Source organism: Cohnella nanjingensis (genome assembly GCF_014212125.1).
In the GTDB taxonomy this organism is placed as follows: domain Bacteria; phylum Bacillota; class Bacilli; order Paenibacillales; family Paenibacillaceae; genus Cohnella; species Cohnella nanjingensis.
On the sequence record NZ_JACJVP010000047.1, the window covers coordinates 114339 to 161869 of the forward strand.

A 47531-nucleotide genomic window follows, 5' to 3' on the forward strand; every position below is an offset into this window, starting at 1 on the left:
GGTAGTTCTTGTGAATAAATGCCAACGATTCCGCTACAATCGCATTGCTTTCCGATGCGTTCCTGAAGCGGGAGGAATTCTTCACGTCTTCCATCAGCGCTTGCGCCACATCCGCAATCGTATCGCACGACATGAACCGTTCATGAATGCCGCTGGCCGATTCGTGTGACCGCTTCCATAACAGCAGACACAATTGGATCGCCGCCAGCTTGTACTTTTCCACAGCGTGCTGAAATATTTTTTTGACTTCAAAGCCGACGCGGATCTCTTCAAGAGCGCTATCCAAGCGGTTGTCCTGCACGAGTCCGAAGATTCTCTCGCAAAACGCATCTGCCAATTGCCGGTAGGATTCCGCCCGCGCGCGCATGTCGCTTCTGAAAAATACGACGTCATTCTCCGCTTCGAAACCAAGCGAGATTGCCGTTAAAGCTTCTTGGTAAGCCGCATGGATTTCGGTTATGCCCTGATGGTTGCCGCTGATTCCCGCCGAGATCCGGAGGCCGAACAGCGTGTCGGCGGATTGGATCAAATCTTGGCAGACAAAAGCGATTCGCAGTTGATCGGCTTGAATCAGAACGCCGATTTTATCGCTGCCGAGCGCAAACGAATAGGAGTAGAACGATTGAAAGGCGGTGTAAATCAAATTCCCGACGGATTTCAGTTGCGCTTGGTCCGATTGGCTTCGAAGGGAATGGATGTCGAACAAGCCCAGCGAGAACGATTGAACGTCGATACCGTACTCGACGCTTTTATCGAGAATCGTCGTCGGATCCGACAAAATGCCATAAACCGTGTCCTGAAAAAACTTTTCCTGAACGAGCGCAAACTGGCTTCTCGTTCTGTTTTCTTTGTCCAGCATGCCTATGGCCTTATGGATAGCTTGAATGATCTGCTCGTTCGTCGTCGGTTTTAGGAGAAAGTCGACGACGCCGAAACGAATCGCTTTCTGCGCGTATTCGAAATCGGCATACCCCGTCAACATGATGATTTTCATATGCGGATAACGTTCGTAAAGGAATTTTGAAAGCTCCAATCCGTCCATGCCCGACATTTTGATATCCGTGATCACGATGTCCGGCAGAAGGACATCGATCTGATCTTTGGCCGCCAAGCCGTCACCCGCTTGCCCCGCAATCTCGCAACCGCATTGCTTCCAGTCGATGAAATGGGTCAGACCCGAACGAATGATCGGCTCGTCATCCACGATGAACACCCGGAACATAGGTACGCCCCTCCCCTGTTATTGGCCCGGTCCCGTTCTCCGGAACAATTCCCGTGTCCTCGGGAATTCGAACCGTTACTTTCGTGCCTTCTCCGATCCTGCTGTCAATGCTTATCCCATAAGGGTTTCCGTATAAAATTTGAATTCTGCGGTTCACGTTCTCCAGGGCGATATGGTTGTGCGCCCCGCCGCGTCCAGTTGGAACGGAATCGAAGCCGACGCCGTTATCTTCGATCAAGAATAGGATATCTCCTCCCTCGCGGCGAATTTCCACGAGCAATTGCCAATCGCCTACCTTCCGCTCTAAGCCGTGTACGATCGCGTTCTCGACGATGGGCTGGATGCTTAATTTGGGCAGCAGCAGATCACGGATCGAATCGTCCCCGATCTTGATGTCAACTTGCAGCCGTTCTCCGAAGCGCTTTCTTTGCAGGAGAATATAAAACTCGATATATTTCAATTCCTCGCTGATCGCCGTTTTCTGGTGGCCGTTCCCGGCCAAACCGGATCTCAGCATGTAACCGAGCGAGGTGACCATCTCATGGATTTCGACCTGGCTGCTCATTCTCGCATACCAACTGATCGTTTCCAACACATTAAACAAAAAATGCGGGTTGATTTGCGCGTACAGGGATTTCAGTTCCGACTCCCGGAGCAGCAGCTTTTTCTCGTAAACGTCCGTAATCAAATATTCCATTTCCTCCGACATCTTATTAAACACCATGGCGAGTTTATTCAATTCCATCTCTGTATAAGCGGGCATCCTCGTCGAATAATCTCCTCTCCGGATCAGCTCGATGCGCTTTAACAAGTCGATGATCGGCCGGGTTACTTTGGAGGAAATAAAGTATCCGACAAGCAGGAAGAAGAACAAGATGCCGAGAGCGATCGGAATAAACCGGCCGAACGATTCGGATAAATGGGATAACGCCTGGTTTTGCGGGATGAGTATGAGCGACGTCCAATTGTATCGCTTGATCTCCTTGGCGGCGACGAAATAGGAAACATCGTTTAGTCTCACTGAACTGAATAGGGAGGTGTGAAGAAACCGGATCAAACCGGGATCCGTCGTGTGCCCCAGCAGACGCGTATTCCCACTGGACAGAATCGAGCCGTCCCCGTCGATCAGAAAAACCTGCGAATTGTCATAATGAACGATGCTATCGTAGAGAGCATTCATTTTGGTTTCGTTGATGCCGAAAATGATTTTCCCCTTATAGCTGTAGTCCAGAAAGCTTCGGATATTTTTTACGAAATACAGGATCGGGTCATTAGGTGTCGGGTTTACGATTTGCGTTTGCTCCGGCTCGTTGTCAATCGACTTATACACCGCAATGTTCCGGCGAATCTGCATATCCATATTTCCGTATTTACGCAGAACCGAGTAGTCGTTACCGTAATCGTCGATGATGAACACCGAATCGAGGATGTTCTTCTCCCACAAGTAATGGTTGGACAACAAGTAAATCATTTGCCGCTCGATTTCCGTCTTCCTGCCCCATTTCTCGTAGGGACTGGTCGGCGGCTGGTCTTCAAGGTTGGTGTTGATCACCGGATTGGATATAAAGGAAATCATGGCGGAGTCGATCATCTCGAGCTGCGCCTCCAAGTTATCGTTCGTTTGCTCCAGCATACGGGTGAGATTGTCGTTCGCATTGTTCCTCAATATCGTATGGATCGACTGGTAAAAATAAATTCCGATGATGGATAAGGAAAAAAATACGAGAAGCAGCGTCATGGAAATGACTTTAAAACGAATGCTCTTGACGGAACCGAAGGTGAAAAGCCGCGCCACATTTAACACATCCATATCATATGATGTAATACATAATTACATATATGTTCCGCATATGCATAGGGCTGAAGTAAAAATATTGATCGAACGTAAAAATTCTCATAGAAATACGCGAAAGAAACGTAAGCCAACCACAAAAATATGGAGATTCTCCGCCACTGAGGTCAAATTTTTGATTGGTATATGTAGAAATATTGCATTAACAACCTCTGCACGCTTCATTATACTGATTAAGCGATACAAATCAAAGGAGGAATGGATGCTTTGAATAAAATTTCAAAGTGCGTCATTATTTCTGTCATCTGCGCTTTGCTAATCGCCGGCTGTTCAAGCAAAAGCAACATCCAGACAAGCTCCGGCAACGCCGGGGGCGGCAAACAAGTTACTTTGAACGTGCTGAACTATCATGTCGGCGAAGATTACGCCGCACCCTTCTTCAAAAAACTGTTCGATGAATTCCCAAACTCCGATTTGGGCAAAGGTGTCAAATTCAATTTGCAGGAAATTCCGACAACGGATGCCTATGCGCAAAAAGTCAAAGTTCTGTTCGCCACGGGCGATCTTCCCGACATCGTTCTGACCACCGGAAACTACATCCTTGATTTGGCCGTTAAATCGGGCAAAATCGCGGATCTTACGCCCTACTTCGATGCCGATCCGGCATGGAAATCTTCGTTCGATCCCGATGCGCTGGAACGAAACAGCATCAACGGCAAAATCTATGCCGTGCCTAACCAGAAGGAAATCGCCATGATCTTCTTCAACAAAGCTCTGTTCAAAAAAGCGGGCATCGAGCCGCCGGAAACCTCCTTCGCGTCCTGGGACGAATTTTTCGCCGCATGCGATAAGCTCAAGGCGGCCGGCATTACGCCGATATCGCTGGACACGAATGACTTCGCTTGGCTGTCCTCGATGTTTCTCGGTGCCATGGTCGGCACCGCGAACGAAGCGGGCAATCAATTTATGAACACGATGAAGCCTACGAACTTCAACACCCCCGAAGTTGTAGACGCTTTAAAAAACTTGAAAACGATGCTTGCCCGGTATACGACGAAAGACGCCGTCGGCGGCAAATACGATCCGATGGCCGCCCACTTCTTGATGGGCGAAGTTGCCATGATCGCCAACGGTCCGTGGATGGTGCCGGATTTCAGCAACAAGGAGAAGGCCACCCCGGATCTGCCGGAACAGATCGGCGTTATGCTCTTCCCGAAAGACGGGATGGTCAGCGTGCCGGGAACCGGCGACATGGTTGCCGCCGGCGACAAAAACAAAATAGACGCCGCCGTCAATTTCTTGAAATACGAGACTACACTCGACAACCAGATTACGTCTTTGAAGATGACCGGGATCATCCCCGTCTCTCCCCAAGCGGTCGTCCCGGACGACTTCAACAAGGAGAACCCCATCGTCGGCCGAATGCTGGAATTGTCGACCAAAGCCAAGTATCTATTTGGAGAAAACCAAGCCAACTGGTATCAGAATACGCTGGATACCTTGAGCCGACAGTTGCCGGAATTGGCCTTCGACAAAATTACGCCGGAGGAGCTCGCCAAGCAACTCGAAGAAGTCGCGCAAAAAAATAAGTGATCCAGACAAGCAAGAGCGTATCGGGCTATCGCTCCATGCGCTCTTCTTCCGAATGGAGGTATCGATTGTGGCGAAGAGGTTATGGGTCCTGTTGTTCGTCACCCCCTGTTTACTTATGTTCATCGTCTTCATCGGCATTCCGCTCGTCAACGTAACCTGGACTTCTTTCGCCGATTACACGACATTCTCTCCGCCGATACTGTCCGGTTTGGGGAACTACAGAGAGCTGCTTCATGACCGCAGCTTTTGGCAGGCCTTTCAAAATACATTGTTATGGGTGCTCATGCAATGCACCGTCGGGGTATCCGTCGGTTGCATCGTGGCTCTGCTGCTCTTCCGCAAACCGTTCGGCTGGAAATTTTTCCGGGCCGTCTATATGATTCCCAGCATCATTCCGACCGTCGCGACGGGCATCATGTTCTATTTGCTGCTTAATCCGGAGCTAGGCATCATTAAGCCGCTGCAGTATCTTGCGGGCCCCCATAGTCCTGCAATCAACCCGTTCGGCAACAGCTCCTATGCTTTTTGGGCATTGACGCTGACCTGGTTGTTCTACTCCGCTGTCAGCACGATCATTATCATGGCCGAACTTGGAACCATTTCCGATGCTTTGCTCGAAGCCGCGAAAATCGACGGAGCCACCCGATTTCAGATCGATCTGCACATTCTGCTCCCTCTGCTGCGCAACATTTTAGGCACCTGCGTCATTCTGGCGGCCGTCGGCATGATCACCCAGTTTGACACGATCTACGTCACGACCAGAGGCGGTCCCGGATCGTCGACGCTAAATCTTTCTGTGTTTTTGTATAATACCGCGACGCTCGACAACAACTACGGACTCGCTAACGCGATCAGCGTTGTCCAAATTCTCGTAGGTCTGATATTGGTTTTATTGATCGGGAGGGCGTTCAAGTTGGGTGATTCCCATGGGTAACAGCAATACAGTGAACCGAAGCCCGGCTCCGGCATTCCATTATGCAGTGCTGATCGTCATTGCATTCATTTCGTTGGGACCTATTTTATGGGTGCTGGTCGGCTCTTTCAAGACGCGCAGCGAAATTTACTCGTCGGCTTTCTCGCTCCCGCGCAGCTTCGGGTTCGCCAATTACACGGAAGCTTTCCGGCTGGTCCCGATCGGAAAGTACTTTATGAACAGTCTCATCGTATGTACGGCGAACACCTTGCTGAACATTCTGGTTGTGGCCGCTTTCTCCTACATTTTGGCGCGGTTCGATTTTCGGATGAAGAATCTGCTCGTGGCCGCGATCGCCTCGGTCATGCTGCTACCTTCCCAATCTTTGGCCGTTCCGATCTTTACGCTGCTTAGATCATTCCATCTTCTCGATACAAAAACCGGCTTAATTTTGATTTACGCGGCATTCGGCATTCCCGTTTCTTTCTTCATTCTGCGAAGCTACTATTTGAGCATTCCCAGGTCACTGGAAGAAGCGGCAAGTATAGATGGCGCCGGTTTCCTGACTACGTTTCTTAAAATTATCGTTCCTCTGTCTTTGCCGGGATTGGTTACGGCGGCCATTCTGCAGTTTCTCAGCACGTGGAACGAGTTTTTCTTCGCGCTCGTTCTGACGAGCGGCGACCAGGCGAGAACGGTTCCGATTGCCCTCAGCTACTATTTAGGCACGTTTTCGAACAATTACCCGGCTTTGTTCGCGGCGGTTGTACTGACGATCTTGCCTCCTATCGCCATCTTCGTCTTCTCGCAGGAAAAAGTCGTGGAAAGTCTGACCGCCGGTGCAGTCAAAGGATGACCCATCCCTATAAGAAATCGGAGTGAGCCCCATGAATCCAGTGAAAATTGCGCTGATCGGCGCCGGCCAGAGAGGCCATGTCTACACCAAGTACGCGTTGACCCATCCTCAGGAAGCGAAAGTCGTGGCGGTGGCCGAAGCCGACCCGGCCCGCAGGCGGGAATTTCGCGATTTGCACGGTATCGAAGACGGCAATACGTTCGCAGACTGGCGCGATATGTTGGCTGCGCCGAAGACAGCGGACGCCATCCTGATCTGTCTGCAGGACAGGATGCACTATGAGCCGACCATCCAAGCGCTGGAAGCCGGATATCACGTCCTGCTGGAAAAGCCGATGTCGACCGATCCGCTGGAATGCTTGCTGATGGGAGCGAAAGCGGCAGAAATCGGCACACATTTCGATATTTGCCACGTGCTCCGGTACTCTCCTTTTTTCGCGACATTGAAAAAACTGCTGGCAAAAGGAACAATCGGCCGACTTATGAGCATCCAGCATAACGAAAATGTCGCATATTGGCACCAAGCGCACAGCTATGTCCGCGGCAATTGGCGCCGAAGCGACGAGTCCAGCCCGATGATTCTGGCCAAGTCCTGCCACGACATGGACATTTTGCTGTGGCTTGCCGGAGCGGACTGCGTCCGGGTGTCTTCCTTCGGTTCGCTTTCCCATTTTCGTTCCGACAACGCGCCGGAAGGCGCGCCGCTTCGCTGCCTGGACGGCTGTCCGGCGCAGAACGCATGTCTGTATTATGCGCCGAACACTTATTTGACGGACAACACCGATTGGCCGACCTCCGTTATCTCCAACGACATGAGCTACAAAGCGAGAGCCGCAGCCCTGATGACCGGGCCGTACGGACGCTGCGTCTACCATTGCGACAATGACGTAGTGGACCATCAAGTGGTCAATCTCGAGTTCGCCAACGAAGTGACGGCTGCGTTCACCATGAGCGCTTTTACGAACGAGAACCACCGCACGATCAAATTGATGGGGACGCGGGGCGAAATTCGCGGAGCGATGGATAAGAACGAGATTGAAATCATCCGCTTCGGAAGAAGCGAGAATGAACTCATCACGCTAGAAGGAATTGACGGGCATATCGGCCATGGCGGCGGAGATTCGCTTATGATCGCGAATTTCATCAGCTCGATAAGCGACGGCAGCGGCGAAAGAAGAACATCCGCCCAGGCTTCCGTCCAAAGTCACCTCATGGCCTTCGCGGCAGAGCAGTCTCGGCTTACGCACCAAGTCATCGACATGAACCGGTATACCAACGAATTGACGCTGTTAGGGAGGGATTCGCGATGACCGCCGAAATTCGACTCGTCCGGCAAGAAGAGATGAAATCCGCAATCGATGCGGCCGATGCCATTTTTCGCGCTCCGGGGATGTCCTCGATGGGAACGGCGTTTCCGTTTATTTTCTCGGAAGCCGTTTCGCATTCGCATGGCTTGTTTGAGAACTCCAAGCTCCTCGCGTTCATGGGCCTTGTCCCTGCAACTGTACGTATAGGGAGCGCCGGCTTAACCGTCTTCTCCCTCGGATCGGTATATTGCATGGAGGAGGCCCGCAATCGCGGCTACTCGAGCCGGGTGCTGAACGAAATCCAGGCATACGGACGTACAGCCGGCGCCTCCCTGCTGCTCGTCTCGGGTGACGGCCCGCTGTACGCCCGGTCCGGATGTTTGAAATTCGGGGAAGTTTACCGTTTCGCGCTCGATCGCGCTTTTGCCGAATCATGGAAGAATCGTCTCTCGGATATTCAAGTAACCGAAGCGCTTCACCGGGATACGCCGCTTCTCCATCGTCTGGCTTCCGCACGCCGGTTCGCTTACGAAATGAGCCTATGGGATTTCTCTGCGCTGATCCGTACGGAAGCGAATATCAGCAGCCGGAAAATGACCCAGCGCGTCTATGTCGCCAACAGAAACGGCAATCCCGCCGCTTTCGCCGTCGTGGCGTTGCCCGGACCCTCGTCGCAAGGAGCGGCTCCCGTCATCGTAGAATGGGCCGGCGAGATCGGGGCGTTTCTTCAAATCGCGTCCAACGTCATGCTTGGCGCCGGTCTGGAACAGCTGACGCTTACGGCGGAAGGGTACGAGAAGGAATTGCTCCAAGCCTTGCGCGATGCTCCCATGGAAAAAAGACGGAATCAAGGTACGGTATATGTGTTCGATGCGGAAACTTTATTTGTGCAGTTAAAGCCCTACTTCGAGGAAATCGATCCGATCGCCGGCCGGCATTTGAGCGTGAAGAACGGCGAAAACGGGAGAGCGATCCTATCGCTACCCGCTCTTCACGACGTCGAACTCAGCCGCGAGGCATTCGTGTCGCTTCTATTCGACCCCCAACCTGATCTGCCGCTGTCCGCGGAATGGAGCCAAGCTGCGGCCAAATGGTTCCCGCTCCCGTTCCCCTATACGGACAGTTTGAACTTCGTATAATCAGGGCGCTCGGACAAACGTCCGAGGGAATTTTCTCCGGATCATGCCTCTCCCCTAACTTCGGATAAATGATAGAGCACTGCTACGGTGCTCTATTTTGTTGCAATGATTCTGACCAACTTCGTCGGCAGCTCGTTTAAATCGGTAATGTCCAGGAACTTGTCGTCTTGACGGTTCATTGTTGCCTTCCTGAACTTAAGAAATAGCTCTTGCCGGCTTCCGTAGCAAAAGAAAGGATATCTCCGGACAACTGCCTATCGATAACCCGATGCGTATCTCCGCATTTTTCCATAACCACAACTTCTTCCTTCGGCCAGGGGTTGACGATTTTACAGGTTCTGCCTTTCTCGCTTATGATGTCTACGTAGGTCACGTTTTCATCTGCTAGTTCGCTAGAAACTATAAATGCTCCGACTGCTCTTAAATTTGTAAAGCTGGCGTTTCTTTCACGGGGCCAGGCGGGAAATAACTTCATTACATGCTCATGGCTTTGAATGAGCATCTCGTTGATCGCCGAAGGTACGCCGCTGCAGCACTCAATGCCGCCACCGCCGAAGAAAATAAACAGGTTCGGATAGCTATGCTCAAGACACTGACGGCGCAGCTCGCGCAAGATGGCCTCCGGATCGTATCCGACCCTGGCCGCAGCTGTAAATATCGTTGGAAAACCATTATAATCCGTCCAACGGTTCAGAACGGTAATCGTATCTTTGGCTATTTCAAGCAGCTTCGGATCCGAGTCAAGTCCGATCGCTCCTGCAGGCCATACATGCTGAATGGCCAGCGTATTATCATTCCACCAATCTCGTCCTTCTTCCGTTAAGCGAAATATCGTTTTTCCGTCGCGCTCGAACGTTGGAAAATCGCTGATATGCGCCAAGATATGCGACCATTTCTCCCGCCGGTCGGCATCGAGGTCCAATTCACGGGACATTTCCAGCAGCCCTTTGAATACGGCCCGGATTAGCGCTAACGAGAGGATCGGATTTTTGTCCTCGAACTCCCGCAGCCATTCCTCGTCGGAATGCGAATCCGTAAACGTAGGGACTTCGTGAATCCCATCACGATAGATGACATAACGGTTTCCTTCGAACTTCAGATAGTCCTCCCAGAAATCGGCGACTTCAAGCAGGAACGGATACGCCTTCTGACTCGCGTATTGCAAATCATATGTATAGTAATAACGCATCAGCATATTGATTGCGCAATACGCCGCATTGCTTTTTTGCCCTAAAAATAAATGGCCGTGCTCATATTTTTTGCTTGTCTCTGTAGTGGACAAGGCAGTCGGTAATCCTTTGGGTCCTATACCGACATCGTAATAGATTCCTTTACAGCCTAAATATTGTTCGGCATACTTGCGTCCGTTCGGCATATATTCCAACAACGGCGTATCGTAGGGTTCGCTCAATTCGACATGGTTCGAGGAATACACGCCCCACCAAGGGGCTTGGTAATTGTAGTTCAAATGAAAATCCCCCGCCCAGGCAGAGTCGTCCGTCGTAATCCAGTTGCCGAACAAGCCAGGCGGAAATGCCTTGTTGCGACTGCAGCAAGCCATGATGTAGTGAGAGCCGTACCAAAACTTCTCCAGCACATCGTCGCCGATTTCAATCCCGGATTTTGCCCAAAACCGGCTCCACCACTGTTTGTGATCCGAACGAAGCCTCTCGATTCGGCTTTCGTCCAGAAGTCCGGCTCTTCTAACCGACTCAAGCAGATAATCTTCTTCATTATGATTGGTCAATACGTATGCAACGATAGCTGCTTTTACTCCCGGCTGTAACAGGAACGAACTGCGTCCGCCACCCAAACAGTGCATGACGATTGCGCCTTCTGTCGTCCAATCGAGGTCGGCGCCGTTAAACTTTCGAGACGCCCACGCCACATCATCCTGATATCCTTCCTCGGTCACGGATTCATTCCCTTGCTGTACCCACAAGTCAACCTCGACCGGTACGGCTTCACCTTCACAAGAAAGCTCGATGATTACCGCATTCTCGCCAGTCGAAACCCAGTAGCTTAGGGCGACCGATGTCCCGTCATTACGGAATACCGATGCAACCTCCGCTTCAAGCAACCGCTGTTCGCTGTAATACGCAGCGTTTGCCAATGCGGGTATTCGAATATCGATTCCTCCGAGCAAGCATGGACTGCCGTTCGGATACAGCCGCTTCGCTTTCCAGAAGTCGGTTTTCGATATCCATAGACGCTGCCGTTCCGGCGGTCCGCTAAGGACTACGCCGACATCGCCGTTTCCGATTATAGGGCCGTCTACCACTTTGTCCGTAGGTATGTTTTGGGGCGGCTCCGTGAAGATTCCGTTATACTTGGCCATTCGCTCTTTCCATTCGCTTTTCAACCGTCTTCACTCCAGTACCACTATTTATTTAATCTGTCTTGATATCTCTTTTGTGCATCGGCGTAAATCTGAAGGACTTTATCGATGTCGCCCGTTTTTTTCATTTTATCTTGGAACGCTGACCAGTTGTCGAAGCTCTCTTTGCCGTTAATAAATTTGTTTTGCATTTCAGCTACGAAAGTGTTGATCGGAGACATAACCGAAGTCATTTGTTCCCGTTCGTCATCGGTAAACTCAAGGAAAGGCTCGTTCACCATGGGAGGCGTATACGCATTCGGAAAAGGCATATCCGCGAAAGCCGTTTCCCACGGCTTTTCAATGACATTGCCATTGACGTAACCAAGGTCGTTCGGGGCAAAATCGACGAAAGCCATCGTATCGATCGCCATTTGCAAGCCCGGGCGGTACGAGCTGCTTGCTCTCATCCCGTATTTGTCTCCTTCTTCCCAAGCATTGTCGGCCTTTTTAATGGAATCGACAAACGTAGGCTTGCCATCGGCGCCTCTTGTAAATGTCGTCCCTTCAATCCCCCATGTTACCAGTTCGATGATATCCGGTTTATATTGCAGATCCATCAACTGAACTAACTCCTTCGCATTCTTTGCTTTGGCATTTACGACCATCACCGCACCTTGATCCACGCCTACCGTGCTGAAGTCGTTAATGCTCTGCCAAGCTTTCCCGTACTTCGGGTTGTCCGGGAACAGGGAGATCACGAATTTTTCTCCTCCCGTTGCCGAACGGTTCCAGTCTGCGGCGAAGTTAAACCAGCTTTGCAGCAAAATGGAATTCGTTCCGTTCATGATCTTCTTCTTGATTGCATCGTCTTTATCCGAGAACACTTCCGGATCCAGCAATTTCTCGGCGTATAGTTTGTTCGCAAATTGCAGAGCTTCCTTATACGATTCTTCCGTCGGCCCAAATACATACTTCTCGCCGTTCCAGTACACTTTAGCTCCGCCGTTATGGTTAGCGAAGAAGAGAGAATCAAACGAATTCCATAGGGTGTTGACCGGGAACGACTTCGGATACAGCTCCTTCAGCTTTTTGGCAGCTTCGTACAGTTCGTCTATCGTATTTGGAAGCTTCATGTTATTTTTCTCAAAAATATCGTAGCGGTAAGTTGCCGGCGTGTATACGCCCATTCCTTTGTCTTTGGCCTGTCTTGGCAAATTGATGTTCCATAATCCATAAAATTTACCGTCGGACCGGATGGCTTTGATCTCGCCGCTTGTCGCCTGATCAACCAAATTCATGTAGTTAGGCAGCTCATCTTTATAGGGGCTAAGATCTTTAAACATGCCTTCTTCTTCGTACTGATTAAACAAGCCTTTGTCCATGATCAATACCAAATCCGTCAGATTTCCGCTGGCGAGCAGAAGCTTCGACTTATCGCTATATTCGCTTATAGGTATGTAGTTGAATTTAATGTCAAGCTTTTTGCCTAACAGGGACTCCATCTTGGCTACCCATTCTTTTTGCACCATGGCATCTTCGATTTTCTTGCCGAAAGAAGGCAAAGTAACGGAAAAGCTTAGGGTGTCGCCCGATGGTGCCGCATCATTTGTACTTTTTTCTGTTTCTTCGTTTTTTGCCCCGTCTTTTGATTGTTTATCGGAGCTGCAACCCGCCAATATGGTTCCCGCGACGAATAAGAACGCGAGAATCAGTGAAAAGAGCCGATGACGTTGCTTCATATGAACCCCTCCAACTTTTTCTTGACTACCCTTTGCGCGCTACTGTTCCTTTAATGGCTTGCTATGCCTATGTTGCAGGAAATCCCCTCCCTTCCGTCACCGACGATATGGCGATGGCTAACCTTTAACAGCCCCGATCATGACGCCTTTTACAAAATACTTTTGGAGAAACGGGTAGATTAACATGATTGGAAACATCGCAATGACCACAATCGCCATTTGAATGTTTCTCGGATCCATTTTCAATTGCGCCAGCATCGCTTGCATCGCTTGCGTCCCGGCACCGTTTCCGAAGGACACCGTAAATAAATACTTTCTGAGAATTAATTGCAGCGGATATTTGTTCTCGTCATTCAGATAGATCAGCGCCTCAAACCATCCGTTCCAGCTCCCCACAATTCCGAACAATGCAAACGTAGCCAATAACGGTTTTGAAAGCGGCAAATAGATCCTGGACAAAATTTGAATGTCATTGGCGCCGTCAATGACAGCGGATTCACGCAAATCTGCCGGAATGGATTGATAAAACGACCTGAACAACAATACATTAAAGGCCGATATACAACCCGGAATAATCATGACCCAATAGGTATCAAGCAGGTGGAGGCTGCGAATAAGCAAATACGTGGGGATCATGCCGCCGCTAAAGAACATCGTAATGACCAGAAAAATCGCAAAGAACTTTTTCGCAACAAAATCGGCAATGGTAAGCGGATACGCCATGAGCGAAGTAAAGGTCAACATAAACAATGTAGATCCTGCCGCATAGATGATCGAATGCACGTATCCCGAATATAGAAACGGGTCTTTAAATATGTAGCTGTATCCGCCTATATTAAATCCTCTTGGAAAAATCGTAACGTCGCCCCGGAGGATATGTTCGGAATTGCTTAAGGATACCGCGATTACGTTTAAGAACGGATAGAGCATAACCACGCAGAGAAGCAGCATGATACCTATATTTAGTAGGTCGAACATTCTTGATCCGATGCCCTCTTTGCCAACCATCTCCAACCCCCCCCTACCAAAGACTTGTTTCCGAAACTTTTCGGCTGATCAGATTCGCTCCGACAAGCAGGATAAAAGCAACTACCGATTGGAAAAGTCCAATTGCCGTCGTATACTCGAACCTTGCTCCTATGATGCCTTCCCGGTAAAGAAACGTACCGAGTACGTCGGCGACTTCGTATGTATCCGGACTGTACAACAACAGCACCTTTTGAAAATCCGTGCCCAATATGCCGCTTACCGAAAAGATTAGTAAAATAATCGTCGTCGATTTAATATGGGGCCAGTTGATATTCAGCACTTTTCTCCAACGGCTGGCGCCATCGATATTGGCGACATCGTATAAGGTAGGATCAACACCGCTTAATGCAGCCAAGTATAGGATGGTGCCGAATCCGATGCCCTGCCATATATTCGTGCTAATAAAGAGGGTCCTGAACCAGCTTGGCTCCGAAAGAAACACGATCGGATCGGCGCCAAATAGCGAGACGATTTTGTTAAATAACCCTTCTCTTTCCGTAAAAGTCCGAACAATCCCGATGATGATCACCGTCGAAATAAAGTGAGGCAAATAGGAAATCGTTTGAACCACTTTTTTGAAGACGGAGTTTTTGATTTCGTTAAATAGCAATGCCAGTATGATGGGGGCCGGAAACCCCCATAGCAAGGAATAGATCCCCAGGAGCAGCGTGTTCTTCAGAACCCTCAACGCAGTCGGGTCCTTATAAAACATAATGAAGTATTTAAGGCCAACCCATTCGCTGCCCCATATCCCTCGCACCGCACTGTATTTTTTGAATGCAATCTGTATGCCGTACATCGGAAAATAGCTGAACACCAACACAATGAGAAAGCCGGGTAATACCATTAAAAATAAATATCGCTGATTCCATGATTTACCGAAAAAAGTACGAAGACCTGCCAACCCGCTCCACTTCCTTTCCAGAACATGAGCTTCAACTTATTCACCAAAGAAAGCGCTTATCATTCGCTTCGGCAAGTCAGATGTTATTATAGTTATACACCTGTGTCAATAATAAGTTTACAATGTATCATTTTTTCTTAATTTTTTGATACATCCGTTAACACATAAAAAGACGACCTTTTATCCAGCTATCCGGATAAGGTCGTCTTCTGTTTTGGCTTATGGTCAACTAAATAGACTTAACGGACTCTCCAATGTCGATATTGGATTGGCAAACTTGTCCGATATTATATGGATCTCCTTTTCCGTCAATCAAATTGAGCAACAGTTTGGCGGCACACTGTCCCATTTCATAAAAAGGTTGCGAAATTCCCGTTACATGGATATTCATTTTACGGGATAAATTATCAGCATCGTAGGTAACAAGCGATACATCCTCAGGTATGCTATATTTTAATTTTTTTAAAGAATGAATGGCCGCTTCCCCAATTTGATCATTCGCCGTAAATACAGCCGTAAAACGCAATTGTTTCATTTTCTGCTCAATCACTTCACAATACCAATCAAATTCGTCGGAGAAATCCTCCATTTTGGTGGGTATGATCACATCAAATTCCTCGGAATATTCGAAATCGGAATCGAGAATCGCCTGTTTAAATCCCAACAGCCGCTCATTCATTGTACTGATGTTCGAATTTCGAATAAATAAGATACGACGATGGCCATGATTGATTAGCAACTTTGTTAAATGATAAGCCCCGGTAATATTATCGCTTGTTACATAGGGAATATTGCTGTTATATACGGTTCGATCCAGGCATACGACTTTAACGCCATGATCTTGAAGGAGAGAGAAGATTCGATTGTTAATGTCTTCATGCCCGTGACTCATAATGGGACATAATATAACCCCTTCGACTTTTCTTGCCACTGCTCCTCTTACAAGGACCTCCAGCTTCTCCAAGTTTCGATCATTGCTTGAACTTATCAGATGGTATCCCTGTAAATATAGTACATCTTCTATTCCCCTCAATGCAGCCGACCACAGCGGATTTTCAATGCCAAAAACGAAAGCAGCCACCAGATTCGTGCTGCTCTGAACATGAAGCTTCCTTTTATCCATGAATGTTCCTCTTCGGCTATCCCGGATGAGCCAACCTTCATGGACTAATTCTTTAATGGCTTTCTCCACCGTATTCACACTGGAGTCGTAATATTCTGCAAATTCTCTGCTGGATGGCAGTCTATAACCTTCTGTCCATTCCCCATTCATTAGTCTTCTATGTATATCTTGTTTAAGATTCATGTACTTAGTCACAAAATGAAATCTCCCTGTTTTTATTACCACATTAACTTTTTGCTATAACTGAGTCAAGTTTTTTGATACAGAATGAGGTCCACGACTTTTTTTCAACCGGCAAATTGGAAAATCATCCGTCCCCATCTCCACCGCCACGCAAAAAAGGGACCGAGTCCCCGGCGCCCTAGCCATCGCTAGTTTTCCCGCCTAAGCTTCGGTCCCTTCTCTCGCCGGCTGCGGCGCTCAATACGCGGATACGCCCAGCTTGTCGATCGTCTCGCGGATAAACGCCGGCTCGTCCTGTGGTCCGCGCGACGTGATCAGGTTGCCGTCCACGACGACCTCCCGGTCGACGAATGTGCCGCCCGCCGCCTCGACCTCGTCCCGGATGCCGGGGTAGCTCGTCAGCGTTTTGCCTTGGAGCAGCCCCGCCTTCGCGAGCACCTGCGGCCCGTGGCAAATCGCCGAGATGGGAATGCCCGCCCGACTCGCCTTGGTGACGAAGTCGATTACGGCCGGATCCTCCCGCAGCGCTTCCGGCGACTTGCCGCCGGGAATGACGACCGCTTCATAGTCGTCCGGGTTCGCCTCGGAGGCCGCGAGGTGCGAGGTATAAGTAATCGTGCCTTTCTTGCCCTTCAGCTCCGCGCCTTTGCGGGTGCTGATAATGTCGACGTCGTTGCCGTTCTCGATCAGCGCGTCGTATGGATTTTTCATCTCCGAATCCTCGTATCCGTCCGCCAGCAGGAACGCTACTTTCTTGACGCTTTGCTTCATGGCCATCGTCTCCTTCCTTCATTCTTCACGAGAAAAGCAGGCCGCACCGGTATCGATCTGCGGCCTGCTCTCCCTTAGTATTCCCTGCTATCGGGCCCGATAGGCGAGCTTCGTCGCCTCGTTATCCCTTCCGTCTATTATGGAAACGCGGATGCCATGTTGCCCGGTTAACGGTTGCCCGTGAAGCGGTCCGATTCGTGAAGCCTAGCGGACCTTGGCTGTGGTGCAATCGTCATTCAAGCCCTGTGGCCGTGATTTTGGCGATGCCCGTATAGGCTTCGCCATTCCGCGCTTCGCTCTTATTCTGCTGCAACGGAATCACTTCCTATTCCACTCCGGGTTATATTAGCATGCGCGCCAGTTCGCGAGTTGATCGCTCCCCGGGTCATGCCCAGCTCTATTTTCCGCTCGCGAACCTGCCGTTATCGTCCCTGTGCATGTTGCCGCGCCCTTGATTATGGTTGGAATTTTCCCTAGCGTCCCTTGATTCTCCGCCTTGGCGTCCGATGTGTTCGTAGTGATCCCTATCATGGGTCCTTGCCGTCGCTTCGCCACCCCTTCGTCCAGCCTCTTGCCTAGACATGGTGTCTTGCTCTGTTCGTGCCATTGTGAATCACTCCTTCAAGGGTGTAATGATGTTGCACTCTCTACTTACCCATCCAGGGCGGATCGAACCGGATCTTGGCAAACTCGTATATTAGAGTTTTCTAAGGCGGGGGAACCCGGTCGAAGTCCTGCATGCGCGAATAAAACAAAAAAACGCCGCTCCCCAATGAGAGTGACGCCTTACACGAGCGAGTGAAAAGGAGTTCGATTCGGATGGGTTTATGGATGCCCATGCCAATTCGTTGCAAAAGTACATCTAATTCTCCCGCAAACGCAGCATTTGAGACAATTAGATGCAATCGTACATCTAATTTCATCAAAACAGCACGTTTTCCCACGAAAAGCCTGATTTAGTTGTACCTTTGCAACTAAATGGGCTGAAACCCCCTGTTACCCTTAATTTAGTTGTACAAATGCATCTAATCGCGACGCGGCGGCCGTGTGGAGGGGATAAAGATCGCTGCTCTATCAGAACGGTAGCACCTGAGCGCCCCGCCAACCTTCCGCATGCCGCTGCGCCTACCACCGCCTCACAGCCCACAGCTGCGCCTATCGCGCCTACCGCTGCACCTACCACCGCCTCACAGCCCACAGCTGCGCCTATCGCGCCTACCGCTGCACCTACCACCGCCCCACAGCGCACATCTGCGCCTATCGCGCCCCGCCGCTGCGCTTAACGCCTACCGCTGCACCTATCGCGCGGCCCTACCGCCCCGCCCCGAACGCCCCCAGCGTCCCCTCGCCCAGCTCGCCGAGCCGCCAGAGCGCGATGTTGCCGCGCCCGGCGCTCTTGGCCGCCTTGATCCACCGGGACAGCGTCTCGCCGTCCGCATACCAGACCGTGTGCTTCGCGCCGCCTTCATCCCGATAGTCGAAGTGCAGGCTCCCACTCGACGCGTCCCGCACCGGCGTGCCGACGCTCAGCTTGGTCAGCTCCTCCGCCTGCTTCTCCGTGATCCCCTTCGCTTCGCCCGACGCGCTCCAGTCGAATCCGCCCGCCGCCAACGCGACATAGGGGTCTCCCGGCAGCTGAGCCAGCCGCTTGGCCGTCTTCTTGATGTACGCCTCGTCCGCCTTCGGACCCGGACCGCTGTGGCCGCCGTAGAGGTTGTAAGCCATCATGACGTAGATTGGGCCTGGAGGCAGCTTGACCTTCTCGATCGGCGCCCGCGTCTCGAGCACGACCCGCAGCGTCTTGCCCTTCGCCTGAAGCTGCCGGTGCAAGTCCGCGATGAAGCGGCTCGCCTTGGCCCAATCGCCGTCCTTGATCTTCTCGTAATCGAGCTCCACGCCATCGAATCCGTAGATCTCGACCGCGGCCAGAATATCCTTCAGATGCCGAGCCCGGCTCTGCTCGTTCGCCATCAGCCGGCCGACCAGCGCCGAATCCTTCTGGCGCTCCGTCCCGTCGTCATAGAGGATATCGTTGACCAGCGTCAAGTCGAGATGCCGGGTACCGTTCTCCGCGGCCGCCTCGCGAATCGAATCGTAGCCTTCGCGGAATTCCTGCGTGAAGACCAGCCGGTCCGACTCGTCAAAGTATGCGGCGAATACCTGCAAGCTGGTCAGCTCTCCTGACGCGGCCTTCAGATCCGTCACGCCGGCTTCCCAATGCCAATCGGCCAGCCAAGCGGAGCGCGCCGGCGGCGGAGTCTTCTTCGGATCGGCCGCGCCGAAGGCGCCCGGCTTCACGGAGACGAAGAGCGCGGCGGCCGCGACCGCCACGCCCAAGATCGAGGTCGCAATTATCATTCGCCGCCTTGGCAGCTTGCGCTCGGATGTCATCCTTCTGCCTCCCTTCCCTTTACCGCCGTATCCCGAAGCCGCTCTGCCCTCCCTCGATCAGAAGGTCTCGATCATCCAGTCCACGACGTCGTTGAACGTCCGTTTGGCCCCGCCGATCACCTTCTGTACGCCGGCGTAGCCGGTGTAGTACAGCACCTGGCCCGCTTCCGCATCCGGATCCAACGCCGTCACCTTCACGTCGTCGAACACGGCGTCGTAGATGTCGTCCTGCTTGTTCTGCGCGTCGTGCGCGGACCCGAGCGCCACCTCGCCCGCGCCGATCGCGCCGTCGATGGCCTGACCGTCAAGCAAGAGGGTCTTGTCCGCCTTGACGCTCAGCCGATCCCCCTGAATCGAGATGCGGAGCTTTCTCGTATCCTTAATATTAATCGGATATTGCCGCTCTTCCGTCAAGTCCCGCGTCAACGTCTGATCTCTGGCATACACAGTCGCTTTGTTCAACGCGAGATCGGTCTCCTTCCAATGGACGGGATCCAGCTCGCGGGACAGCAGCGTCTCGGCGGCCTGACCTGGCTTTTTCTGCTCGATCGTCACGATGTTGTTGTCCATGGTCACCCGCACGTAGCTATCCTGCCGGCGGTCGTACCGCACATACAGCGATTGCTTGCCGACGACATTCCCGGCCAGCGTCGCGGACAGCTCCACATCCCGGTCTTGGGCGCTGTCCTTGAGCACCATTAATCCGGCATCCGACGGCTCCGAGGTGAGCGCGATGCGATTGCCGATGAATTGCGCGGCGCCGCGGACGACCGTCCAGTCTTCGGCGCGTCCCGCGTCGCCGACGACGAACTTCATCTCCCGCCCGGTGTCCTTCTGGATCTTCATCAACAGATGATTCGTGTACCAGTACGCTTGGGGCTGAACCCGCGTCAGGTCGAAAAGCTCGCCGGACCGCGCATTGAGGGCGTTCCCCTCCCGGTTGAAGTGCATCTGGAAGATCTGCCGGATATTCGCGTCGTTCGCGTTCGAGACGAGCCGGTTCATGCCTTGGCCCATCGCGTTGGCGTGCATGATCATGTAGACGCCCGGGACGTACCCCAGCTTGTCGGTATAGATCATCTTCATCTTGGCGTAATCGGCGCCGATCCGCGCTTCCATCTGCTGCCGGTCCTCCACGGGGATCATATCGCCGTCGCGGATGAAGTCCATCAGATAATGGTTATAGTAGTCGATATTCATCTTGTTCCGCAGATCCTTCTCGTCCTTCGCGCCCAAGAAGTTCCCTTCGCTGTCAAAGACGTTGATGTACGAGAGCCGGTATCCGTTGCTTCCCAGCTCCCAGTAGCCGGTCTTCTTCATCTTCTTCATGCCGCCGGGCTGGACGAACTTGCGCTGTCCGTCCCCCATCTTGTCGGCGTACGAGAGGAAGGTCGCCTTGAAGTTGTACTTCTCCAAGAGCGGCTGCGCGAACAGGCTCGAGTCGTTGCGGCCGTCTTCGAAGGCCAGGAACAGCGCCTTGTCGGGCAGCTTTTTGCCGTCGCGGTAGTAATCCAGCACGTCCTGCTGCGAGATCGTGACGTAGCCCTGATCCTTCAAAGTCCGGAGCTGCTCGTCGAGCTGCCGCTTCGACATCAGCTTCGGGGTGCCCGAGCGGCTCACGCCGAAGTAGGACAGCGCGATGAAGCCGTTGTCGCTCTTCCACTGCGAGCGGTCCGGCTCGGCGTACTGTTTCACGTCAACCAGCGTGTGGAACAGCAAGTAGCCCACCGCGAACAAGAACGCCAGCTGCAGCACCGTTTTGACCAATTTGCGGCGGTTTTTCTTGCGATAATCCAGGGCAGCGCTTCGTTTTCCCATTCCCATGTCTGCCTCTCCTCACCCCATGTATCGGGCGGGGTCCTAGAGAGGAAGTCCCGCCTTTCTTTCTCTGTTTTTCCGCTTCCGCGCGGCTTTCTTGTTCTTCGCCTCGATATCCTGCGGCGTCTCCCGCGTCCCCCAGGTCGACTTCCAGAAGGTGACCCAGGCGACGGGCATCTGCCAGAGCAGCACGAATTCGTAGAAGAGACAGAAGACGAACCCGAACACCCACAGCCGGCTCTTGCGGAACAACAGATGCGCCAGGCTCATCAGCAGCGCCATCATCAAGAGTCCCATCAGGAACGTGCCCGGGAACACCCGGTGAACGAGGGGCACATAGCCCAGGTTGTACAGGACGATTACGGGAGCGGCGATGGGCACGATTAAGCCGATGTAGAAGAACAGCGCCATGAAAGGCTCCTTGCGCCAGATGAACGTGCCTGCCCGCAGCGACTCCCGCAGCCAGGAACGCTTCCAACGCATCTGCTGCTTCAGGAACACGTTCGTCTTCGACGGCACGATCGTCGAGCAGATCGCCGAGTCCTGGTAGGCCGTGCGATGCGTCTTCAGGATGAAGTTCGTCATGCTCCGGTCGTCGCCGAACGTGGCGGGCTGTCCGAGGAACTTCTGCGTCAGCCAGGCGTCGGCATGCTTCAGGATCAGGTCCTTCCGATAGCAGGACAACGGCCCGGACAGACAGGTGACGCTGTCGAACCACGATTCGGCGGCCTTCATAATCCGGAAGGCGATGTAATACCGCACGGTCTGAAGCTTGGTGACCGCATTCGTGAATTTGTTCTCGACATCCGTGCGCCCGGCGACGCCGCCCATGCGCGGGTCCTGGAACGGCTGAACCAAGTGGCGGATCGCCGTCGGCTCGAGGAAGCTGTCGGAGTCGACGAACACGACCAGGTCGTGCTTCGCCATCTCCACCCCTTTGACGAGCGCCACGCGCTTGCCGCCGTTCCGTTCGAGCACGTGCATCTTCAGCCGGTCCCGCGTGGCGAACCGCTCCGCTTCCTGATGGACCATCTCGATGACCCGGCGGATCCGCGCCTCCGAATCGTCCGTCGAGCGGTCGTCGACGACGATCACTTCCAGCTTGTCGATCGGATAATCCTGATTCACGCAGCTGAGGATCGTGCGGTGAATCCACTCCTCCTCGTTGAAGCAGGGAATGATGATGGAGACGCCCGGGGTATATTCGGGATTGATCGGCACGTCCCGGTAGAAGGCGCCGAACAGATAACGCGACAGCAGGAAAGCGGCCGCTATCAGGCTGTATAGATAGAGCAGGCTGTTGTACTTAAAATAAATCACGCTCTCCGCGCGCATCAGCATGACGAAGGCCGCCGCGACGAACAGCATGCCGCTGGCCATGTAGACCGAATATCCCCAGCGCTTGCGCTGGAAGTACTCCGTCAGCGGCCGCTCGAACTCGAAGGCGAGCATCGCCTTCTCCCGTCCGTCGTCCTCGCGGGCGAACGTCCGGACGGCGGTCGCGTACGTGTTCACCGACGATTCGAAGCCCTCCGGCATCGTGCCGGGGGGAATGCGGAATCGGATGTTCACCCGGTCCCCGACCCGAATGCGGTCCGTCCGCTCCCCCAGCGAGACGAGCAGTCCCGTCGAGGAGATATCGGAAGAGCGGCCTTTGATGCCGCCGCGTCTCTTGGTTCCCGCCGGGACGATGAGGACGTCAAAGTCCGCTACATAGCGAAGGCTTAGCATTCGGATGCGGTTCAAGTAATCGGCATCCCGCTCTTCGCCGCTCCCGGCGTCGCTCTTCGCCCCCCGCCGATCGACCGTCGTGCGGATCTTCTCGGGATCCGGCACGTTGCTCAGCGTTCGCCGATCCTCTCTCGGTACGGTCAGCACCTCGACGATCGGCTTGTCCTTCTTTCTCTTCCACACGGTGAAGTCTCCAATCCGCCAAGCTAAGATCATTACAGGCTCCAATAGTGATAGCCGCCGCGCGCAAAATCCGTTCTCTCGTAGACGCCCTTAATGTCGAGCAGCGTCTTGGGCGCGTCGGCCGCATACAGCTTGTCGAAATCCCGGACGTCCATATCGGCGAACACCCGGTGCGGGACCGCCACGACGACGACGTGGAGATCCCGCATCTCCGATAGAGCAGTGAGCGAGATGCCGTATTCTTCCTCGGCCGCGATCGGATCGACCAACGGGTCGGCTACGAGCGGGACGATGCCGTACTCCCCCAGCTCCTGGACGATATCGACGACCTTCGTATTGCGGATATCCGCGCACTCTTCCTTATAAGACAAGCCGAGGATGCCGATTCGGGCGCCGTTCATATCCTGCTTCAGCTTCACCAGCATCTTGATCAGATGCTGGGCGACATAGCGGCCCATCCCGTCGTTGATATGGCGGCCGGCGAGGATGATCTTCGACCGGTAGCCGGTATCCTCCGCCTTGTAGGTCAGATAATACGGATCGATGCCGATGCAGTGTCCGCCGACGAGCCCCGGCGTGAACTTCAGGAAGTTCCACTTCGTGCCGGCCGCCTCCAGCACCGCCTTGGTCTCGATGCCCATATGGTTGAACAGCATCGACAGCTCGTTCATGAAGGCGATGTTGATGTCCCGCTGGGCGTTCTCGATGACCTTCGCCGCCTCGGCGACCCTGATGCTGTCCGCGCGGTAGACGCCCGCTTCGATGATCAGCTCGTATACCCGCGCGACCGTATCGAGCGTCTCCGCGTCCATGCCCGAGACGATCTTCACGATGTTCTCCAAGCGGTGGACCCGATCTCCCGGATTAATCCGTTCGGGCGAGTAGCCGACCTTGAAGTCCACGCCGCAGCGCAATCCCGACTCCGCCTCGAGGATCGGGACGCAGATCTCCTCCGTCACGCCCGGGTAGACGGTCGATTCGAACACGACGATCGCGCCCTGCCGCAGCTTGCGGCCGACGAGACGGCTCGCGCTCTCTACGTACTGCAGATCCGGCACGTTGCCGCTCTGGATCGGCGTAGGGACCGCGACGACGAAGAAGCGGGCGCGCGACAGCGCGGCCTCGTCCGATGTGAACGTCGCCGTACAGTCGCGGACGGCGGCGTCGCCGAGGTCTCCCGTCGCGTCGATGCCGCGCTTGTAGCCCTCAACCTTCAGGGCGCTGACGTCGAACCCGATCACGTCCGCCCGCGTGGCGAACGCCACGGCGAGTGGCAGTCCGACGTAGCCCAACCCCACCACCGCGATCGGCTCCAGCCGATCCGAGATTCGCTCGTAGAGCCCCATTTCCAATGCTTCCGTTACTCCCATGACAAACGCTCCCATTCCCCCGCTATTGGTTCAACCCGATCAGATCCGCCATTTTGACCAACGCGTAGCCTTTCTTTTTTAGACGTTCTATGACGATCGGCAGCGCTTCGATCGTATGAATATCGTCGAGCATGTGCAGGAGGATGACACTCCCGTTCTGCGTCTGATTGATGACGTTGTTCTCGATGTCTTTGGCGCTATTGTGATCGTCCCAGTCGAAGGTCGTCACGTCGTAGAGCGCGATATTCGGGAATCCGATCGCAGAGATGATCTTAGCCGTTTTGTCGTCGATCTCACCTGTCGGAGGCCTGAAAAGCATCGTAGGCTGCTGCTGAATTGCTTCGGTGATGACTTGGTGCGCCTTCAAGATGTCGTTCTGCAGTTGTTCCGGCGTTAGCGTGGTCACGACCGGGTGCGAGTAGGAATGGTTGGCCACGTCATGGCCCGCTTCGAGGATGGCTCTTGCTAAATTGGGATTCGCTTCGACTCCATTTGCGCGAAGAAAGAACGTTGCCTTGACGTCGTACTTTTCCAGAATATCCAGAATCTTCGTTACGGTATAATCGGTGCCCCAATCATCGAATGTCAGTGCAACCTCTTTGTTACGCGTAGCCCGGTTACTAGAGATGAGGTTGTACTTCGCGTTACCGTAGTTCGGGTTCAGCTTAATCGCATCGTAGCCCTTAATTTCTTCCAGCGGTTTACGAATGCCGCCATGAGCAATCAGCTTGCTTACCGGAATGAAGGAATAGCCGACGTCTTCGGCCGCGCGGGCCAGCATCGGAACAGCCTCCAGCAGTGCTTTGTCTTCTTCCGTATCGATGTTGATGATGCCACCGCGGGTGATATGCTTACGAACATACAGATACTTCTCCTGTTCGGATTCGCTTTGCCAATTGTGCAAGAACAAACTATACCCGACGACGCCCTTCAACCCGTTATGCGCCGCGGCCAAGCGGACGTCATCGTTGTAGTCGCCAGACCGTGTTCGGACGTACTGAGGCGTCATGCCCGTCTCGCGCCGGATGATCTCGTTACTCAGTTGAATTTCCTTGTAGATCTTCTCGTAGCCGAGTTTAGTGAGATCAAGGCGATTCAGCGTATTGTTCTCGATCTCGTGCCCCCGCGCCACGATCTCTTTGGCGACGTCCGGCTCTTCCGCGACCCGCATGCCGGGGAGGAAGAAGGTCGCCTTGATGCCGTACCGGTCCAGCTCGTCGAGCAATCGCTTCATCGTCTTGTCGTCGCCCATGCCGTTGAAAGTCAGCGACAGCTCCCGCTTGGCCGTGTAGACGTAGGGGATCACTTTGCTCTTTTCCCCGGTGTATCTGACGATCTCCGGCTCCGCCTTCGATGCGCCCGGGACCGGATCGCCCGCATTTCCGCTGCCGCCGAACAGTCCGCAGCCCGACATCCAGACGATCCCCACGACCGCCAGCAGCAGCCGTGAACCCGATCGCCGAAGCCGATTTCCCGTTGAGGGATATGTATTCATGCGCTTTCTCACTCCTGCTCCGCCGTCTTGTCCCATCCATCGATCTCTACCAATGTAACGGGAAGAGGAGGAATATTCTTGTGGTAAATTGTTGCAACGGCCTCCCTTGAATGCAATGCCACTCATTGTAACATCGAGGACTGAACAATTTCTTAACGTCCTTCTCCCCTGCGGGCATAAAAAGAAATAAAGTCCTCCACAATAAGGAAATCACCCTAACGTTTGGAGGACTTGCGATGTTGGACAATTTGGAGAGCAATTACGACTGCGCCCGCGCGGGAGAGGACCTTCCTCAGCTCAATCAGGAGCTTGCGGAACTTCGCGGACGAGGAACGGAAACGCAGGAGGATCAAGAGCGGATCAACCGCCTCGAGAATCAGATCTCGTTCATCTTGAACAAGTGCGATATCCCTCCCTCTTGAACCTGCCTGCATGATGCGATTCGCTTCAGCCCCTTCCATCCAGCTGGGCCGAAGGGGCTCTTGGCGTTCCCCCGACAAACGAACAAAAACGCGGCCTCCCGTTACCGGGCGAGCCGCGTTCCATAGCAACCATTCCGTACCGTTATTTAAACGCCGAATAAGGAATCACGAATTCTGGCATCCCATCCGCAAATGCCGTGTATTCATATTGCGTGAAGTAAATAACGACCCCATTCCGGTTGAGGAAATAATCGCGATCCGCCTCTATCGTCTTAAAAGGCGTATGCAATAATAATTTTCGGTTTTTAATTTGCTCCTTAATCTGATTGTTAATGATGGATACATAATCGGCATTCCCTTCCGTTACATCCTTCAACGTGAGCAGATCGCCCGTGGCCAGATCAAACGTATAAGGAACGCGAGCCGTAACCCCATGCGCTCCCCCCAAATCGATATAATAATCCACGTAAAGGCTCAGCTTCCCGTTCTCGTTATTCGTTACGGTATATCGTCCGTCGAAGCTGGGCTGCCGGATCACGGCCTTAGGGTTCTTGGCTAAGATTTTATTGTTTTCTTTTACGACCGGGTCCATCTCTTTTGCCCCAGCCGCAATATGCTTGTCGGCCTCCTGCTTCAAATAGGCGTTAATCTTCTGTTGCGCCTCCGTATTGGCATATCCCGAGATCACGGGGTAGTAGACCAATAAGGACTTGCCATCTCCGTTCGCGCCGATCGCTTTGGATTGAATCTGCAAATCATTCTCCGGTACTTTGCGAATTCCAATCGACTTCGTACTGTTCTCGTAGGCAATATCGTAGCCCATGCGCTCTAACAAGAAGCGAAGCGGGAGGTACGTCGTATTATCTTGAACGATCGCTTGAGGTCCGGTCATCCGTTGACCGTTCAAGGTGATGGCATTGTTAGCGAGGTTAATCTTCAACAATCGGCCCTTTCCAGAAATTCGAACAACCTGGGTAGCCTTATCGAAGTCGGTGCCTAGACCCAAGGCCGTATTCAGGTTCCGCAGCGCAATGTAGGTCGAACTATCGTTATTGATCGTACCGATGCTCTTTTTGGTTCCTTCGATGCTGAACGACTGTGCTGCAATCTTATATTTTGATTTGGAAGCCGCGGCGGCCGCATGATCCGGCAATGTCAGCATAGGAGACGACAGAAACGCTGCTGCAAGCGTAAGCGCAAGGAGCTTTCTTTTCTTATGATTTCTTTTCATTTGTCAACAATCCCTTCTTGTGCAGGGCAATCGCCCGTCTGTTCGATGGTCTATAAAAAACGATTTTCATCCAAGAAAGGTTCATCATTTGCAGTTCAGGCACAACTCACTTCGTTTACCTGTTACGAATTGGACCATCATCTGACTCTCGTCATCCCGATCGAATGACGTTTGTCACTACTCATAACAGGTCTCGGCTATTAAGATAAGAGTATCCAATAGATAGGGTGGGCTGAACGAATGAACGGAAACAATTTCTATGTGATGATTGCTGCTATAGCGGCTTTGGTATTATGGAGAAGAACCAGAAGCATGTACCGTCCAATACGAGGCAGCGGAATCCGAATGTTGATTCCTCTCCTATTTATCCTTCCTGGAGTGACGTTTCTGCTTAACCCAACCGCGAACGAACCGGCATGGGCTTTTGCGGCAGCCTTTGGACTTGGCATCGTGTTCTCAATCCCCTTAATTTGGACGACCAATTACGAGGTGAGAGAAGACAAGCTGATTTATGCGGAGAAAAACTGGGGGTTTATCGTTGCTTTCTTAGGCATTTTGATTATTCGGTTTGCTCTTCGTCAGGAGCTTTCCGATATAGATCCCCAAGGCAAAATGGCACTTTTTATGATGGTCGCTTTTGGCTATCTCATTCCATGGAGGGTCGTTTCGTTTATCAAATTTCGACGCGTGGTCAACCAGTCGAATCCTGTCCGGAGTAACTAAAAAGCGGTTGCCTAGGCAACCGCTTTTCATCATGACTGGATGAATCTGCTTCCTTCGTTCTCGGATTACTGTTTAACCAACGGGACATACTTTTTATGGCAGCTATGGGCTGCGAAGGTTTGGAATAACAATCACGATTCTGCAGTCCCGGGTTCGACCAACAAAAAATAAGTTAGGGAATTTCCAAAAATGTTAACGGAGGTAATAACAATGTCTACAAGCCGGAATCATCAAGGGGCGCATGGGATAGGACAAGTTGAAGAGCAATTGAAGCAGCAGGCAAATGCAACGGATACCATCCAAGGTGGAAGCGAAACGGATCGTGAAATTGCTAAAGCGGCAAACCGTGATGCGCATACCTCGTTAGACAAGATCATCGATAGTAAAGAACGAGGGGTTTAGTGAAATGCAGGCTGCAGATCTGTCGTAGGAGGTGAACGATTAACATGAGCAAAAAATCCGATAAAAACAATCCAAAGCATACCACATCACGATCTAACGACCCGAACGATCAAGGAAGAACTGGCGTACAAAAAAAATCGAAGTAAAGACGTACCCAGTTAAATATGATGAAAACATCAAAATATACGTGACTGGGTTCTTTTATACATCGTTTAGAGCTCGTCTAGCCCCGGCTAGGCGTGCTTTTTTGCTCCAATCGTGACTGACGAAGCAGAGCTGGCATCAAGGCATTCGCCTTCATGCCGCAAAGCTGAGGTGAATTCGAAGAGGGAAGGGCAATGGCGCCGGTGGCTGCGGGATGCTGCGCTGTCGGCGTGGAATGCTCAGCCTAAAGAGGAACGGATGAGACGCGTGGGAAGCGTAATGAGGCTGCAGTCGTTTACAGCAGCCTCATCCTGATGTTTATTGAGCTATAGTACCCGTTAGTTTAGTAAATAATATCGTGTTGTTCCCCTTCTTTTGGGTCGTTTATCACAATCCACTGTTCCTCAATTACCTTGAGTTCCTGATTGCAATAAGCCATAGCATCATCAAGTGTTTCAAACCAAAAGTCCGCGATTCCACTCTTATTCTCTTGTGTATCATACAAAAAAGCATAAACGCCATTCTCTGAGTCGTAAATCATTACCTTCCTAATGTTATCAACTGGCTCTCTAAGAAGGGCGTACATTCGCATTTCAATACCCCCAAAAGTTTCTTTTACCAACATTTTACCATTAAACTAATCTGCCCGTTAGCGCAATGACTGCTGCCCCGCGGCAGCCGTTTTGATATTGAACTATCGTCATGCGTTAGAAAGCTCACTTAATAATGTATGGATACCACATACGCAGCAACAGCAGCAGCCGGTTGATCCCGTCAAAGACCGATGGGCGGATTTGTTGTCTCTCATAAACGGGCTGCCTTCTGGAAACGTTATACAGTAAGCCCGGGGCAATTGCGCGAACCCCGGAAACCTCGAGATGGAGACGATGTGCGATGGTGAAGGAAGATGCGATTTGGGCAGCTTTGGAAGAGGTTGACGATCCTGAGGTCGGGGCGAATATCGTCGATCTGGGGCTGGTCTATCACGTATCGGTCAGCGAGGACGGAACGGCGGAAATCGAAATGACGCTGACGATTCCCGAATGCCCGCTGGCCGACGAAATCGTCGGCCAGGTGAAGGAAGCTGTGGCAAGCGTCCCCGGCGTCCACGAAGCGAAGGTCGAGCTCGTATGGGAACCGAGATGGACGCCCGCTAATATGAACGATCAGGCCAGGGAGGAAATCAAGGCGCATCGCGCGTCGATGCAGCAGTAGCCGGGAGGCGGTTATTTTTGCCCACATCCCGACATCAACCTGCCCGTTACTTCAGTAAAGGCCGCCGTGTTGAGCCGCGGTGGCCTATTCATTGTTTAATTCAGCTATCGTTCCCAGTTAGCGTAGCAATTTTTGTTCGTTGAAAGGAGTCAAGTCAACAATACATTTAGTCAAGTGTGGATTAAATACTCATTGTTGCCGTTAATTTCTACTCAAAACTATTCGTCTGTATCTCGTCTCAATATTCGCAAACTGTAATCACGTCCAAATTTTGGGGAGAGTATGCTCCAAAGTGTACCCATGGCTGTTTCAATCTTCTCCATGTTTGCTGAACCACCAACGTCCACTGGATCAAGGCCGATATCTTGAGATAACTGGATGACAACTCCCTTGGCCTCGGAATCATCGCCGCTCAGAAACGCGGTTGCGTTAATTGGACCATATTGAGGATTCGCCAGTACTTCCCATGGAAGTGTGTTAAAAGTTCTAACAACTCGGGCATTTTTTGCTTGTCGAAGCACTTCCATATCTGCGGATTTTCCATCTAAGCGATTTGTGCAATTGATAAGGATCTTATTGTTAAGATCCCCCGCTTCTCCCAGGACCCGTTCAACTTCGGTAGGTAGAACCGCCAGAAGGATAACCTCACCAAAAGCAATTGCTTCCTGCACCGTTCCTGCTTGAGCGTTCATCCCAGCTGTTTGGAGCAAAGTTCGTATTTTATCGCTTTGCGGGTCGCGTGAGCCGAACATCACTTGATGTCCGTGTGCGGCCCACAGTCTCCCTAATGTTCCACCCATATTTCCTGAACCAATAGAAGCAATTTTCATTTTGAAATCTCCTTTGCTTCTTCTAATTTTATAGTTCCATTCAAAATGTCATTGTAATAATCTAACTTCACTTTTGTTTGTTTAATAATGTTGTCCAGTTCTCGACGTTGTTTTTCCAAGCTGTTCAAATGCTCTGAAAGAATCTTGCTTCGACCCGATAACGTTTCAATGTCGTTAAGATCCCAGATTGATGAATGATTCTCAAAACATTGTCCTTCCTGAATAAACTCCTTAATATCTTCTAACGATAATCCGGTTTTCTTTAGACAATTTAAAGATGTCACTAGATGAACATCGTCGTCGCTATACGTACGTACCCCGCCTGAGCTTCTCTGGGGCGACTTTAATAAACCGATCTTTTCGTAATATCTCAGGGTATCGGGACTAAATCCTGTAAGCTCGGCAACTTGCCGGATCGTATACATTTTTCATTACCACCTTTCTTTCCATATTCTAACCGCTGGAGTCGACTCCAAGTCAACACCTATAATCATTGCATTAATCTGCCCATTAGTTCAGCAAGAAAAAGCAGTTCGCCGATAAAAAAGAAGCCTCAGATACTTCTAGAGGCTTCTTGGCTTATATTTGCGCAATTGTCCATGTCATCAAGAATCATAACCATGATTTACTCTCATAATATCCATGAACGGTACCTTGGTCACTTCCCCGAAGCTTTGAACGTGGACGAGTCTCGTTCGAGCATCCATTTTCACGATCGTTCCCCTGACTGCCTCTTCTACACCCCATACGGTCAAAGCAACTTCGGATTTTTCCTGCTGCGCTTCAACGAGCCTTTCACCCAATTCCTCCAGCTCGAATTCATCGCGTGTCGGGCGCTTGATTTTGTTTTTCTTCCCCGGTTTTGATACGGGCGGCATGACGCTCGCTCCTTTCTCGGCTGCTTGAGACACCTGCTGGTTATACGGGCCAATTCGATCCAGAACGCAAAAAGCGCGGTTCCCGGAACCCCGAGAAACCGCGCTACGCTTGAACAGTTAAGTGGTGCTGATGAAGGGATTCGAACCCCCGACCTACGCATTACGAATGCGTTGCTCTACCAGCTGAGCTACATCAGCGAGCACTTGTATAGAATACTGATTTTCGAGCGAATAGTCAAGCTTTTTTCCGCTGGTTTTTTTTGGTTTTTTTGCACGTGCGCGATGCCATACACTGGCAGGGGACGCCGGCTTTACATGCGGCGCTCCCTTTGTTATGATCGGAAATGGAACGTATGTTCTCATTTTGACGATAGGGAGCTGCAAACGATGAACCCGACTCAGTACGAACCGATGGCCGCCAAGACGATGCTGAACGCCGTGAACGCGCCTTCGATGCCGTTCGACTGGTCGCTCAACCCTTATCGCGGCTGCCAGCATGGCTGCAGCTTCTGCTATGCCCGCAGCACGCACGCCTTCCTGGGCGAAGCGGCCGACGATACGTTTCAGCGCCGCATCTTCTGGAAGGAAGACGCGCCCGCCATTCTCCGCGAACAGCTCCGCCGCATGCAAGCCCGGCGCAAGCTGCCCGGGCACGTCGCCATCGGAACGGCGACGGATCCGTACCAGCAGCTCGAAGGCAAGACGCGGCTGACGCGCGGCTGTCTGGAGGTGCTCGCCGACTTCGGGGTCGGCGCGAGCATCACCACCCGCTCTCCGCTCGTGCTGCGGGATCTGGATCTGCTGCGGCGGATGCCCGGCGCATCCGTCAATATGAGCATACACACGCTGGACACGGGGATCTGGCGCACGTTCGAGCCCGCTACGCCTTCCCCGGCGCGCAGGCTCGACTGCATGAGCAAGCTACGCGAGGCCGGCATTCGCGTGCACGCCTTCGTTGCGCCGGTCCTTCCCTATCTGACCGATGGCGAGCAAGAGACCGACGCGTTGATCGCCGCGTTGCGCGAAGCGGGCGTCCGCGAGATGATGGCTTCCTTCCTCCGGCTGTCGACGCCGGAGGTCAAGTCCTGGTTTTTCGCCACGCTGCGGGCCTCCCATCCCGAGCTCGTCGCAGCGTACGGGAGACTGTACTGGCATTCGGCGCGATTGCCCGATGCCGTGCGCCGTCCCGTCTACGCCCGGATCGACGAGCAGATGAAGCGCCACGGTCTTCGCCACATCGGCAAGTCCGATGTCCCGAAGGGCGACAGCGCCCGCACGATGCAGCCGGGCGGCACGTCCGGCGCGCCGGAGACGGCTTCCTGCCACCCTGTTCAGCTCACGCTCTTCTAACCAGCCGCTACGACGATGGTTCGGATCGCGCTAACTAGTCCCCGTGCAGACGATTCTACGCCGATTCGCCCTCAGCGAACGCCCGCCTTCCCCTTTGCATAAGCTGTGGTGGTAAACGCCTACCGCAAAGGGGAATGACGATGAACGGCCAGACCTTAATGCTCCCTATCGATATCGCAACCACGAATAAACCGCCGTTGAAGCAGAACGCGCCGGTCGTAACCGGAGGAACGAGCGAGGATGCGCGGAAAAAGATGAACGAAACGATCGCGAACGCCGTATCCGAATTGCAGAAAGCCCAAGGCTACCCTTCCTCCGACATTCAAGAGATGGACGGCACCTTCGAGATCAAGACGAACGAACGCGGCGTGCTCAGCCTCTCCCTCCTCAACTATGCCTTCACCGGCGGCGCGCACGGCAATACGCTGCAGAAGTCGCTCACGTTCGATGCCGATACCGGTCGCTCCTACAAGCTCGGAGAACTCTTCAAGCCGGGCGTCGACTACAAGAAGAAGCTCAACGCCATCATTCAAGCCCAGATCAAGGCGCGAAAGCTCCCCCTGCTCGAGAAGTATCCCGGCATCACGGACGACCAGGACTTCTATATCGCCGACAAATCGCTCGTCATTTACTTCCCGTTGTACGCGATCGTTCCCTATGCATGGGGATTCCCTTACTTCCCGATCTCGGTGTTCCAGATTCAAGACCTCATCGACGAGGAAGGCCCGCTCGGCATCTTGATGTACTGATCGCACCCGGGCAACCCGGCGCCCGGCACCCTTCCCAAACGTACGAACGGCCCGAATCTCCGTCGCTATGGACGTTAATTCGGGCCGTTCGCTTGCACGATATCAAATCGGCAGGTTTACCACTTGCTGGCGTCGATGTCGCCCGGCTTCAGGCCGGCCCAGATATTAGGCACTTGCACCGATTCCGGATGGTCGAAGACGAGGAACGCCGTAGGCAGGTAGCGGCCTTTACCGGACTTGGACGAAGGTTTGTTCATGATGTCGCCGCCTTCGGTCACGAGGATAGACGAGGAACCGCCGTCCAGATTGGCCGCGATGACGGCGCCGCGCTCCAGCAGGATCTGCTGGCAATCGTACAGGTCCGCACCGATGCTGTACCCCGGCTGACGGCCGTCGATGACGAGGAAGAGGATCGCGCCGTCTTCCCGCTGCGCCATGACCGTCCGGGGAGCGATCCCCCAGCCGGAGGCGTGGTTCTTGATCAATCCCTTGCCGTTCACGATGAGCCGGGGCTCGAAGCTCACCGCTTCGGAGATGCCGAGATTCAGCAGCTCCTTAATCGAATAGCGTCCCGCGATCATCTTGCCTTGCTTGTCGAGACCGACGATCTGGACGCTCTTGTCGCTGCCAAGACCGTTGTAGTAGATCTTGCCCTGCGTGATGACCAGGCCGATCGGCTGGAAGCCGTTACCTTGCCAGTTCGGATCGGCGAAGCCGCCCGCATTCACGCCGGCGAGCGCGCCTGTGCGCTTCACCATGCTGCCTACCAGCTCTCCGCGTCCGACCTTGTTCGGGACGACGAGCCGTACCTTGGTCGGATCGGTCACCGTCAAGACAAAGCCGTGGAAGCCCTTGCCGTCGACCTCTTCGATGCTGGTGAGAGGCTGATCGGCACTGGAGCCGGCGGCGTTCACGTCCTTGCCCCCGTCTTTGCCGGGAAGCTGAATCTCGGTATTCTGACGTTCTTCGCCCATCGCTTCGAACTGCTTCATATATTCGGCGACCCGCTCCTCCAACCCCTTCTGGCCGATGAGATACTTCGCCCAATGCCGGTGCTGGGTCGTGATGAGCGTATCCGCCGCTCGATAGCGCCAAGAGTTCCCTGACGGCGTCAGGAAGAACCAGGCGAGAAATGCCGCAAAAACGACAATGCCAACCACGAACAATCGAAGCAGCCATGCCCAGAATCCTGGCCGTTTGCGTTTGCGTTGTGTGACCCGATTGCGCGGCGGCAATGCGCCGGGAGCGGGCTGGCGGCCTTGCCCGGGACCCGGGGAAGGCGGTGTGACGATATGGCTGGGAATGGGACCCACGCTCCTTCTTCTGCATGACAATCGAATGATGCCATACAATAGACGATGCTGCCTCCCCAGTTGTTGCGTAACTTCTGCAAAAATAAGTCATTCCGCCCGGTTCGGCGCGGAAGTTCGACGGCATTTCCCCGGAAATGACAGAATCTTTATAGGCTACATAGCCGAGCTGACCGACGACTGACTTCCGGCCGCCCCTTCCGCCAATGCCTTCCGTTGCAAGCGTGGAAGCGTGCCGGCATAGAAGAAGAACGATAGGAACAGAATGACGGAGAGCGATACATAGATGAAGCTCAGACTCATGGCGTGCGGATATAGCCAAGCGATCAAGCCCAAGGCGACGGATTGCCCGAGCATCAGCAGCGGATCGTTCCAGGCGGAGACGCGCCCCATCTGGCGGGGATCGACAAGAGACGGCATCCAGCCGCCGATCGCGACGTTTACGGGCGCCATCGTGAAGCCGATGACGAGAATGGTCCCCAGGTACATCCAAGGATCGGTTGCCGACAGCAGCACGAGGCCCAGCAAGCTGGTCGCCAGCAGACCCGCGGGAATGACGAGGTGGGGGCGCCACTTTTTGACGATCGCCGCCCCTACGATGCTCCCGAGCAGCATCCCGATGCCGAAGAAGACCGCGAACAGCGAGGAGAAGAACGTGTAATGGTCCGGCGCGAGCTTATACTTCATCGTATACAGCGGAAGTACCGCGAACCCTCCGTTGAGCAGGCCGAAGAGCAGGAATCCGCTGACGAGCGCGAGCAGCAGCGGCTTCCGCTGAATATAGCCCAAGCCCTCGGTGAAGTCGTTCCGCACCTCGCGGAAACGAATCGTACGCCAAGAGGACTTGCCGTTCGGCAGCCGCACCTCCTGCGAGATCCGGCAGCTGCGGATGAGCCAGGCGGACAGCGCGAGTCCGATTCCGTCGGTGGCGACGGCCCCGATGATCCCGATCGTGTGATACGCCGCCGCGCCGATCCCGACGCTCAGCAGCGTGAAGACGCCCATGACCGTCTGATTCAGCCCGGAGGCCTGTTCATACTGGTCCGGCTTCAGGATGCCCTGCAGCATCGCCGACTCGGCCGGATAATAGAACTTCGAGACGGCGCTGCGCAGGAACAGCACGGCGAAGGCGGCCGGCAGCCAGCCTGCGGTCAGCGTGGCGATCAGGACGACCGTCAGCCCTACGCGAATCCAGCCCGCATGCTCCGCGATCCGCTGCCGGTCGAAACGGTCGGCGACGACGCCGACGGCCCAGAATACGAACAAAGTCGGCAACGAATACATCAGCTCCGCGAGCGACGCGTACCCGGGCTGCGAGGAGAAGCGGTCGAGCAGATAAAAGGCGAACGCCATGTTGCCCACGATCGTGCCGAGTTGGGACGCGACCGTCGCGAGGAACATGCGCGTAAAGTTGGGATTGCGGAACAAGGCGCTCATGGTCTCTCCTCCTCTTCACATGCGCCAAGCAAATATCGGAGCGATAGGAGAAAGCCGCCGATCTGCTCCTGCGTCCGCGCGTCCTCCGCTCCGAACTGCATGGTGTCGACCATGATCCCGTCGTTGATCGAGCTGAACATCCGGGCGATCGTCCCGATCGGCAGGCGGGGACGGAACTCGCCGTTGTCCACGCCGACTTGCAGCATCCGTTCGATCCGGGAGGTCCCTTGCTCGTATCTCCGCTCTAGCAGGTCCGTATAGACCTCCTTGCGCCAACCCATGACGAACGCTTCGATCATGACCGGGATTAATCCTTCGCGGACGCGGACGAGCTCCTCCTGCAGATGTATGAACAGCGCCGCGACCGCGCCCCATACCGTCGGATATTGGGCCATCAGTTCTTCGGCCTGCCGTTCGTTCGCCAGCTCCACCTCCTCGACGATGGCCAGGAACATCTCTTCCGTGCCGGAGAAGTACAGGTATACGCCGCCGCGGCTGAGTCCGCTCTCCTCGACGACGTCCGTCATCGTCGTAGCCGGGAAGCCTTGACGAATGAAGACGCGAACGGCAGCATCCAGGATCTCTCTGCGTTTACTTTCCCGGTGCTCCTCGCTAACTTTGGGAGACATCGCATTCGCATCCTTTCCGGATGATGCATTTAAAATGACGTTCATGTCATTTTCCATATTTTTATAATAAATGACACGCGTGTCGCTGTAAACACCGAAAATCGTCATTTAACAAAGTAAGCTTCATAAGGCTAGCGGCGATCGGTCCAGGTGTCGGGAAATCTCCTTCAATTCTTTGGACCCTGGGCTCTCGCTTCTGTTAAAATACCTAGTAAAACCGCTTGCCCGGGGATTCGGCCCGACACCTTGCGGTGGCTGACAACCCTTTTGAACGACTAATTCACTTTTCGGAGGTCAACGCATTTGAACGCGAACGCACCAGCTTATGAAGTTAACCCTTTCAACGACACGTACGTGATCTATGAATTGAAGGAGGCCGCGACGGACTCCCGCGTCCTTATCTGCCCCGAACGCGGCGGGATCGTGATCGGCTGCCGGCTGCACGGAAAAGAGCTGCTCTATCTGGACCGCGCCACCTTCCTCGACCCCCAAGCGAACATCCGCGGCGGCATTCCGGTGCTGTTCCCGATCTGCGGCCAACTTCGCGGAGGCGAATACGAGTGGGAGGGCGTTACCTACGCCATGCGCAATCACGGCGTGGCCCGCACTTCTCCGTGGGAGGTCGTCCATTCGCGGACGGACGGCGAAGCTTCGCTCACGATCGCCCTTCAGAGCAACGCGGAGACGCTGAAGGCCTATCCGTTCGAATTCGAGCTGCACTTCAACTACCGCCTGAAGGACGGCAAACTGCTCCTCGAGCAATCCTACAACAATCTGTCGGAGCGGGAGATGCCGGTGCAGGCGGGCTTCCACCCTTACTTCGCGACCGACGACAAGAACCTCGCCTACGCATCCGATGCGACGAAGACGCTGGACTACAACGACAACGAAGTGAAGCCGTTCACCGGCTCGGTCGATCTGAACGGGCTCGTGGAGTCGGTCGCCCTGCTCGATCCGAAGTCGCCGGAGATCGCTTTCCCGCTCGGCGAAGGCCGCCGCGTCAAGCTCAGCTACAGCGAAGCCTTCAAGGTCGTCGTGCTCTGGGCCGTAGAGGGCAAGCCTTTCGTGTGCGTGGAGCCGTGGACGGCGCTGAACGAAGCGCTCAACCGCAAGAAAGACCTCATCCTGGTCCCGCCGGGAGATGCCTTCGAAGCGGATCTGGTCATTGAGCTGGTCTAGTGGCCGGGCAAGCGTGGCTGGCCCTCGAGAAGGCTTGATGCCGGGCCGGGAGATGTCTTCGAGGCGGACCTGATGATTCGGATGGTTAATGGCCAGGAAGGCAGGGAAGCCAGGCCGCAAGCTCGTTGGACGTAGCGAAATAAGGAGGGGTGAAGGTGGCGGAAAAGATGACGCAAACGGGGTCGCGCCTGCGGGCTTTCGGGCCGACGGGAATGATGCTGTCGCCGCTCGGGCTCGGCTGCTGGCAATTCAGCCGCGGGCAAGGCATGATCGGGGGTTTCTGGAACGCGATCGACGACGAGGCGTCCAAGGAGATCGTCCGGGTCAGTCTCGAAGGCGGCATCAACTGGTTCGACACGGCCGAAATCTACGGTCGCGGGGAGTCCGAGCAGGCGCTCGACGAAGCGTTGACCGCCGCGGGAGACTTGGCGCGGGGCTCGCATATCGCGACAAAATGGTGGCCTGCGATGCGTACCGCAGCGAACATCCCGCAGACGATCGCAGAGCGGCAGCGTCGGCTCGGCGGCCGGCGGATCGACCTCTATATGGTGCACCAGCCCTGGTCCCTCTCCCCGGTCGCCAGCGAGATGCGGCAGATGGCCAAGCTCGTCGAGCGCGGCATGATCGCGAATGTCGGCGTCAGCAACTTCAGCGCCAAGCAAATGCGCGAATCCGACCGCGTTCTGCGCACGTTCGGCTTGCGCCTCGCCTCGAACCAGGTGAAGTACAATCTGCTCGACCGCCGGATCGAGAAAAACGGCATCCTGGAGACGGCGCAGGAGCTCGGCTGCGCGATCATCGCCTACTCTCCGCTGGAGCAAGGGCTGCTTAGCGGCAAGTTCCACCGGCAGCCCGCGCTCGCGAATCAAGTCAAGGGCCTGCGCAGGATGATGAACTCGCTCGGGCCCGCCGCCCTCGCGCAGAGCGCCCCGCTCATCGAGGCGCTCGAACGGATCGGCGCCGCCTATGGCGGTTCCGCGACCCAGGCCGCGCTGAACTGGCTGATCCACGCCCGGGGCGACACGGTCTTCGCCATCCCTGGCGCCTCCAAGGCAAAGCATGCCGAGGAGAATGTCCGGGCCATGACGTTCCGGCTCGCCGCTGACGAGCTGGCGGAGCTCGAGGAATTGTCGCTGCGCGCGGGCGCGAAGGTTTAGTGCTGGGCGCGGGCGCGAACGGCCTGCGGAAGACTCTTATAGACGCGCCTGTAACGAAAAAGCATCCAGCCGGAAATTCCGGCTGGATGCTTTTTTTGTAGACCTCTGAGGGAGCACGCACTTTCAGCCATTAAGGCGGAAAACCCGCTTTAATCGCGGCGGTGACACGCACTTTCGGCGATGAAGGCGGAAAACCCGCTTTAATCGCGGTGGTGACACGCACTTTCGGCGATTAAGGCGAAAATCCACTTTAAGCGCGGTGGAGGCGCACACTTCCGGCGATGAAGGCGGAAAATCCGCTTTACTCACAGCGGCGACACGCACTTTCAGCCATTAAGGCGGAAAACCCGCTTTACTCGCAGCCGAGACGCACACTTTCAGCCATTAAGGCGGAAAACCCGCTTTAATCGCGGTGGTGGCACACACTTCCGGCGAATAAGGCGGAAAATCCGCTTTAATCGCGGCGAGGCGCGAACTTTCAGCCATTTAAGGCGGAAAATCCGCTTTAAGCGCGGCCGAGGCGCTAATTCCCCCCGCCTCTACACGCGCGCTTGCACGGAGCGGGCATACTCGGTCGGCGTCATGCCCGTCGTCTTCTTGAACGTACGCGAGAAGACGTGGACGCTGCTGAACCCGAGCATCTCGGAGATCTCCGAGAAGTTGGCGGCCTGCTCGCGGATGGCCGTCTTCGCCCGGTCGATCCTTAACCGGATAAAATAGTGCATGACGGCATACCCCGTCTGCCGCTTGAACGCTTCCTTCAGCCGCGTCTTCGTCACGCGCGCCTCGCGGCTGATCTCCTCCAGCGTCAGCGTGCGTCCGATGTGACGCTCCATGTACGCGATCACGTGCCGCACCAGCTCGGCGTTCTCCTTGGCCTGCGCCGGCGTGAGCAGCCGCTCCGCCTCTTCCTCCCGCGGCTCGTCCATCCGGCCGAGCAGTTCCAGCAGCAGCAGCTCCAGATAGATTCCCAGACGCTGCTCCGCGCCGACCGGCGCGTCTTCCCGGCGAACCAGCGGGTGCTCGAATGGGTAGCGGAACGCCCGCATGCCTTCCTTGATCACGCCCGAAAGCAGATTCCGCTCCTCGTCGCGCAGCCGACAGACCCGGCCTTCGAAGCGTCGCATCGCCTCGGACGGGCAATCGAACGTGACGACGATGATATTGGGCGCCGTTCCGCTGCTGGCGTGAAAGCTGTGGAACTCGTTGGGCTTGTGGAAGATGACGCTGCCGGATTCCAGCACGCGCGTCTCCTCGTCCGCCCCCACCGTGATCTCGCCTTTGTCCGCATACACCAATTCCCAGAAGTCATGCCGTTCCCCATGGAAGACGTAGTTGCGCGCGAACTCGAAGTAATACATGGTGATGATCTGCCGGATCGAGAGCGTCTCCCGCAGCGTCGTGCGAATAAAGTCCATATCCGCTCCCTCCTTCGGCGAAAACGTCCAATATTATGGCTCTTCGGTCAAAGAGCCGGCGTCCGCATCCTCCTATAATGGATTTCAAGAACCCATCATACGGAGGACTGATTCGGATGAAATTAGGCATTATCGGTTATGGCTTGCGCATGCAGACCGTCGTCGGCGAGATTCTGCGGCACGACCCGGACTGCCGGATCGCGGGCATCGTGGATCCCGGCGCTCCCGAAGCGTCCGACAGAGGCGCGCCCGTCCCGCGCTACGATTCGCTCGCAGCGCTCCTAGACGGGGCAGCGCCCGACGGCCTGCTGATCGGCACCCGCTGCTCGCTGCACACGCCTTACGCGCTCCAGGCGCTGCCCACCGGCATCCCGCTCTACATGGAGAAGCCCGTCGCCACGACTTTGGCGGATTGGGCGCGGCTCGACGAGGCCTCCCGGACGTACGACACGCCGGTCGTCGTCTCCCATCCGCTTCGGCTGACGGCCATCGTGCAGATGGTGAAAGAGATCGTCGACTCGGGCGCGATCGGGACGGTCGAGCACGTCCAGGCCGTTAACAACGTTCCCTACGGCGGCGTCTATTATCACAGCTGGTACCGCGACGAGTCCGAGACCGGCGGCCTATTCCTGCAGAAGGCGACGCACGACTTCGACTATATCAACTACGTCCTCGGCCGCCGGCCCGTCTCGGTGTGCGCGATGGCGTCCAAACAGGTTTTCAAGGGCAACAAGCCGGCCGGCCTCCGCTGCGCCGACTGCGAAGAGAACCGCACCTGCGCGGAGAGTACCGTCGGGACCCCGAACGCCGACGATTGGGCCTACTGCTGCTTCGCCGAGGACACCGGCAACGAAGATTCCGGCAGCGCGCTCATCCGCTACGAGGGCGGCATGCACGTCTCCTACTCGCAGAACTTCTTCGCCCGCAGAGGCGCCGCCGCCCGCGGCGCGACCTTCCTCGGCTACAAGGGCACGGTCTCGTTCGACTTCGTCACCGGGGAAGTGACCGTCCATCACCACCACAAACCGCGGGTGGACCGTTACCGGTTCGATTCGGGAGAAGGCCACTTCGGCGGGGATCTCGGCTTGGCCGCGAACTTCGTCGACGTCATGCGCGGCCGCGGTCCGTCGATCAGCACGCTGGAAGACGGCCTCGTGAGCGCGCTTCTGTGCCTGAAGGCCAAGGAGGCGCAGCAGACCGGCATGTACCAGGATTTGAACGAGCTGCGCGCCGTTCAGGGCGCCATGAATTGAGTATAAAGGCTTGCCTCGCCTCCCGTCGAGCGGACATTCGAAGGCGGGACGCCGTGAGGATCGGTCACAGATTGTTGGAATTCGGTGTGATCGCAATCACAGGAGCGGATGAGCAGCCTGGCTTATACTTGGGGCAGCCAAGTAGAGAAAGCGAGGAATTAGCGTGCTCAGCGAGAGTTCGATCCGAATCATTCAATCTACGGTGCCGGTCCTGCAGATCCACGGAACGTCCATTACGAAGCGTTTCTACGAGAGGTTGTTCGAACGGCATCCCGATCTGCTGAATCTGTTCAATCAAGCGAATCAGGAGCAGGGCAGTCAGCAAGCCGCGCTCGCCAACGCCGTGTACGAAGCGGCCAAGCATATCGACCGGCTCGATACGATCCTCCCCGTCGTCCGATCCGTTGCCCACAAGCATCGCAGTCTCGGCGTCCTGCCGGAGCATTATCCCCTCGTCGGACAGAACCTCATTGCCGCGATCAAGGACGTACTCGGCGAGGCGGCGACGGACGAAATTCTCCAAGCGTGGACGGAAGCCTATGGCGTTATCGCAGATACGTTTATCGGCGTCGAGTCTGAGATGTACGGGGCAGCCAAGGAGCGGCATGGCGGCTGGCAGGGTTATCGCGCCTTCGCCGTGGCCAGGAAAGTCCGGGAGAGCGACGTCATCGCCTCGTTCTACCTCGCCCCTCGGGACGGGGGCGACCTCCCCCGTTTCGAACCGGGGCAGTACCTCAGCTTGAAGGCGGAGATTCCAGGAGAGGCGCATACGCATATCCGACAATACAGCCTGTCCGACGCCCCCGGCAAAGCGTACTACCGCATCTCCGTGAAGCGGGAGGATTCGGCTCCGGGCCGGCCCGCAGGCCTCGTATCGAATTACTTGCACGAACAGATCGAGGAAGGATCCGTCGTATGGATCTCTGCGCCCGCGGGAGACTTCGCTCTGGATCGCGCAGATGCACGCCCAGTCGTCCTGCTGAGCGGCGGAGTCGGCATCACGCCTTTGGCTAGCATGCTGAACGTTTTGTCCGAATCCGATCCGCACCGCCAAGTGACGTTCATCCATGCGGCGCGGAACGGAGACTCGCATGCCTTGAAGGAAGCGGTGGAAGAGCTCGTCCGCAACCATTCGAACATCGCCGCTTTCTGGTGCTACAGCAATCCAACGGACCGGGATCGGGCGTCGAACGCCTTTCACGCAGAAGGTTATATCGACCTCTCCTGGCTACAATCGATCGTGCCAGACCGGAATGCAAGCTATTACTATTGCGGTCCCTTGCCTTTCATGCGGACGGTATCCCGCCTTCTGCGCAAGTGGGAGATCCCGGCTGCCGACATGCACTACGAGTTCTTCGGCCCGGCCGCTCGGCTCTCAGATGCGGAGTGAGCCTTCAAGAGACGATTCACCGTCTCCCGGCGAAGGCCGATGAATTGACCGATCTCGTCCTGCGTCAGCAGCTCGATTAGGTCGGCCGAGGCATAATACGAACGAAACCAAGCCCGAAGCTTCCGCAGCTTCTCCGCCGGAGCGACTTCGGTAAGCTGGTCCAACCGCTGCTGCATCATCCGCAGCTTGTCCTGCAGGAGCAGGGCGATCTCCCGGCAGCGCTGAGGGTTGGATTCCAGCTCCCCGTACCAATCGGGAGCCGACAGCATGTCGACTTCGCAGGTGGTCAGCGCGATGGCCGTCCCGTAGTAAGGATTGGGACTAATCAATGAGTGATGGGGAATAATCTCCCCCGGTACGATAACGTTCACCAGGACTTGATTGCCGTCGCCGTGCAGGCGGACGATCTTCAGCAGACCGCTCCTTAGGCGGTACAACGAACCCGATTCGCCTTGGCGGAAGAGCGTCTCGCTCTTGTGCAGGATCATGCGAACCTCCCTATCCTTTCGTTGTCTATATTGTAACAGGCGGCACATCCGTTTACGCGCGAGCGCCGCCAACAAATACAGGCTGTCCCTCCGCGGCATTCGGTCCGCGGCAGAGACAGCCTGTTCTTTTTTATTGCGGGTGCATCTTCTTGACCAACGCTTCGAGGGGCTCCCGCCATGCGGGTATCGCCAGCTCCTTCATGTAGGCCAGCATGCCGCGGACGATGAAGCGGTCCGGGATCGGCTTCGTCAGCTCGTCTTCCAGCCGGGAAGCGACGCCGACCATATCCGACCGCCGTTCCGCGCCGATCTCCCGTTCGTCCGACTGTTCAGCCAGCCGAAGCAGCTCGCGGATCAGCCGGCGAATCTCCTGCTCCGCACCCGTCGTCGGGGAATCGTCGATCGCGATCTCCGCTACCTCCGGGTCGATGAGCGGCGCTCCGCCGCGGCCGATCAGGCCATCCATGATATCGTCGAGCCGCAGCAGCAGGTAGTCGATCATCCGGTCTCCGTCGAACGGCGGCTGCCCCAGCATGTACGTATGCATGAGCTCTTGGAACATGCCGCCCAGCAGCGCCGCGCCCTCCCATGCATAAGGCCGGGCGCTCGGGCCGTAGATCGCCTCGATGTGCTGCTGTTTCCATTTCAGCGTCCGCGCGCGAATCCCGAGCATAAGCTTGAACGTCTCCTGCTGGTTCGTCGCCGGATGCGGCTCGCGCACCAGCATGAGGAGGAGCTCCCGGTTGTCCCGGAAAAAAGCGAGACGGCGCTTGAGCTGCAGTCTGAACTGATCCCGCGGGGGCAGATGCCGCTCCTCCGGCAGTACCGACATGCCGGACATCATCCGTTCGGCGTAATGCCAGAACACCGACTGGAGCAGCTCTTCCTTCGACTTGAAGTAGAAGTAGATGGATCCCTTCGCCATGCCGAGCTCATCGACGATCTCCTGGATCGAAGTCGCGTGGAATCCTTTGCGGGAGAAGCAGCGCATGGCCGCTTCGATGATCTGAACCTTCTTGTCGCTCAACGCCGTCCAACTCTCCTCTCCCCGATTGCCGGCTTTATTCGGCTTTGGGCTTGCGGCGAAGCTTCATCAGCACTTCATACGCGATCGGCACGATGACCAGCGTCAGCAAGGTCGAGCTGACCAGGCCGCCGATAACGGTGACGCCCAGGCCCTTGGAGATGATGCCCGCGCTCTCGAAGCCGAAGGCAAGCGGCAGGAGCGCGCCAATCGTCGCGAGCGCCGTCATCAGGATCGGGCGAAGACGCGTGCCGGCCGCTTCGAGAATCGCCTCGCGGGTCGACAGGCCTTCCTTCTCCTTGTGAATGACGCGGTCGATGAGGACGATCGCGTTCGTGACGACGATCCCGATCAGCATGAGCGCGCCCATCAGCGCCGAGACGCTCAGCGTCTCTCCGGTGAGCCACAGGGCCACCAGGCCGCCGATGATGGTGAACGGCAGCGAGAACATGATCGCGAACGGCGCGAGACCGCCGCCGAACGTCAGGACGAGCACGAGGTAGACGATCGCGATCGCCGCGACTATCGCCAGTCCCAGCTGTGTGAACGTTTCGTTGATCTGCTCCGTGACGCCGCCGTATTTCACTTCGACGGTCGCAGGTTTCTGCAGCTTATCGACCTTGGCTTGCAGATCGGAGGACGCCTTCGCTACGTTCGACGAGGTGATGTCCCCGCTCACGGTGACGACCATCCGGCCGTTCTCGCGGGCGATCGAGTTCGGCGCTTTGCCTTCTTCGACCTTGGCTACGTCCTTGATCGGAACTTTGACGCCCAGCGGCGATTGCAGCTCCGCGTTCTCGATATCCGCGATGCTGCCGTACTCGGTGCCTTCCACGGTGACGTATACGTTGTATTTCTTGCCGTCCTGCTCGATCGTAGTCAATGCCGTCGATTGGCGGGCCGGCATCAGCTTCATGGCGAGCTGTCCGGCCGTCAGGCCGTATTGGCTCATCTTCGCCTGATCGGCGACCAGCGTGTATTGATCGTAGGTCTTGGAAAGGCTGGTGTCGACCTTCGCGAACGAAGCGTCCTGCTTCATCAGATCTGCGATTTGATCGACGATCGGCTGGATCTCGTTCAAGGAATCGCCGTAGACGCTCAGGCTGAACTTGCTGCCGCCGACGCCGCCTGAGAAGTCCATCTCTCCCCATTCGCCTTCCTTAACCACCGACTTGAGTCCGTCGACGATCGCGGTCTTCTTGTCCGCGAAGTCCTTGGTGTCGTCCTTGAATTGCAGATAGAACAGGCCGGACTTGGACGGTCCCGGAGACATCGGATTGCTGCCCCCGACCGAATATTGCAGGTTCGTGATGTCCGGCTGCTTCAGCAGGTACTCCTCGGCTTTGAGCGCGCGTTGCTCCACGTCCGAGAGCAGCGCGCCCGGTTCCGGCGAGTAGGTGATCATCGTGTACTTCTCCTCCTGGGCCGGCAGGAAGCTCGCGCCGATGACCGGGATGAGGAAGAGGCTCGCGACGAGCAGCGCCACCGCGATGAGCACGGTGATGACCTTGTGCCGCAGCGCGGAAGAGAGCAAGCGACGGTAGGCGGTGCCGAGACGGCCCGGATTGTCGTCGTGGGCCTTCGCTTTGCCGGGCTTCACGCCGTTGCGGAACAGCGTGTGCGCCAGCATCGGGACGAGCGTGATCGCCACGAGCAGCGAGGCGAGCAGCGAGAACACGATCGTCAGCGCGAACGGCAGGAAGAGCTGTCCGACCATGCCGCTGACCGTGCCCAGCGGCAGGAAGACCGCGATCGTGACGAGCGTGGACGACATGATCGGCATGAACATCTCGCGGGTCGCTTCCTGGACGAGCTCCTTGCCCTTCAGCTTCTCGCCGGACAGCGACATGCGCCGGTAGATATTCTCGATGACGACGATCGAGTCGTCGACGACGCGCCCGATCGCGACGGTCATGGCGCCGAGCGTCATGATGTTCAGGGTGATGTCGAACTGCTGTAGCAGCAGCACGCCGATGATGAGGGACAGCGGGATCGATAGGATCGAGATGAGCGTCGTCCGCAGATTCCGCAGGAACAGCAGGATGATGATGACCGCGAACAGCGCGCCGAACAGCGCTTTGCTCAGCATCGTCTCGACGGACTTCTCGATCGGCTTGCCTTGGTCGAGCAGGACCGTCATGTTCAGATCCTTGTGCTTTTCTTTGAGCTTGTCCGCTTCGTCCTTCACGGCGTTGACGACATCGACCGTGTTGGCATCGTTGGACTTCACGATCTGGATGCCGATCGACTCCTTGCCGTTCGTGCGCGAGATCGACTCGGCTTGGCCGACCAGCTCCACATTCGCGAGCTCGCTCAGCTTCACGGTCGGGATGCCCGCGGCCGCGCCTGCGCCCGGCGTTGCTCCTGCCCCCGGTGCCGCGACTGCGCCATTGCCCGCGCCGCCGGCACCGGGGGCAGGAGCAA

Annotated in this window: 40 protein-coding genes and 1 tRNA gene (1 of these 41 only partly in view); 15 read left to right on the forward strand and 26 right to left on the reverse strand. The window is 55.2% G+C overall.

Going from position 1 to position 47531, the window contains the following annotated elements:
• Window positions 1-1222, reverse strand: the 5' portion of a protein-coding gene (locus H7C19_RS27960) for a response regulator transcription factor (RefSeq protein ID WP_185672380.1). It extends 272 nt beyond the left edge of the window; the window shows 1222 of its 1494 coding nt (coding positions 1-1222); its start codon is at window positions 1220-1222; the stop codon falls past the left edge of the window.
• Window positions 1197-2855, reverse strand: coding sequence for a sensor histidine kinase (locus H7C19_RS27965; RefSeq protein ID WP_221469518.1), 1659 nt, complete (start codon window positions 2853-2855; stop codon window positions 1197-1199). The genes H7C19_RS27960 and H7C19_RS27965 overlap by 26 nt, the downstream gene beginning before the upstream one ends.
• Before the next feature lie 426 nt (window positions 2856-3281).
• On the opposite strand from H7C19_RS27965, the gene H7C19_RS27970 reads away from it, so the two are divergent.
• The 5 genes from H7C19_RS27970 (at window position 3282) to H7C19_RS27990 (ending at window position 8821) form a co-directional block, all read left to right on the forward strand.
• On the forward strand, window positions 3282-4607 hold the full coding sequence (locus tag H7C19_RS27970) for an ABC transporter substrate-binding protein (RefSeq protein ID WP_221469519.1): 1326 nt from the start codon (window positions 3282-3284) through the stop codon (window positions 4605-4607).
• Window positions 4608-4698: 91 nt separating this feature from the next.
• Window positions 4699-5541 (forward strand): carbohydrate ABC transporter permease, encoded by an 843-nt coding sequence (locus H7C19_RS27975; RefSeq protein ID WP_221469520.1) that lies wholly within the window; start codon window positions 4699-4701, stop codon window positions 5539-5541.
• A 46-nt stretch (window positions 5542-5587) separates the two neighbouring features.
• On the forward strand, window positions 5588-6376 hold the full coding sequence (locus tag H7C19_RS27980; protein ID WP_221469521.1) for a carbohydrate ABC transporter permease: 789 nt from the start codon (window positions 5588-5590) through the stop codon (window positions 6374-6376).
• 31 nt (window positions 6377-6407) lie between these two features.
• Window positions 6408-7685 carry a Gfo/Idh/MocA family protein gene (locus H7C19_RS27985; protein WP_185672384.1) on the forward strand — a complete coding sequence of 426 codons (1278 nt, stop codon included), beginning with the start codon at window positions 6408-6410 and terminating at the stop codon, window positions 7683-7685.
• On the forward strand, window positions 7682-8821 hold the full coding sequence (locus tag H7C19_RS27990) for a GNAT family N-acetyltransferase (protein ID WP_185672385.1): 1140 nt from the start codon (window positions 7682-7684) through the stop codon (window positions 8819-8821). Before H7C19_RS27985 ends, H7C19_RS27990 begins: the two co-directional genes overlap by 4 nt.
• A gap of 175 nt (window positions 8822-8996) precedes the next feature.
• Here the strand turns inward: H7C19_RS27990 and H7C19_RS27995 are convergent, their stop codons facing one another.
• The 11 genes from H7C19_RS27995 to H7C19_RS28045 form a co-directional block, all read right to left on the reverse strand.
• Window positions 8997-11183, reverse strand: coding sequence for a glycosyl hydrolase family 95 catalytic domain-containing protein (locus tag H7C19_RS27995; protein WP_185672386.1), 2187 nt, complete (start codon window positions 11181-11183; stop codon window positions 8997-8999).
• A gap of 20 nt (window positions 11184-11203) precedes the next feature.
• Window positions 11204-12880 (reverse strand): extracellular solute-binding protein, encoded by a 1677-nt coding sequence (locus tag H7C19_RS28000; RefSeq protein WP_185672387.1) that lies wholly within the window; start codon window positions 12878-12880, stop codon window positions 11204-11206.
• 117 nt (window positions 12881-12997) lie between these two features.
• Window positions 12998-13888 carry a carbohydrate ABC transporter permease gene (locus H7C19_RS28005; RefSeq protein ID WP_185672388.1) on the reverse strand — a complete coding sequence of 297 codons (891 nt, stop codon included), beginning with the start codon at window positions 13886-13888 and terminating at the stop codon, window positions 12998-13000.
• A 13-nt stretch (window positions 13889-13901) separates the two neighbouring features.
• Window positions 13902-14813: an ABC transporter permease gene (locus tag H7C19_RS28010; RefSeq protein WP_246469855.1), complete on the reverse strand. Its 912-nt coding sequence runs from the start codon at window positions 14811-14813 to the stop codon at window positions 13902-13904.
• 229 nt (window positions 14814-15042) lie between these two features.
• On the reverse strand, window positions 15043-16131 hold the full coding sequence (locus tag H7C19_RS28015; RefSeq protein WP_185672389.1) for a GntR family transcriptional regulator: 1089 nt from the start codon (window positions 16129-16131) through the stop codon (window positions 15043-15045).
• Window positions 16132-16356: 225 nt separating this feature from the next.
• A complete protein-coding gene (locus H7C19_RS28020; RefSeq protein ID WP_185672390.1) occupies window positions 16357-16890 on the reverse strand; it encodes a type 1 glutamine amidotransferase domain-containing protein in 534 nt (177 codons plus the stop codon).
• A 1311-nt stretch (window positions 16891-18201) separates the two neighbouring features.
• Window positions 18202-19248: a glycosyl hydrolase family 18 protein gene (locus H7C19_RS28025; RefSeq protein ID WP_185672425.1), complete on the reverse strand. Its 1047-nt coding sequence runs from the start codon at window positions 19246-19248 to the stop codon at window positions 18202-18204.
• 90 nt (window positions 19249-19338) lie between these two features.
• Window positions 19339-21105, reverse strand: coding sequence for a polysaccharide deacetylase family protein (locus H7C19_RS28030; RefSeq protein WP_313732024.1), 1767 nt, complete (start codon window positions 21103-21105; stop codon window positions 19339-19341).
• Window positions 21106-21141: 36 nt separating this feature from the next.
• A complete protein-coding gene (locus H7C19_RS28035) occupies window positions 21142-23013 on the reverse strand; it encodes a glycosyltransferase family 2 protein (RefSeq protein WP_313732026.1) in 1872 nt (623 codons plus the stop codon).
• Between the two features lie 32 nt (window positions 23014-23045).
• The gene (locus H7C19_RS28040) at window positions 23046-24359 is read right to left on the reverse strand and encodes a nucleotide sugar dehydrogenase (protein WP_185672427.1); all 1314 of its coding nucleotides are present in this window, start codon (window positions 24357-24359) and stop codon (window positions 23046-23048) included.
• A gap of 46 nt (window positions 24360-24405) precedes the next feature.
• Window positions 24406-25878, reverse strand: a complete 1473-nt coding sequence (locus tag H7C19_RS28045; RefSeq protein ID WP_185672392.1) for a polysaccharide deacetylase family protein — start codon at window positions 25876-25878, stop codon at window positions 24406-24408.
• Between the two features lie 236 nt (window positions 25879-26114).
• Between H7C19_RS28045 and H7C19_RS28050 the strand changes: the two genes are divergently transcribed.
• Window positions 26115-26300 (forward strand): DUF2524 domain-containing protein, encoded by a 186-nt coding sequence (locus H7C19_RS28050; RefSeq protein WP_185672393.1) that lies wholly within the window; start codon window positions 26115-26117, stop codon window positions 26298-26300.
• 142 nt (window positions 26301-26442) lie between these two features.
• Here H7C19_RS28050 and H7C19_RS28055 read toward each other — a convergent pair whose 3' ends face one another.
• Entirely contained in the window at window positions 26443-27531 is a 1089-nt protein-coding gene (locus tag H7C19_RS28055; RefSeq protein WP_185672394.1) for a stalk domain-containing protein, read from the reverse strand.
• A 240-nt stretch (window positions 27532-27771) separates the two neighbouring features.
• On the opposite strand from H7C19_RS28055, the gene H7C19_RS28060 reads away from it, so the two are divergent.
• Both H7C19_RS28060 and H7C19_RS28065 read left to right on the forward strand, forming a co-directional pair.
• Window positions 27772-28254: a CcdC family protein gene (locus H7C19_RS28060; protein ID WP_185672395.1), complete on the forward strand. Its 483-nt coding sequence runs from the start codon at window positions 27772-27774 to the stop codon at window positions 28252-28254.
• Between the two features lie 210 nt (window positions 28255-28464).
• The gene (locus tag H7C19_RS28065) at window positions 28465-28656 is read left to right on the forward strand and encodes a hypothetical protein (RefSeq protein WP_185672396.1); all 192 of its coding nucleotides are present in this window, start codon (window positions 28465-28467) and stop codon (window positions 28654-28656) included.
• A gap of 487 nt (window positions 28657-29143) precedes the next feature.
• On the opposite strand, the gene H7C19_RS28070 is transcribed toward H7C19_RS28065, so the two are convergent.
• The gene (locus tag H7C19_RS28070; protein WP_246469857.1) at window positions 29144-29425 is read right to left on the reverse strand and encodes a hypothetical protein; all 282 of its coding nucleotides are present in this window, start codon (window positions 29423-29425) and stop codon (window positions 29144-29146) included.
• A 269-nt stretch (window positions 29426-29694) separates the two neighbouring features.
• Between H7C19_RS28070 and H7C19_RS28075 the strand changes: the two genes are divergently transcribed.
• The gene (locus H7C19_RS28075) at window positions 29695-30015 is read left to right on the forward strand and encodes a metal-sulfur cluster assembly factor (RefSeq protein WP_185672398.1); all 321 of its coding nucleotides are present in this window, start codon (window positions 29695-29697) and stop codon (window positions 30013-30015) included.
• A gap of 218 nt (window positions 30016-30233) precedes the next feature.
• Here the strand turns inward: H7C19_RS28075 and H7C19_RS28080 are convergent, their stop codons facing one another.
• The 4 genes from H7C19_RS28080 to H7C19_RS28095 all read right to left on the reverse strand — a co-directional run bounded on the left by H7C19_RS28080 (window position 30234) and on the right by H7C19_RS28095 (window position 31921).
• Window positions 30234-30845, reverse strand: coding sequence for an NADPH-dependent F420 reductase (locus H7C19_RS28080; protein WP_185672399.1), 612 nt, complete (start codon window positions 30843-30845; stop codon window positions 30234-30236).
• Window positions 30842-31270 carry a MerR family transcriptional regulator gene (locus H7C19_RS28085; protein WP_185672400.1) on the reverse strand — a complete coding sequence of 143 codons (429 nt, stop codon included), beginning with the start codon at window positions 31268-31270 and terminating at the stop codon, window positions 30842-30844. Before H7C19_RS28085 ends, H7C19_RS28080 begins: the two co-directional genes overlap by 4 nt.
• A 180-nt stretch (window positions 31271-31450) precedes the next feature.
• Window positions 31451-31723, reverse strand: a complete 273-nt coding sequence (locus H7C19_RS28090) for a YolD-like family protein (protein ID WP_185672401.1) — start codon at window positions 31721-31723, stop codon at window positions 31451-31453.
• A 122-nt stretch (window positions 31724-31845) separates the two neighbouring features.
• Window positions 31846-31921, reverse strand: a tRNA-Thr gene (locus H7C19_RS28095).
• A gap of 189 nt (window positions 31922-32110) precedes the next feature.
• On the opposite strand from H7C19_RS28095, the gene H7C19_RS28100 reads away from it, so the two are divergent.
• Both H7C19_RS28100 and H7C19_RS28105 read left to right on the forward strand, forming a co-directional pair.
• Window positions 32111-33073 (forward strand): SPL family radical SAM protein, encoded by a 963-nt coding sequence (locus tag H7C19_RS28100; RefSeq protein ID WP_185672402.1) that lies wholly within the window; start codon window positions 32111-32113, stop codon window positions 33071-33073.
• A 140-nt stretch (window positions 33074-33213) separates the two neighbouring features.
• The gene (locus H7C19_RS28105) at window positions 33214-33822 is read left to right on the forward strand and encodes a DUF3298 and DUF4163 domain-containing protein (RefSeq protein ID WP_185672403.1); all 609 of its coding nucleotides are present in this window, start codon (window positions 33214-33216) and stop codon (window positions 33820-33822) included.
• Between the two features lie 116 nt (window positions 33823-33938).
• Here the strand turns inward: H7C19_RS28105 and H7C19_RS28110 are convergent, their stop codons facing one another.
• The 3 genes from H7C19_RS28110 to H7C19_RS28120 form a co-directional block, all read right to left on the reverse strand.
• Window positions 33939-35114, reverse strand: coding sequence for a phosphodiester glycosidase family protein (locus tag H7C19_RS28110; protein WP_376775450.1), 1176 nt, complete (start codon window positions 35112-35114; stop codon window positions 33939-33941).
• Between the two features lie 174 nt (window positions 35115-35288).
• Window positions 35289-36569, reverse strand: coding sequence for an MFS transporter (locus H7C19_RS28115; RefSeq protein WP_185672404.1), 1281 nt, complete (start codon window positions 36567-36569; stop codon window positions 35289-35291).
• Window positions 36566-37198, reverse strand: a complete 633-nt coding sequence (locus H7C19_RS28120; RefSeq protein ID WP_185672405.1) for a TetR/AcrR family transcriptional regulator — start codon at window positions 37196-37198, stop codon at window positions 36566-36568. Before H7C19_RS28120 ends, H7C19_RS28115 begins: the two co-directional genes overlap by 4 nt.
• 303 nt (window positions 37199-37501) lie before the next feature.
• Here H7C19_RS28120 and H7C19_RS28125 point away from each other — a divergent pair, with 303 nt between their 5' ends.
• On the forward strand, window positions 37502-38377 hold the full coding sequence (locus H7C19_RS28125; RefSeq protein WP_185672406.1) for an aldose epimerase family protein: 876 nt from the start codon (window positions 37502-37504) through the stop codon (window positions 38375-38377).
• 155 nt (window positions 38378-38532) lie between these two features.
• The gene (locus tag H7C19_RS28130; RefSeq protein WP_313732028.1) at window positions 38533-39534 is read left to right on the forward strand and encodes an aldo/keto reductase; all 1002 of its coding nucleotides are present in this window, start codon (window positions 38533-38535) and stop codon (window positions 39532-39534) included.
• Window positions 39535-40073: 539 nt separating this feature from the next.
• Here the strand turns inward: H7C19_RS28130 and H7C19_RS28135 are convergent.
• A complete protein-coding gene (locus H7C19_RS28135) occupies window positions 40074-40952 on the reverse strand; it encodes an AraC family transcriptional regulator (protein ID WP_185672407.1) in 879 nt (292 codons plus the stop codon).
• Between the two features lie 116 nt (window positions 40953-41068).
• On the opposite strand from H7C19_RS28135, the gene H7C19_RS28140 reads away from it, so the two are divergent.
• Both H7C19_RS28140 and hmpA read left to right on the forward strand, forming a co-directional pair.
• Window positions 41069-42205, forward strand: a complete 1137-nt coding sequence (locus tag H7C19_RS28140) for a Gfo/Idh/MocA family protein (RefSeq protein ID WP_185672408.1) — start codon at window positions 41069-41071, stop codon at window positions 42203-42205.
• Between the two features lie 163 nt (window positions 42206-42368).
• Window positions 42369-43595 carry an NO-inducible flavohemoprotein gene (gene hmpA / locus H7C19_RS28145; protein ID WP_185672409.1) on the forward strand — a complete coding sequence of 409 codons (1227 nt, stop codon included), beginning with the start codon at window positions 42369-42371 and terminating at the stop codon, window positions 43593-43595.
• Here hmpA and H7C19_RS28150 read toward each other — a convergent pair.
• The 3 genes from H7C19_RS28150 to H7C19_RS28160 form a co-directional block, all read right to left on the reverse strand.
• Window positions 43550-44083 (reverse strand): Crp/Fnr family transcriptional regulator, encoded by a 534-nt coding sequence (locus H7C19_RS28150; protein WP_185672410.1) that lies wholly within the window; start codon window positions 44081-44083, stop codon window positions 43550-43552. The two genes, hmpA and H7C19_RS28150, sit on opposite strands and share 46 nt — an antisense overlap.
• 130 nt (window positions 44084-44213) lie before the next feature.
• Complete coding sequence (locus tag H7C19_RS28155) at window positions 44214-45110, reverse strand: TetR/AcrR family transcriptional regulator (protein ID WP_185672411.1); 897 nt, start codon at window positions 45108-45110, stop codon at window positions 44214-44216.
• A gap of 34 nt (window positions 45111-45144) precedes the next feature.
• Window positions 45145-47531, reverse strand: a 2387-nt coding sequence (locus H7C19_RS28160; protein WP_185672412.1) for an efflux RND transporter permease subunit, incomplete at its 5' end; no start/stop codon positions are given.

Bases quoted from the DNA above. Each gene is read 5' to 3' on its own strand.
- H7C19_RS27965 (WP_221469518.1), bottom strand. From the start codon at position 2,855: ATGCTGGAGCAAACGAACGATAACTTGGAGGCGCAGCTCGAGATGATC.
- H7C19_RS27985 (WP_185672384.1), top strand. From the start codon at position 6,408: ATGAATCCAGTGAAAATTGCGCTGATCGGCGCCGGCCAGAGAGGCCAT.
- H7C19_RS27990 (WP_185672385.1), top strand. From the start codon at position 7,682: ATGACCGCCGAAATTCGACTCGTCCGGCAAGAAGAGATGAAATCCGCA.
- H7C19_RS28000 (WP_185672387.1), bottom strand. From the start codon at position 12,880: ATGAAGCAACGTCATCGGCTCTTTTCACTGATTCTCGCGTTCTTATTC.
- H7C19_RS28005 (WP_185672388.1), bottom strand. From the start codon at position 13,888: ATGGTTGGCAAAGAGGGCATCGGATCAAGAATGTTCGACCTACTAAAT.
- H7C19_RS28020 (WP_185672390.1), bottom strand. From the start codon at position 16,890: ATGAAGCAAAGCGTCAAGAAAGTAGCGTTCCTGCTGGCGGACGGATAC.
- H7C19_RS28025 (WP_185672425.1), bottom strand. From the start codon at position 19,248: ATGATAATTGCGACCTCGATCTTGGGCGTGGCGGTCGCGGCCGCCGCG.
- H7C19_RS28030 (WP_313732024.1), bottom strand. From the start codon at position 21,105: ATGGGAATGGGAAAACGAAGCGCTGCCCTGGATTATCGCAAGAAAAAC.
- H7C19_RS28040 (WP_185672427.1), bottom strand. From the start codon at position 24,359: ATGGGGCTCTACGAGCGAATCTCGGATCGGCTGGAGCCGATCGCGGTG.
- H7C19_RS28045 (WP_185672392.1), bottom strand. From the start codon at position 25,878: ATGAATACATATCCCTCAACGGGAAATCGGCTTCGGCGATCGGGTTCA.
- H7C19_RS28050 (WP_185672393.1), top strand. From the start codon at position 26,115: ATGTTGGACAATTTGGAGAGCAATTACGACTGCGCCCGCGCGGGAGAG.
- H7C19_RS28055 (WP_185672394.1), bottom strand. From the start codon at position 27,531: ATGAAAAGAAATCATAAGAAAAGAAAGCTCCTTGCGCTTACGCTTGCA.
- H7C19_RS28060 (WP_185672395.1), top strand. From the start codon at position 27,772: ATGAACGGAAACAATTTCTATGTGATGATTGCTGCTATAGCGGCTTTG.
- H7C19_RS28065 (WP_185672396.1), top strand. From the start codon at position 28,465: ATGTCTACAAGCCGGAATCATCAAGGGGCGCATGGGATAGGACAAGTT.
- H7C19_RS28070 (WP_246469857.1), bottom strand. From the start codon at position 29,425: ATGTTGGTAAAAGAAACTTTTGGGGGTATTGAAATGCGAATGTACGCC.
- H7C19_RS28075 (WP_185672398.1), top strand. From the start codon at position 29,695: ATGGTGAAGGAAGATGCGATTTGGGCAGCTTTGGAAGAGGTTGACGAT.
- H7C19_RS28080 (WP_185672399.1), bottom strand. From the start codon at position 30,845: ATGAAAATTGCTTCTATTGGTTCAGGAAATATGGGTGGAACATTAGGG.
- H7C19_RS28085 (WP_185672400.1), bottom strand. From the start codon at position 31,270: ATGTATACGATCCGGCAAGTTGCCGAGCTTACAGGATTTAGTCCCGAT.
- H7C19_RS28090 (WP_185672401.1), bottom strand. From the start codon at position 31,723: ATGCCGCCCGTATCAAAACCGGGGAAGAAAAACAAAATCAAGCGCCCG.
- H7C19_RS28100 (WP_185672402.1), top strand. From the start codon at position 32,111: ATGAACCCGACTCAGTACGAACCGATGGCCGCCAAGACGATGCTGAAC.
- H7C19_RS28105 (WP_185672403.1), top strand. From the start codon at position 33,214: ATGAACGGCCAGACCTTAATGCTCCCTATCGATATCGCAACCACGAAT.
- H7C19_RS28115 (WP_185672404.1), bottom strand. From the start codon at position 36,569: ATGAGCGCCTTGTTCCGCAATCCCAACTTTACGCGCATGTTCCTCGCG.
- H7C19_RS28120 (WP_185672405.1), bottom strand. From the start codon at position 37,198: ATGTCTCCCAAAGTTAGCGAGGAGCACCGGGAAAGTAAACGCAGAGAG.
- H7C19_RS28135 (WP_185672407.1), bottom strand. From the start codon at position 40,952: ATGGACTTTATTCGCACGACGCTGCGGGAGACGCTCTCGATCCGGCAG.
- H7C19_RS28140 (WP_185672408.1), top strand. From the start codon at position 41,069: ATGAAATTAGGCATTATCGGTTATGGCTTGCGCATGCAGACCGTCGTC.
- H7C19_RS28150 (WP_185672410.1), bottom strand. From the start codon at position 44,083: ATGATCCTGCACAAGAGCGAGACGCTCTTCCGCCAAGGCGAATCGGGT.